Here is a 57,334-nt window from a genome sequence, read left to right on the forward strand (position 1 = left end):
TCGGTATCGAGGTCAAAAGCTGAGTGCACAGCGCGCACAGCCTCATCAAGCTTCTCAATATCGGTGATGACCGAAATACGGATCTCAGAAGTAGAAATCATTTCGATGTTCACACCGGCGGTGCTCAGTGCATCAAAGAACTTAAAGGACACACCGGGGTTAGACTTCATACCCGCACCCACCAGCGACAGCTTGCCGATGGACTCGTTGTACTGGACCTCTTCAAAGCCCAGCTCACCCTTCTTGGCTTCAAGCGCAGCCAGAGCAGCAGCGCCCTGATCCTGGGGCAGGGTGAAGGAGATATCGGTGACGTCGGGGCGGTCGGTTGAGACGTTCTGAACAATCATGTCGAGGTTCACGTTGGTCTCATTGAGAATGCCGAACACCTTGGCCGCGGAGCCGGGCACATCGGGTACACCAATAACGGTGACCTTAGCCTGGCTACGGTCGTGGGCGACGCCCGAGACGAGGGGCTGTTCCAAGGGGATCTCCTTCAAATTAGTTTCCATACCCTCATTGTCGGGGATAACGAGAGTGCCTTCAAGCTCTGAAAACGAAGAGCGAACATGCAGCTTCAGGTTGAAACGGCGCGCGTACTCCACCGAACGCAGGTGCAGAATTTTGGCGCCGTTAGCAGCCATCTCAAGCATTTCTTCGCTCGTGACGGTATCGAGCTTGTGGGCGGACGGCACGATACGCGGGTCAGCGGTGAACACACCGTCGACGTCTGAGTAAATCTCACAGACATCAGCATTCAGGGCTGCCGCCAGGGCGACCGCGGTGGTGTCTGAACCGCCACGGCCCAGGGTGGTGATGTCACGGGTCTGGCGGTTCATGCCCTGGAAGCCTGCGACAACGGCGACGTAGCCTTCATCAAGGGCAGAACGAATACGCTCGGGGTTGACCTCAACCAGGCGGGCGGATCCGTGCACGCCGTCGGTAATCATGCCGGCCTGGGAGCCGGTGAAGGACTGGGCGCGGCCGCCCATGTTGTTAATAGCCAGGGCCAGCACGGCCATGGAAATTCGCTCGCCGGCGCTCAGCAGCATATCGAGTTCACGCGAGGGGCCGGCGTTGGGGGTTACTTCAGCCGCAAGGTCGAGCAGTTCATCGGTGGTATCGCCCATTGCTGAGACCACCACGACGACCTCGTTGCCAGCCTTCTGCGTGTCCACAATACGGCGAGCTACACGCTTAATACCCTCGGCATCAGAAACCGAGGACCCACCGAACTTTTGGACAATCAGGCTCATTGAAACTTCTCCAGTACAAAGGTGTTGAAGGTGCCGGGCATTTTCCGGCCTAAAACTATCGTAGGGGTGGGCGTCGCACTTGAACGATTTTTGCTCAAATGACGGGAATATAACGTGTGTGACGCTAAATTACAGACCCAAGGGTTTAAGTCCAGGGGTTCACGTAGGTCTTACCCGGAATCGGCGGGATCTCGGGGGCAACCGTGCGCAGCGGGGTCTTCTTGAGCTCTTCCAGCTTGGCCTCGTAGGCATCGCGTAGCTCTTCTGACTGCACGCCCTCACCGGCTTCTTCAGCTTCAAAGGCGGCGGCCGCCGCGAGTTCAGCCTTCTCCTCGGCAGACAGCTCACCCGGAATGCCCGCCAGCTCCTGCTCCAACAGCTCTTCGTTCAGGTCCCCCTGCTGCCCCTCAGCCGGGGACGGCTCGCTGGGAGCTGCGGGTGCGGCGTCCGGACGCTTCCCCCCGCCATCCTGCCCTTCGGCAGGGGAGGGGTTGGCGGCGTCCTCGCTATCGAGATCATCGAACATGGAACCAGACCAGCGAGCCCGCGGGCCCTTAGCCGCCTGCTCCGCGGCAGCCTGCTGCTCCTTGGCCTCGGTTTCTGCCTCAAGGGCAGCCTCAAAATCCTCGGCGGGGTTAGCGGCCTCGGCGCGGGTGCCCTCACTGATAATGCGGCGGCCTTCAAGGGCGCGGCCCAGGGTGATTTCGTCGGCGTATTCCAGGTCGCCACCCACCGGCAGACCCGACGCCAGACGCGATACACGAATACCGATGGGCACCAGCAGGCGAGAGAGGTAGGTTGCGGTAGCTTCACCCTCAAGGTTGGGGTCCATGGCGAGAATCAGCTCGGTGATGCGCTCATCCGACAGACGGGCCACCAGCTCACGGATGCGTAACTGCTCCGGTCCGATACCTGCCATCGGGTTAATGGACCCGCCCAGCACATGGTAACGGCCGGTAAAAGAGCGGGTGCGCTCAACGGCCACCACGTCCTTGGACTCCTCCACCACGCACAGCACAGTCGGGTCGCGCTGCTCATCGCGGCAGATAGCGCAGAGCTTGGTTTCAGAGACGTTGCCGCAGATTTCGCAGAAGCTCACGGTCTTCTTCACACGCGCGATGGCGTCGGTGAGCTTGGCCATCTCAGAGCTTTCCGCATTCAAAATGTAGAAGGCGATACGCTGGGCTGACTTGGGGCCCACACCGGGTAGGCGGCCCAGCTCGTCAATCAGGTTCTGGACGGCACTCTCGTACACAAAAAACTCCTTGTTAGCCCTGGTGAAGGGGCTGTTCGTCAATTACTTTGCCGCCCAAAATCTTCTCAACGGCCCGCTGGCCAATCAGCACGGACGACTCAAGGGCGGCGTCGTCGTCGCTGGGGGTGAAGTCCTCGGGGGCTTCTGCCGGGGTGGGGGCCTGCGCCTGCTGGACGGCCCGCTGGCCGGCCGCAATCTGCGCCGCGTGGCGCTCTCGGAAGGAGAGCTTCTTACCGCCGGGCTGTTGGGTGGTGGCCTGCTCGGCGGCTGGCTGGGGGCTGGCCTGCTGGCTCTGCGGTGCGGGAATTTGCTGTGCGGACGCCTGGGCCTGCGCCGCCTGCGCCAGGGGAGCACCGGGGGCGCTGGGTGCACCTGCTAGGGGTGCACCAGCAGGGGGCGCTGACTGCGGGGCGCGAGCGGCAGCAGGTGCCGGTGCCTGAGTGGCTGGCTGAGCTGGGGCACCCTGCGGAGACTCAGCCTTAAGGTAGCCGACCCCGGCGACGTACTCGGGTTCGTCCTCGGGGGCATCGTCAAAGTAGCCGCCGTCGTAGTCACCGTACTCGTAGGCCACCGGGGGCTGGTTCTGTGTCGGTGCTTGGGCTGGCGCCTGGTTTGGGGCCTGAGCCGGTGCCTGCTCCTGGTGTTGAGCCTGGGGCGCGGCGCTACTTTCGCTCTTGGCCTCTTCTTGGAGGGCGGCGTTATCGGCGTCCTTATGCCCCTGCTCGGCCAGACCCTCACTGGTGGGGACGGGCTCAAGGGAAACCGCGTGCGGGCTATCCTCGTGGGGCACCTGGGAGGCGGGGTCGGCGTCCTCTGACTCCTGGGCGGTATCGCGCGCTAGGGCAATATTCTGCTGTTCCTGGGGGCCGCGGGAGGGGTGCTGGGCCTTGGCAATTTCGACGGGGTCGGCCTCACCCTCAATCACGCGCAGACGCGGGGTTGAGGGAGCTTGCTCCTCGGGGGTCTCGGCCGCATCGCCACTGGGGATAGCTGCTACCGACCAGGAGGTGACGGGGTTGTTCCAGTCATCGGGGCTCCACGAGGGAGGCTCCGGTGAGCGGGGCTGGCCGTGCGCTGCCCAGGCCTGGTCGCCACCGCGCGGGCCCTCAGCAACATCGGCAGCGGGCTGCCTACTCGCAGCCTGGGGCGCGGGAGCCTGAGACGCGGGGGCGGGGTTTCCGTTTGATGGGCCTGCCCCACCGGGGCCGCCGGGACGTCCGCCACTAGGGCGCCCACCACCGGGGTTATCGCCGCCGTCGCCGGACTTCTTGATTTCACCGCGCAGCTGCACCTGCAGACCCAGCACCTGGAAGAGGGCCTGCTGAAGCTGGGGCAGGTACTCCTTGACGGCCTTAAGTACGGGCAGCTCGGCCCGCAGGAAGAGGGCTCCGTTTTCAAACTTGGACGGCTCACACAGGGCAAACTGGGCCCGGGCAAAGGGGGCGGGCACCTTGGCCACTACATCGGCCCAGGAGTTCGCTACCATGTCGACCGTGTTTTCACCGGGCACCGGACGCGCTGGGCTCTGAGGCGCGGACGTCTGCTGCCCGGCCTGGACGGGCTGGACGGGCTGGGCGCCCTGGGGAGATTGGGCAGACTGCTGCGGCCCACCGAGCGGCGGAACGCCCCGGCCTGCTAGCGGGGCACCGCTCAAGGGAGCGCCCGCTAAAGGAGCCCCAGCCAAAGGGGCAGCGGCTAGAGGCGCACCACCCTGCTGGGCAGGAGCCTGAGTTAGCTGAACGGGCTGGGCCTGCTGGCTGGGCTGGTCTTGACGTTGGGGCTGAGCTTGCTGCTGAGACTGAGCCTGCTGAGCAGGGGCTTGACCTTCGACGCCACCCTGCTGGGCTAGCTGCTGCCGGGCGCGCGCCAGGGGGCTGGCGGCGTCCGCACCGGTGCCAGACGCGGAACCTGCCGGTGCAGAATGACCGCCCGCGGGCGCAGGGAACTGCCCCGACGCCAGCTTGCGCTCAAGCCGATCAAGGCGGGCAGCTAGGTTACCGACACCCTGCTCCCCGGCAGCCAGCAGAATGCGGGCGCAGAGTAGCTCCAGGTGAAGCTGGGGATTCATGGCCCCGCTCATCTCATTCAGGGCTTCGTTGGTGACGTCCGCAGCCCGCGATAGCTCCGCCGAACCCAGCTGCTCAGCCTGAGCCCGCATACGATCAAGCTGGTCAGCGGCCAGGCCTCGCAGAATTGAACCCGCTGAATCGGGTACAGCTTTGACAATAATCAAGTCGCGGAAACGTTCGAGCAAGTCCTCGACAAAGCGGCGGGGGTCCTGGCCGGTCTGAATCACCCTATCGACCGAGGCAAAGACCTCAGCAGCAGAACCAGAAGCGAAGGCATCGACGACCTCATCCAGCAACTCACCGTGGGTAAAGCCCAGCAGAGCAACGGCCAGGTCATAGGAGATGCCCTGCTCATCAGAGGCACCCGCCATGAGCTGGTCAAGGATCGACAGCGAGTCACGCACCGAACCGCCACCGGCGCGGACAACCAGCGGCAGCACGCCATCGGCGACCTTAACACCCTCTTCGGCGCAGAGCTTAGCCAGGTAGTCCCCCAGAATCTGCGGGGGCACCAGGCGGAAGGGGTAGTGGTGAGTACGCGAACGAATAGTGCCGAGCACCTTATTAGGCTCGGTGGTCGCAAAAATAAACTTAATGTGCGCCGGGGGCTCTTCCACGATCTTGAGCAGGGCGTTGAAGCCCTCGCGGGTGACCATGTGCGCCTCGTCGATAATGAAAATCTTGTAGCGGTCGCGCACCGGCGCAAAAGTAGCGCGTTCACGCAGGTCACGGGCGTGGTCTACACCGCCGTGGCTGGCGGCGTCCATCTCAATCACATCGAGGGAACCGCCACCGTCGCGGGAAAGCTCCTTACAGGACTCACACACACCACACGGGGTAGGGGTGGGGCCCTCAGCACAGTTGAGGCAGCGCGCCAAAATACGCGCAGAAGTGGTCTTGCCACACCCGCGCGGCCCCGAGAACAGGTAGGCGTGGTTCACCCTGTTCTTCTCAAGGGCAGTCATGAGAGGTTCGGTGACATGCTCCTGCCCGATAACGTCGGCAAACGACTCAGGGCGATAACGGCGATACAGCGCAGTGCTCACAATAAACCTTCGGTTGAGTGCAGAAAAACTGAGCCCGGCCCAGGGAGAAAAGCAAGAGAAAGAATCAGGCGCTCGCCGCCCCGGGTGTGCTGATTAACAGTGTAGTGGGGGTGGCTGACGTTTTAAGAACCGTGCGCGAAAGGCTTAAGCTGCTCCCGGCGTCTGCTCCGCTGTGTGTCAGTAGGGACCAGATTCCTCCCGAAATCCCTAACGCCCACACATACTATTGTGATTTTTCTGGTCCCTAGTGGGGAGGCTGGCAGATTTGGGCAAAATAAAGACCCCCTACGCACCCGTCAGAGCCCAGATACCCTTGCTGCCTTCCGGCCCTGGGGGAGTTTTCCAAGATGACGCCACGTAAGGGGCTCCAATAACTGTACCCTAAGCCGCCGCGAAAAACAAAGGGCGGGTAAAGCTACTTTGCAGGCTCCGGCTAGGTTTTGTGTGCCCCCGGTTTAGCGGTGCGGACGCCACACCCCGCCCGCACCCCCGATTTGCGCGGACGCCCGAGCATGGGGTATGCTCGTATCTGTTCGCTTTCGTGAAGCTACGCAAATAGCTAAGCAACAGCCTGGAGGATTCGCCTAGCGGCCTATGGCGCACGCCTGGAACGCGTGTTGGGTTCACGCCCTCGGGGGTTCAAATCCCCCATCCTCCGCTGAAGCCGGTTTCATCGCCCACTTGATGAAACCGGCTTTTTCTATGCCCAGATTCTTTTGTATAGCCAGAATCTTGAGCAGTTTGCTGGAGATGTAGGCAGGCGCCCCGCACTCGCAGCGAAGCTGCTGGCTCGGCGGCTGGCGTGAATCGCCGGTGATGAGCACCGAGATTCCGAGTGCGCGAGGAAAATAAATCTCGGTGCGAATCTGGCGAGCTTGCGAGCCAGCTAGCGAACCAGGCGAGAGGGTCGGCAGCGAGCGCGAGTGCGGAGCGCCTTCTCGCGGGGTGCCTTCTCTTGGCTAGTTCTCTAGTTCTAGTCCTGCACCCCGCGAGACAGCTTGGTCCAGTTGTACCAGCCGTAGACCGAGTTGGCGATAAAGCCCAGGTACATGGCCATGATGGCCATGTTGCCGCCGCCCTCTACGGTTGACCAAAGGTAGATCTGCACGGCGTTCAGTACCAGCCAGCCGACCCACTGCTCGCGGAAGCGGTAGACCATCAGCACCTGCGAAATCAGGGCGATGACGGTGGTGAAGGCGTCAACGTAGGGCTGGTTGGAGCCCCAGCCGTTTAGTAGCACCCCGTAGCCCCACGATGCTGCGGCCAGTAGTGCCAGCACGCCTGCGATAGCGGGCAGGGTCAGGCGACGGGTCTGCACATCTAGCGGGGTGCCCTCGGCGGCACGTGCCAGGACGGACGCACCGCCCTGCTCACGGGCGTCCGCGCCCCTAGTTCCGGTACCGCTGGTCACCGCGCGGCTACCGGCCAGCTGCCCTGCCCCGTCAAAGGAGGCACCGCCTAACTCGGGCCGGGTCTTGGCTGCCCGCATGTTCTTGCGCCACATGTAGAGGCCCCAGAACTGGGTGAGCACGTAGAAGGCGGCGATGGTGATTTCACCGATGAAGTAGGCCTGGTAGGCCAGCACCAGGTAGGGCACGTTCTGCACGATGCCGAAGAAGTAGTTCGACAGACGCCCCTTGCCCACCAGAATCACGCAGACCATGCCCGCAAAGGCGGTGATGAAGCTCAGCCAGCCCTCAAAGGCTACGGTGCTCACCACGACTTGCAGCAGAATCAGGGCGGGGAAGAAGACCTTCTCGAAGGGGCTGTAGCCGGTGAAGAGGTCGGTGTAGGTGGCCTTAGCAAGGCGGGCCAGGGGGGTTGGCAGGTACCTGGCCGGTTAGTGATGCGCTCATGGTGAATCTTTCGGTGACAGGGGGGGGATAGGAAGTTAGGGGAGGAGGCGCTCGATAGCGGCTTTGGCCTGCTCGTAGCGCTCAGCGTAGCCCGCGCCGTCCAGCAGGACCAGGCGGTCGAGTAGACCGGCCGCCTCAACCTCAGCCAGCATGATGCGGGAAATCTCGCCGAGATAGTCATCGGAGTTATTGGTCTGGGAGCGGAAGCCGTCGAGAGTGTAGCCGGAGGCTCCCACCGGCGGGATAAAGAGAATTAAATCCCAGCGGGCCTTGGCAATCAGGGAATCAGCCAGGGGCAGTAGCTTAGCGTAGTCGCTCTCGCTCAGTTCGCTGGCGGGGTCAGCGGCGCTCATGGCGGCGTAGGCCTTGGTGACCATGGCGTCGGTGTCCATGAGGGTAAGGCCCCGGTTGCCGGGGTTGTCGATGGTCTCCCGGTTGAGGTTGAACTGGCCGGTCAGGACATTCTGGTAGTCCAGCAGGTCATAGTCCTCATCGCGGATATTGGCCTCGACCTGGTAGACCCGCGCGTACTCGTAGGAGTAGGGGGCGTTATAAAGCTTGCCGAGGTCCTCCACCAGGGTGGTTTTGCCGCCCGAGGCAGCCCCCATGACCAGGACGTTGCGGGTAAAGAAACGGCGGAAGGGCGGGGCGATAAGATCCCAGTAGGCCAGCGGGTTTTCCCGGATGTCCGGTTCGGACGCCGCCAGCGGGCAGGGTGCCAGGCGGGCGGCAGGCTGCCCGCCGGCGTCCTGATTTCCTGCCTGGAAGCGGGAGCTGTGCTCTTCATCAAGCAGGTAGAGGCGGCGTTCGGCGCCCGCCGCAACGTGGGTAGCCCAGAAGCCGTCCAGGGCGTTAGCCCAGGCCTCGGGTGTGCTGAGGTTAGTTTCGTCGAGGGAGTCGACAATCACCAGGGGGTCGTTCTTGAAATGCTCAGACACATAGCGGTAGCGCTTGGTGTGCTTCATACCTGCCTGTTCCCCGGCGTCCTGCTGGGACCCCGCGACAATTACCAGGGTGCCGCCGGGGTTCTCCTTCTTGGCACGCAGAATCTGGTCAATGTGGCCGCGGTGCAGGGGAGCGAAGCTGCCCACCACAAGCCCCACGTGGGAGCCGGTGAGCTGTTTTTTGTAAAGCATGGTGTCCTTGGGCTGAGGCGGGCCGGGCGACCCGCGCATAGCCACGATTAAACACCCGAAGCGCCACCAAAGCAAATAAGGTCAATATGACTCTAAGTAATAGAGTGTCACGAATGTGACCGGCACCATGCAAGGGTGTCGGTGGGGTCCTTTGAGCCGCAGCCCTAGCGGGAGCAAGCTGCCGCCCGGCGTAGAATAGAAGCCATGATTTTCAAAGGAGTCGGCGACACCCGCCCCTACCCAGACCACGGGCTCACTCAGCGCACCTGGGGATCCATCGCGCCCTCCCAAGTCCGGCTAGACCGCCTCATCACCACCCAGAAAAACCTCAACCTCGAAACCCTCCTGGCCGAAGACTCCACCTTCTACGGGGACCTCTTCCCGCATGTCGTCCGCTACCGGGGTGAACTCTACCTTGAAGACGGCGTCCACCGCGCCCTGCGTACCGCCCTGCAGCGCCGCGCCGTTATGTACGCCCGCGTGCTCGACCTCGACTCCCTTGCCCCCTCGCTGCTGGCCCAGGGCTAGGGGCGCCAGCTACAGCTAGGAAGCAGCTACCAGGTGCACCTCGGGGGTGCCGTCCAGGCGGACGGGGCGCCCGCTCTCGTCGAAGCGCGCACCCAGACCCAGCTGAATAAAGCGAATCGTGTTTTCAATGTGACGCTCGCGGGCCGCCCTATCGCTGGCCTCATCGGTGCGGTCGGCGCTGGATGATAGGGAACCGTGAACCAGCTGCGCCAGCTCGCGGATATCGTTCTCGGGTAGGTAGCCGCGCTCAATCGCCGCGGAAAGAATGCCTGCCAGAACCATCTGCAGCTCGCGCACGTGATCGCCCAGCTTGGCGAAAGCCTCGGGCGAAAGAACCGACCGCATGGCAGGGCCGGGGGGCATATGGCGGCGGGAAAGGTCCTCAATCTGCAGGCGCACGTAGACAGCCAGCTGGTCGATGGGGTTCTCGACCCCGGCCAGGGCCTCGCGCAGCTCGGTGAGGAAGCGCTCGGTCTCGTCGAGGGCGTAGGCAATAAGTAGTTCGCCCATGTCGGCAAAGTAGTTGTAGACCGCGGTGCGGCCGATGCCGGCGGTCTTAGCTACGTGGGTCATGGTGAGGCCGGGCAGGCCGCGCTCGTAGAGCAGGCGACCAAAAGAGTCGAGGATGGCGCGTTTGGTGTTCTCGCGCTGGGCGGCATTGGTGGCGGCAGTAATTCGAGGCATAATGACACCCTATCGCTATCTGTCACTAAAACCTATTTTTTGCCACAAAACCCAGCAAACTGTCAGCAAAATCTTCCATCAACTCACCCGCGGACGGTCCTGCGCCCCATCGCACACCCGGCGGCTCGTGCGGGGCCGCCTAAAAATCGGTAAGCTAGTGTGCGCCCAGGTGGCAGGTGGGCACTCTTCAAACCGATACTTAACCCAGGGGATAACTGTGTCTACACCTCCCACTAGCTCACCGGCGTCCGCCCACAAGCAGGGTGCCGATACCGGCTTCGCCCGCCCCACCCGCACCTACTACGACCTGCTTCTGGCAGCCACCTGCGTGGTCTTTATTCTCTCTAACATCGGGGCTACCAAGGGCGTCACCTTCGGGTCAATCATCACCGACGGCGGCTTCTTCCTCTTCCCCCTGGCCTACGTGCTGGGCGATGTGATCAGCGAAATTTACGGCTTTAAACTCGCCCGCCGCGCCATTATCACCAGCTTCGTTGCCGCTGCTGCCGCCGCCGCTAGCTTCTGGGTGCTCATCGCCCTGCCCGCCGCCGACTTCTACGAGGGGCAGGCCGCCCTTGAAACCGTACTGGGCCCCGTGCCCCAGATTCTTGCGGGCTCCCTGCTGGGCTTCCTGGCGGGCCAGCTACTGAACTCCTGGGTGCTAGTGAAGCTCAAAGCGGCAACCGGCGGCCGCCACCTCTGGGGCCGACTCATGGGCTCAACCCTGGTCGGCGAACTGGTTGACACCATCATCTTCTGCTCCATCGCCGCTCCCATTATTGGAATTACAAGTTTCGGCGACTTCCTCAACTACGTCATCGTGGGCTACATGTACAAGTGCGCCGTAGAGCTACTCCTGCTGCCCATCACCTACCCCGTCATCGGCTGGTTCAAGCGCAAGGAACCAACCTACAGCCCTGCCCGATAGGGTAAGTGCCCACCAGACTCGCGCGTCGTCCACTCGCGGCCTAAGCACTGCGAGAGTCTCGTGGGCACTCAGGTGGAGGCGGACGCTCGCCGCCACGGACGTCCGCCCGCCGCGCACTGCCCGCCAAGTGCCCTGCACCTGCCGCCAAGAGGGTGATGTGTCTCTCACTGCATAATGGTGAGCGCTGAAGACCGGTTTTCCCTCAGAAAACCTGTGTAAACTTTCGGTTCATTGCATACACCACACTCTCTTGAAAGGGAGGGCACCCGTGGCATCAACCACCACCGGCCAGCAGGAGGGCGGCAACCTCAGCCGCGCCCTCTCCCACGGCCAGCTCACCATGATTGCCCTCGGCCTCGCCGTGGGCACCGGCCTCTTTTTGGGCTCCGGCGCAGCTATCTCTATCGCGGGGCCGGCCGTCATCGTCTCCTACGCCATCGGCTCACTGATCGCCGCCATTATCGGTGCCTGCGCCGGTGAAATGGCCGTACGTTACCCCGTGCGTGGCGGCTTCGGCACCATCGCCGGTAAGTTCCTCAGCCCCTACGCGGGCTACCTAACCCGCTGGGCCTACTGGATGACCACCGTAACCCTTGCCGGTGCCGAGGTCGTAGCCGTTGGTGCCTACATGGCCTACTGGTACCCCAACGTCCCCCTCTGGGTCTGGGTGCTCATCGCGGGCGGTGCAATCTTTGTGCTCAATCTGACCAGCGTCAAGTCCTTCGGTGTGGTGGAATTCTTCCTGTCCTCGATCAAGGTGAGCGCGGTCGTCCTCTTCATCATCTTCGGCCTGGCCCTGGTCTTCTTCGGCCTGCCCGGCCAGGACGCCACCGGCGTCTCCAACCTCACCGCCCACGGCGGCTTCATGCCCAACGGCCTTTCCTCCATCTGGATCGCCCTGGCCGTGGTCATGTTCTCCTTCGGCGGTATCGAGCTGATCTCCATTTCAGCGGCAGAAGCCAAGGACCCGGTCCGCTCCGTACGCTCCTCGGCTAAAGCCATGATGTGGCGCCTGGCTACCTTCTACGTGCTCTCCCTCTTCATCGTGGTTGCCATCATCCCCTGGACGAGCGCCGCCGCCCTGGGCAAGGACATCGAAGGCTCCCCCTTCGTCATGGTCTTCACCGAACTGGGTATTCCCTACATCGGCGGTATCACCAACTTCATCCTGCTGACCGCAGCCCTCTCCGGCGCAAACGCCGCCCTCTACGCCGCCACCCGCCTGCTGCACGCCCTGGGCCACGAGGGCATGGCACCCAAGGTACTCTCCCGCACCAGCTCCTCAGGCATTCCCGCCCTGGCACTGACTGTCTCGTCCCTGGGAGCTGTGGTCGCCATGATTATGGCCATCTCGGGTGTCGGCGGAATCTTCGGCTACATGATGGCCCTGGTGACCGTCTGCGTGCTGGTGGTCTGGTCCATGATTCTGCTGTCTTACATGGCCTACAAGAAGGTCGAAGGCGATGCCTCCCCCTTCCGCGTCTTCGGCGGCTCCGCCACTGCCGCGGTTGGCCTGACCGGCGTGATCGCCACCTTCATCGCTATGTTCTTCGCAGGCGGCTCCATGCTCCCCTCCATCTTCGTGGGCCTGGGCTTCTTCGGCCTGATCACCGTCATCTACTTCGCCGGTGTTAACAAGAACATCAGCACCTCAGACGACGCCTTTGAAGAGGTCCGCACCGTCACCACCCAGGTGCCCGTCGTCGACGGCACAAAACAGCGATAAAATCAGTAGCAGGTCTACACAAGGACGCCGGTAGCCCGCTCCCCGCCGCCCGGCAGGGGAGCAGCGCACCGGCGTCCGCGCATTAACACCGCTACCGCACACGACGTTTTCTCACAGTAAGGCTTACCGTGGCACACACACCTCCGCAGGGGCAGGCCCAGGCGACCACCCTCAAACGCTCACTCACGCACGGGCAGATGACCATGATTGTGCTGGGCTCGGCCCTGGGTACCGGCCTCTTTTTGGGCTCCTCGGGCGCTATCGCCCTGGCGGGCCCGGCCGTCATTCTGGCCTACGCTATCGGCTCCCTGGTCGCCGCCATTATTGCCGCCTCTACCGGCGAAATGGCCGTGCGCTACCCGGTGCGCGGTGGCTTCGGCTCCATCGCTGGCCGCTACCTGGGCCCCTACGCCGGCTACCTGACCCGCTGGGCCTACTGGACCGTCACCGCCATTATCACCGGTATTGAGCTGGTCGCGGTTGCTACCTACCTGCAGTACTGGTGGCCCTCCCTGCCCCTGTGGGTGGGCATCGTGCTCTTTGGTGCTGTAATTGTGCTGCTGAACATTCGCTCGGTCAAGTACTTTGGCACCATGGAGTTCTTCCTGTCCTCCATCAAGGTCATCGCCCTGCTGCTTTTCGTGGTGGTGGGCCTGGCCCTGGTCTTTGTGGGCTTCCCCGGCCACGAGGCCACCGGCACTGGCAACCTGACCAACGACGGCGGCTTCATGCCCACCGGCTTCCACGGCATCTGGCTCTCACTGGCCGTGGTCATGTTCTCCTTCGGCGGCATCGAAATGCTCTCCATTTCAGCGGCTGAGGCCAAGGACCCGGTGCGCTCGGTACGGGCCTCGACCAAGGCGAACATGTGGCGCCTGGCTACTATCTATGTGGTCGCCCTCTTCATCGTGGTATCGATTATTCCCTGGCAGTCAGCAGCCCAGCTGGACGGCTCCGTTGAGGCCTCACCCTTCGTTCTGGTCTTCTCAGAAATCGGCGTGCCAGCCATCGCCTCCATCACCAACTTCATCATTCTGGTTGCTGCTCTGTCTGCCGCTAACGCTAACCTCTACGCGGGCACCCGCCTGCTGCACTCCCTAGCCAGTGAGAAAATGGCACCTGCGCCCCTGGCCCGGGTGAGCGGTAGCGGTATTCCCGTGCTGGCCATGTGGGCCTCAACCTCGGGCGTGGTGCTGGCCATTCTGCTGGCTCTCTTCCTGCCCGGCCAGGCCTTCGGGCTCATGATGACCCTGACCATGGTCTGCGCCCTCACCGTCTGGGTGCTGATTCTACTGGCCTACATCGCCTTCAAGGGGGTTGAGGGTAACTCTTCGGCCTTCCGCATGTGGGGCGGACGAGCCACCGCTGGCCTGGGCATCTTCCTGCTGCTGGCAATCTGGGCTGCCCTCTTCGCCCGCAGCGGTAACGCCGCCCCCGCAACCATGGGCATCGCCTACTTCCTGATTCTGACCATGATTTACTTCGGCGTGGTCAAGCGCGTGCACACCGGGCACGAGGACGCCTTCGCCGAGGCGGACGCCGCCGTGGCGGCCCACAGCGGTGGCAGGGGCTAGGTATGGGTGCAGTCTATGAGGTCGAGGTTCCCCTGCGCTGGGGCGACATGGACGCCTACGGCCACGTCAACAACGTGACCATGATGCAGGTGCTCGAAGAAGCCCGCGTAGCCCTCTTCGGGCCGCCGCCCTCGTCAGGTGAACCTGCCCCGCTGGTAGGGGAGAGCTCTGCGGGGGAGTCGGGGCGGGCATCCGCTCAACTTCCCCTCTTTGAGGCCCTGCCTGCCGGCACCCAGGCCCTGGTCGCTGAAAACCATGTCAAGTACCGCAGCCCCCTGGCCTACCGCGGGGTGCCGGTGCGGGTGCAGATGCAGGTCAGCAAGGTTACGGCAGCCTCGCTGGTAGTTGCCTACGAGCTGTATGACCCGGTAACCGGCGTCCACTGCGTTTCAGCCAGCACCACCTTGGCCTTCTTTAACGTTGAGACCGGCTCCCTGGTGCGCCTGAGCTCCGAGCAACGGGAGTACTTGGTGGCCTAGGTTGTAGATGCCCTTTTAAAGGGGGCTTGGTCCGTCATACCTTAAGCTCAAAGATCTGATCGCACATATGCGCTACCTCGGGGTCATGAGTAACAACTACAAGAGTTTTACCGTATGCACGATGTAGATGAAGCAGCTCGGTCATCGCTACCATAGCAAGCTCCCTATCGAGAGATCCTGTTGGCTCATCGGCCAGTATCAGATTGCCGGGTTTCAGCAGGCACCTGGCCATTGCTACCCTCTGTTGCTCTCCACCCGAAAGGGTAGCTACCTTCTGATGGGCAAGGCGCTCAACAGAAAGCTGCTGAAGAGTTTCCATGATTCGTTTATTTTTCTCGCTTTTCGACTGACTTACGTATTCCATGCCCAAGAGAATATTCTGCATTACGGTTTGAGACGGAATAAGAGCAAAGCTTTGGAAAAGATAGTTGATAGTGTTGCGACGGAGCAACATTGCTTTACGAGAGTGAACCCCAGGCGCTGCCTCGCCCCCCAAGCGTAAGCTGCCCGAATCTGCAGACTCAAGTAAGCCGATAATGTTGAGTAGCGTCGATTTTCCAGAGCCGGATCTGCCGATGATCGCTAAAGAGCTGCCTTCTGGCACTTGCAATGAAACTCCATCGAGAACTGTTCTTCCACCAAAATGTTTTGAAATGTTCGAAACTTCAACAAAGTTTTTCATACTGTATACCTACGATTCTTTAATGAGGCTGACCATATGGGAGTAAGCAAATTTTTTAGAAAGCATATGTAGTAGTACTGGTTGTCCGACTAGCATAAGAACAGCAATGATTAGCCCCACCCGTGACTCAACAATAATCATTGCCAAGAGCCCAAGCGCGTTTACCAGAATAACAAGCAGGTAGGCCGGCTTGAAAGAAGACCAGAGATGGTGCCCTAGTAGTCTTGAGACAGCTATCTGATTGCGGAAGAGAAGCGAATAAAGCATGATAAATGCTGATAATGCGAAACCCGCAATAAGTCCAAGAATTAGGGTTACTGCACCAAATAGCTGAAGGTACTGATATATGCTTTTTTGTAGGCCAGCCACAAAGCTTTTAGATGATATAAAGATAGGCTGGTTATCGTCTAGGTTGTAAGACTCCAGGTATGAGAGGGAAGTATATTTATGAACTGCTTCTTCTGAAAGCTTTATATAACTTTGTTCTAGCCCAGAAGCGGATAGACTTTCCGACTCAAAGTAGGTCATGTTAGCGGATGTCGCAACATAAATAACTACATCAGAGCTGAGGAAATCTTTTTCTGGATCGGCGTTCCAAGTAAAAATATCACCGTCAAGAGAATATTCTTCAATATACGTGCTTTGATTCTGTGTAAAAGCTGTGACTATATTTTGTTCTGCTTTTCCTTTCCGCTGTGCTTCTTGTTCCAGCCAACTGGTCAGTGAGGCCTTATCTTGAGGGCTAAAATGCTCGGGCAATAAGAATACCTGTTCACCTTCTTCAGCTCTCTTAAGGGTAGCTGGTGGAATTTCTATGCCGATTCTTTTCAGGTAGTTAGGGGAAGCTGCCATGTACCAGAACTCCCGGTACGGAGCGTCTTCACCGAGAGCTCTCCACTGCTGGAGGATTTCCTGGTCTGCATAATAAGTGTTGACCAGCGATACCCCGTTGTCTTTCTCGATGGAGGCGTACCAAGCGTAGAAATCTTCGGCTAACTCAGTGGATTGACCGGTGAAACTTGCGCTATCTGAGCCTGCACTTTGAGAGTAAAGGATGTATTGATCGGCAACCTTGTCCCATTCTTTTTGTACTGTGGTTATTTTCTCTACCTCTTTGATTGGAGTATCAAGAAAAGAGGCAGTGGTATAAAGGCCTGCTGTGGTTGTTATGAACCCCAGGGCTAGCAGGGCCACAAAAAGTTTTTGTGGCCTGTATCCACGAACTGCATGAATCGGTTTCATGCCCAGCAGGGGCAAAGACGACAGCAAGAAACTAGCAATAGCAATACCTATAGTGAGCATAAGGGGACGGAATAGGGTAGAAGCTAGTGCCAGGCTTACTCCGAAATCTTTTAGGGTTAGCCAGGTTCCGATTGCAGTTAGTAGCGAGGTAGGTATAAGGGTGTAGGCCAGAGGTTTGGCTATGGTGAGTAAGTAGTTAGTCTTTGACCAGCCCAAGATAAGATAGGTGCCGAGTTCTTTTGCTCCTTGGGTGATGTAGATAAAGAGAACTAGAGTGAGCAGGGCTGTTGTCGAGAGCAATGACGTGAGGATAAAAATAGGCCATAGGCTAGTGCTTTGGTTACTTCCGGAGAGGGGGTTCAGAAGCTCTTCTTGGCTGATTCCACTGACTGCTGAGAGTTCTTGAAGGAAATCATTGAAATCCTCTTCACTGAAGCCGTACAGGAAATATTGTCCGTTGACTGTATTTGTTTCCTCCACCAAATCTGAAAACTTTCCTATGCTCAGATTTGGCCCGAAGGTAACTTCTGGTAGTTCTTGTAGGATGTTTTCCTCTACTGTGTAGAGTCCAAGGGTTTTTCCTTGTTCTGATGTGAGGAGATCCCCAATATTTTTGGTACCCAGAATAGTCACGCCCAGATAATTCAGTTCTGGCAAACTACTAAGATTGTTGGGGTCTGCGAGTAGACCTAGATGGGTTCCGTCCGCTGATCCGTCGACAGCAGATAGTTTTTTATCTGCCCTGATAAGGACAGCCTGCTCTTGAAAAATCTTTGCGTTTAGGTAGCCTTCAACCTGCGCTGCTTGGTCAGGGTTCAGGCTTGAAATGGTAAAATTTTTCCCTTGGTGCAAATAATTGGTAATTTCTTTTTCGTAGCCATCTGCTCGAACAGCAGCGAAAAGAGCTATATTCACGACCGCTAGCAAGACTAATAATGCGCTAGCAAAGTATTTAAGAGTTTGGCGCATGGTGCTACTCACCCCCTTGTGTCTTGTTTAATTAGCCACGGCAGTTCCAGTAGGCGGTTGCCTGCTGTGTGCCAACGAATTGAACAGCTGATGCCAAAACACCTGGCTTCTTCCAGCCAGAGAAGGTGGTGTTAGCGGTTGCAGAGTGGTCGTACGTGCCGCTTTGTACCTTGGAGTAGCTGTTGACACCCAGGCTGCGACCATAATCCCAGCTCACTGCACTGTTTTTGTAGTACACGGTTGCAGCTTCGGCTGCCGTTCCAGCACCAAAAGCCGCCGCAAGTACCAGAGAAACCCCTGCTACTGCTTTCAGAATTTTGTTCCTCATTTCAATCAACTCCTTTGTGATTTCTTGGTGGGTGTGATTAGCGCCATGTGTGATTCATAATATATATATATATAGTGATTTGCAACACCTTGAGCTGTTTGAGGTGAAGGAATCTTTTTATCAGTCTGAGGCCAAGTAGGCATGCAGCGAAGCTGCTGGCTCGGACGAAATGGGCGGGTGCATAGCACGCAAGAGCAAACGCAGTCTGCCGTAAGGCGAGGCATGAACCGCCGAGTAAAAGAAGCTCACCAGATGAGCTGGTGACAGTAAGGGCAAGCCTGCGAAATGAATAAGCCTCAAGATTCTTGGGGCTTTCGCATTCGCTGGGGGTGCAATAAACCCCACCACCTGCTCATGCAGGAGGTGGGGTTTGCACGTCGCTGGCCGGCTTAGTTGGCACCGAGCAGACGGTTGAGCTTGTTGAAAGAGGACTTCCAACCAGCTACCGACATTTCGTGCATGGCAGGGTCGAGAGGGCCCTGGGTGATGGTGACGCGAGTGGTGTTCTCGTCAATCTTCTCGAAGGCGGTGCGGTTGAGGAAGTAGGAGCCGGCTTCCATACCGTGGGCTTCAGCCAGCTCCTCACCGATAGCCTCATAGCCCTCGATCAGTTCACCGGGTACCAGCTTGTGGAAGGTGCCGTTGACGGGGGAGGTGAACTCGGGGTTCTCTTCGCTGACCATGACGAACTTCTGGGCACCGCCCTCGCGCACGTCAATCTCAACGGTATCCAGGGGCACGGTGAAGCCTTCGGGACCAAACCACTGGGGCATCAGGTCAGCTGAGGTGAAGGCCTCATAAAGGGCTTCGGGAGTGGCCTCAAAATCGTGGGTAAAGGTCAGGACTTCTTCGGGGGCAATGGTGCAAAATCAAAGTTCATGGTGTTTTCCTTAGGGTGGGAGCGATGGGCGCTCTGAAAGCGATTTACCTATTCTAATAGGTATATTTCTCGGGGTTCAGACAGAGATATCTGCTCTTGCACAAAAAATTTTTGACGAAACACTTGCATCCACCTAGCCCCAGGGGTTACATTTATTACAGATGGAGGTAAGACTATGAGTGCTCAGACAGCAACTCGCCTAAACCCAAACGAATTAACTGCCCATGAGGTGCAGACTCTTGAAAGCCTCGCTGCCGAATATTCAGCCAGCCCCGCGCTTCACATCCTTGTAAACATGATTCTAGCCGCGAAGGAAAGCGGTGAACCTCTTGAAATCTTTTCCCACGATAAAGAACTATCACCTAACCAGGCTGCTCAGCTCATCGGTATGAGCCGTCCTTTCCTGCTCCGTTTCATTCGTAATGGGGAACTGAAAAGCCATACTGTAGGAACTCATCAGCGCATCAAACTCCCCGACCTTCTAGATTTTCAAGAGCGTCGAGTACGAGCCAAAGCAGGTCATGAAGAAGCTGTGAAGGCTCCTGTTGCTGAGTCTGTACTAGATCTTTCCGACAGTGAACTTGAAGAGCTCCGTCTAGGGTTCCAGGTTGGCGAGGAGTAAATCTATAACTCGCTGAGCGATGGGTTCCTTCAGTTCACACTCCTGACAGATGGGGAGAGCGCCGCTTTCCCCATCTCTCGTTGGTACAAAAAATACTCCGCATAGGGATTGAACCGCTTTCCCCATGACGATGCTTTCTGTCAATTTCACCTTACTTGTGTAGTGGGCAACTACCTGTTCGGTTGGCTCAATATCTGACAGGCGGATTTTACTGCTCTGACTGTTGGTGAGTAGCTGAGCTAGATGGGAGTAGCTGACAAAAAGTTCGAAGACTAAACTGTCGGGGTCTCCCTGCGCATAAACGGACTCTACAAGACGTGTATCTGGTTGGAGCGGGCTCACCCAGTATCTGCGAATATCCTGCAGCGCTTTTTGATTCGATACTTTTACGCGGAGCGAAATAGAGGTATCACAATAGGTTTGGTGTGCTGTGTCGAGAGAAATATCAGGGTCACTTGCGGGTGAGATGTTGAGCGAGATGCTTGCCTTGTCTCCTTGAACCGTGACGGTATCGGAGACCGTAGCGCCGGGGGTCTTGACTGCTTGGTCAAGAATTGAAAGGAAAGCCGTTAAGGATTTTTGTCGTTCCTCTGCTAGTTTCTTCCGTTTCTCGTCCATGGTGTGAATAACGAGATCAAGCTTTTGAGGAAAGGCAGAGACCTTGCTCCTCTTCAAAAATTCTTGTGTTTCTGAATGGAAATGATCATGGGTAGCTGCATAGATAAGCCAGGGGACTGGTGCAAGAAAAATGACGGCCCCGCGCCAAGCGGCCCCGCACCGGTCGCGAACCTCGTATACAGTCTTACCTTCGATAGATGAACCTCGGTGTTTATCTGGTCTGAGTCCATACGCGAAGAAAGAGTCTGCATCACTGAGAAGAGGGTGGCTGAGGTGCAGAAAAGAAATACTTTCGAGTAACTCTGCAAAGGCAGACGAATCAGCTGTTTCCAGCTTCCTGACCCTGTCGTACATGACAGGGTCAGCAAAACTGTTGCGTGGAAGCCGTCTTAGAGTTTTGAGAGTGGGTCGAGTGATGCGCATACCAATATTCTAGGTGTTGGTACGCAAATAAAGTGGCAGTTTATGCCTGCTTGAGCAGTTCAGCCAGCTTGCCGAAAGAGCCCTGCCAGGAGGCCAGGGTCTGCTCATGCACACCGGCGGGCAGGGGCCCCTGGGTGAGCTTCAGAATGGTGCCTTCGCCGACGCCGTCTTCAGTTACCGCGGTACCCGCCTCAAACTCAAGGCGCAGACCAATCAGGGTATCTGAGGGCTGGCCGGACGGGGTGGGCAGGGCCTCCCGGTACTCGATCGTGTGGGGCTCCGCCAGGGTCACAAACCGCATGTACATGGGGGCCTGGAATTTAGCCTGGTCCTTGTGGCGCATGACGAACTGCTTGCGGCCGCCAATCACCGGTTCCAGGGTCAGGGTGTTGGGGATGATCTTCCAGTCGGCAGGCCCAAACCACTTGATGAAAAGCGTGGGGTTGGTGAAAGCCTCAAAGACCTGCTGCGGGGTTGCCGCGAACTCGTGGCGGTAGGTGATAGTTTCCTCGGGCTTGAGGTCGTCAATCTTAAAGTCGTTCATGTTCTACTTTTCGTCGCTGGTGGTCTTAGTGGTCTCAGCCTTCTCAGCCTGCTCAGCTGCCCGGCGGGCCTCGGCCTCAGCCTTTGCCTTCATATTGGCCTCCCAGCGGGCCTGAGCAGCAGCTGCCCGCTCGGCGTCCTTGGCGGCCTTACGGGCGGCAGCTTCTTCCTGGGCCCTTTGCTGGGCAACCTTCTTGGCGTAGTACTTACCCAAGAACTCGTCGCGGTAGTCGAAATATTCCCCGGAGTCGATAGCCGCGCGGGCGTCGTCCACCATCTTCACAATAAAGCGCTCATTGTGAATCGAGGCCAGGGTTGCCGAGAGGCGCTCGTCGGCCTTGAAGAGGTGGTGCAGGTAGGCGCGGGTGTAGTTGGTGCAGGTGTAGCAGTCGCAGCCCTCGAAGATGGGGGAGAAGTCGGTACGGTAGCGGGCGTTAGTCAGGTTGAAGCGGCCATCGGGGGTGTAAACGGCCGCGTTACGGGCCACGCGGGTGGGGGAGACACAGTCGAAGGTATCAACACCGTTTTCGATGCCGGTAAAGATGTCGTCGGGCTCCGAAATGCCCAGCAGGTGGCGGGGCTTGTTCTCGGGTAGCTCCTCGTTGCACCAGCGTACGATGGTGCCCAGATTTTCCTTTTCGAGAGCCCCGCCCAGGCCGAAACCGTCAAAGGGCATGGCGCCCAGATCACGGCAGGCCTTGCGGCGCAGGTCCTCATACTGGGCACCCTGAATCACACCAAAAAGGGCCTGGTAGGGTTTGCCCACCCGTTCAACGGTCAGGCGCTGGTGCTCAGCAATACAGCGCAGGGCCCATAGACGGGTGCGCTCTAGTGCCTCCTCCTGGTAGGCACGGGAGTTATAGAGGGTGGTCAGCTCATCGAAGGCAAACATGATGTCAGCGCCAATCTGGTGCTGCACCTGCATGGATACCTCGGGGGTGAAACGGTGAATATCACCGTTGATATGGGACTTAAAGTTGACCCCGTCGTCGTCCACATGGGCCATGCGTTCCTTGCCCGCCGCCACGTCGTCGTCGCCGATGGGACGGCCGTCCGCGCCGGTAGCCCCGGCCACGGTGCCCATGTCGATGACCTTCTTGAAGCCGGAACCCAGGCTCATCACCTGGAAGCCCCCGGAGTCGGTGAAAGTAGGGCCGTCCCAGTTCATGAACTGACCCAGACCGCCTGCGGCGTCGAGGACGTCCGGCCCCGGCTGCAGGTAGAGGTGGTAGGCGTTGGCCAGCAGGGCCTGGGCGCCCAAATCTTTCATAGCCTCGGGCAGCACGGCCTTGACGGTTGCCTTGGTACCCACCGGGGTGAAGGCGGGGGTGGCAATATCGCCGTGCGGGGTGTGAATGACGCCGGTACGCCCCTGGAAGGCGCCGCCGTTGGCGTCCACCTGCTTGCCGGTGGGTTGGGCAGTATCGGTCAGACGCTTGCCCAGTTCAAATGAAAAAGTGGGATCAGAAAATTCGGTATTGAGCACGGGAACAAGTCTACCGGGTGAGTGCGGAAGGACGCTGTGGCCCCGCTCCTTGAGGGTAAACGAAAGCTTCATAGGTATGCAGGAAGCACATACCTATGAAGCTTTCGGCGACATTCGGTGCGAGTGTGGGGTGCGATCTTAGTCGTCAGAGACGGTGACGGTCACGGGGATGTTGCCGCGGGTGGCGTTGGAGTAGGGGCAGACCTGGTGGGCTGCGTCGGCCAGTGCCTGGGCCTCGTCCTGGGGAAGTTCAGGAATGACGACCTCAAGCTCAACAGCCAGGCCAAAACCCTCACCCTGCTTGCCGATAGACACCTTAGCCCCTACGGAGGAGCCCTCGATGTTCTTCTTCTGCATGCGGGCAACCATCTGCAGGGCAGAGTGGAAGCAGGCCGCGTAGCCGGAGGCAAAGAGCTGCTCGGGGTTCAGGCCCTTACCGGAGCCACCCATCTCAACGGGAATGGCGAGATCGGCGTCAAAAGCGCCGTCAACGGTGCGGACGTGGCCGTTGCGGCCTTCGCCGGTTGCTAGAGCTTCGGTGGTGTAGAGGGGTTCCATGGGGTTTCCTTTCATGAGGTTTTAATTAGATTGTACACAATCTAATTGCGTGCAAGTAAATTGTTGGCTGATAATTTGCCCACAACCTATACTGGGTGGAATGAACCAAGACAGCAGCCTCGCCCTCGACAACCAGCTCTGCTTCTCCCTCTACCGCTCCAGCCGGGCCGTCACCCGCGCCTACCAGCAGCACCTGGGGGAGCTAGGTCTGACCTACCCCCAGTACCTGGTCATGCTGGTCATGTGGGAGAACCCCAACGGGCTGGGCATGAAAGAACTTGCCGCCCGCCTCGACCTCGACAGCGGCACCCTAACCCCGCTCATCAAGCGCCTGATTAACCACGGCCTGCTGACCAAGACCCGCGACGCCCGCGACGAGCGTCGCACCCTCATCAGTCTCACCCCTGCCGGGCAGGAGCTGAGAGGACGCGCGGCGTCCGTCCCCGGGGCCATCTACGCTGCCTGCGCGGTTGAGGGCCTCGACGTCCTGGCCCTCAAGGCCGAACTCGATGCCCTAGCCGAGCACCTGGCCGAAACACCTCCACGGGCAGATGGAACCAAGTAGGTTAGGGGTATGATTTTTGCGCGTTTCAAAGCCCGCCCCTTGCTCACCTGCGTCGCTCTGGTCCTCTGCATAGCGGTTGCATCGCTGCTGAGCAATATCACCACAGAAGCCCAGCTCTCGGGCCAGTCTGAGGCCATCACCTATGTGCGTAAAGTGGTGAGCAAGTTCCTCAACTCGGGTACCCTATGGGCGGCCCTGGGGTTCTACGCGGGCTGGCTGTGGTCTGGCAGTAGAACTCGCCCCGCCCCGCTCTGGGTGCCTGTAGCAGCCGCGGTGGCAGCGTCCTTAGGTGCCCTAGCCGGGCACTACGCCCTGGGGAACCTGCTGGGCATCATGGAAGCCAGCATCTGGATTGAGAACTACCACTGGTTTATTGCAGCCGTTATCATATCGGGGCCCCTGGGCTGGTTGGGCGCTAGGTCCGCGCAGGACGACCGCACAGGGAAGCTCCTGCGCTATCTGGTTCCCGCGGGGGCTGTAGCAGAGCCCCTCGTCACCGGCATGTTCTGGTATCCATCAGGGTTCAGTTTCCCGGTGTCTGAGATTGCCTCAAGCTATACCGTGGGCCTATTGCTGATGCTTCTAGGCGCGCTGGGACTTTGGGCCGTCTACTGCGCGAATAAGGCGGCCGCCCCCACCCTAGAAAACCCGCGCCGCCGCTTCTAACACCATCCAGGCCTGGAGCTGGGTCGAAAGATCAACCGGCTGGGCAGGCTTGAGCACCTCAGAAATATGCCGGGTGACATCGGGTGAAAAGAGGGCGACAGCCTCACCGCGAATCTCGGTGGGGTCGATACCGAGTTCGTTCATGGGCAGGTCGGGGTCGAACTCGCGGCGTCCGTCCCAGAAGAGTTCGGCGGTTGCAAGGACGAGATCCTGCGCCTGCTCCCGCACGCCCTGCGGCAGGGCAGCGTGAGTGGCAACCTCGGCAAGGTAGCGCACCAAAATACCGGTAAAAAGCCCGCCGTCCCCGCCGCCCTGGGTCGCTAGAACCCGCAGGGTTTCTGCCTCTGACACCTCAAAATCCCGGCCAAACTCCCGGTCAATACCGGCCAGAACCTCGGCGATATGCTCAGCCGGGTCAACCGTCAGCAGCTCAGACTTGCCGGCATCAAGCACCGCCAGATAGGCCGCGAGAACCGGCCCCTGGTTATAGGTATAAAGACCGCTCTCCACCGAAGAAATCTCGGCGCGAGCCCCGCGCCCTGCCACCTTAACCCCGTCCAGATAAAGGCCGCGCTCCGCATCAAAGAGGTTGGCGTGCAGCCAGTTCAGCAGGGCTGCTGCCTCGTCATACCGGTGGGCCCGCGCGAGAGCCAGAGCAATGGGAGCGGTCGCCGGAGTGTTCTTAAAATCGTGGTCCTTGGACCAGAAGGCACCCCCGCCCACCTCAGCGGTGCAGGCAGCGGCCAGCTCCCGGTACAGCCGGGTGGCGGCGTCCTGGGCTGCAGAATCCCCGTTACCTTTCACCGCGAGCGCCAGTCGGTTGAGGCGCTCGCAGGCCAGGGTCAGCCAGGCCATGTCGTCGTAGAAGGAGTTGGGGTAGGAGCCGAGGTTGCGCATCTGGATGCCGCGCAGTACCGCGCGGGCCTGGCGCAGGGACGCTTGTGCCTGGCCCTGCCCGTCGGGTGTGGTGAGCTGGCGGAAGCCTGCATCGACGAGGTTGTCGAGCAGGTGGGCCTGCCACCAGTAGTGCCATTCACCGTGCCGCTGGCTGCGGCGGCGGGTGTCGGGGTGGAGGGTGCGCCCTAGCAGGGTACCGGGGACGCCTGCGACCCGGTGCCCGAAGAGCCGCGTGACGGAGTGGGCTGCTGTGCCTGCCCGCTGCCCCAGGGTGTGGCGGTGCTCGGCGGTGAGCGCTGCGAGCTGGTCGGGTGAGTGCTGCAGGTGCTTGGGGTGCATGGCGTTTCTTTCTTTGGCGCGTCGGTGGGCGGTGGTGTGGGCCGGTTTTTAGTCTACCGGCTGGGCGGTGCCGGTGCTCTTGTGCCGAATGTGCCTCTTATTCCCGAGCGGGTGGGCTTACTCCCGACATTCGGGAAAAGGCGTCACATTCGGTGGCAGGGTGCTTCTGCTAAAGTATGGTGAATGCACACCTCTTCTTCTGCTGGGCGGGCTTCTGCCGTCTGGGTTTATTTATCGTCTGCTGCCCTGTCGATGTTGGGCAATTCTATTGCCGGTATTGTGTGGCCTTGGCTGGTGCTGGAACGCACTGGCAACCCGGCCGCGGCGGGTATTGTGGCTGCTGCGATTGCGGTGCCGTCGCTGGTTTTTGCCTATTTTGGTGGCAACCTGGTCGATAGCCTGGGCCGTAAACCGGTATCGGTGATTTCGGATATTATTTCGGGTCTGTCGGTGGTGGCTGTGATTGCGGTCGATATGGTCTTTGGACTGACGCTGAGCTGGTTCATCATTATCGGTATTTTGGGTGCGGTGGGTGATATTCCCGGTATGAGTGCCCGGGCTGCCCTGGTCGGCGATGTTGCTGAAACATCGGGTAAGAAGGTCGCCCAGATTTCTGGCTGGAATCAGGCCCTGAGCGGGGTGAGTTTCTTGGTCGGACCCGCTGCGGCCGGTGTGCTGATGACGGCCCTGCCCATTGAGCAGGTCCTGTGGATTACAGCTGGCTGCTCCCTGCTTGCTGCCGCCCTGACCGCCTGCTTGCGCCTGCAGAAGGCGGGCGCGGACGTCCGTGCTGAGGGTCAGGACGCCGCTGCCCAGCTGGGTGAGGACGGGCAGGTGCCAGCGTCCTCCCCTGAAGCCCCTACCGAAGACCCTTTCAAGGGGCTGGCGGGCTGGAAGAAGGCCCTGGGCTACCCGGTGATTCGTCTGCTGGCTCTGGATTCTTTGCTATCGATGGCCCTGGTAATGCCCTATCTAATGGTGCTTCTGCCCGCCCATTTCCAGGGGATTAACCAGCCGGGGCTGTACGGGGCGTCCATGTCTGCCTTTGCCGTGGGCATAATGGTGACCAGTATGGTGGCGGGGAAGATTATTCCCTTCCCGCGCCGGGCCTGGGTGGTGGGTATGGTCTTCTATACCCTGGCCTTCTTTGGCATGGCCTTGCTGGAGACTTCCTGGCTAGCCATCGTGGGCTTGGGGATTTCCGGCTTGGGCGGGGGTATTATGAACCCCCTGCAGACCCTGCTGGTGACCGAGGGTGTACCCGAGCAGATTCGCGGCCGGTCGTTCTCAATCTTTATGGCTATTAGCCAGGTGGCCGCCCCAATCGGTCTGGTGGCAACCTCGGCGGTGCTAGCCTTTGTGACGATTTACCAGGTGGCCTGGGCGCTGGCTGGCCTTTGGCTACTGGTGGCTATCTACCTGGTGATTCGGGGCCTGCAATTACTCCCAGCAAGGAGCACTGAGTCGGTAGAAGAGAGCAGTTCTGTTCCTGTAGCTGACTAGCTTCAGCCCGCCTGTATCGAATGTACCTCTTAGTCCCGAGCGGGTGGGCTTACTCCCGACATTCGGGAAAAGGTGTCACATTCGGCGGCTAGCGAGCGGCACCCTCAAGGAGACCTAGCCTCCGCCCACTCTGTACCGTCACGGTCTGCCCGGTGAAGGGGTGGGGGAAGGTCAGCGACCTAGCCAGTAGCTGCAGGGGTAGGGCGGGTTCGTCCTCGGCGATGGGCAGGACGGCCGGGTAGACCACATCCCCCACAATCGGCGCCCCTGCCGCCGCCAGGTGCACCCGCAGCTGGTGGGTCTTGCCGGTATGCGGCTCCAAAAGATAGTGGGCCAGGAGCGTACCCGCCTGCGGCAGGGGCAGGGCCGGGTTGGCCTCAGAGGCTGGGGGCAGGACGCCGTCCGCCATCTCAAACACCTTCAGGCAGGTAATACGCGACTGGGCATTGAGCCCCTCAAAGGAGGCACCGGAGCGGCGCCGCTCGCGCCGCTCAGCTTTGGTCTCAACGGGCAGGGGACCGGTGTCACCGGGCAGGAGCTCAACACCGGTATGGGCTACCTGCATAGCCCCGTGCTGGTTATCAATGCGCGAGCGTACCGTCAGGCTCTCACCCACCTCCAGCCCGGTGATAGGGGCCGCGATGGCCTCGTAGGTCTTGGTGGGTTCGCGCCGCTGGAACATGGTTTGAAAGGGGGCACGGGCCTCGGGGGTCTTGGCAAAGAGAACGACCCCGGCGGTTGCCCTGTCCAGGCGGTGAATCGGAATCAAATCGGGGTTGTTCTCCCGAACCCGCAGCTGGGTCAGGGCAGTATGCGCGACAAAGGAGCCGTTGGGGGTGGTGGGCAGGAAGTGGGGCTTATCAATGGCCAAAACCCACTCATCCTCGTAGAGCACCGGCATGTCAAAGGGCACGGGCTTTTCAACCCCCAGTTCCCGGTAGTACCAAATCTTTTGCCCTGTCAAAGGCGCATCGGGGGCAACCGCCTGACCGTCGGCGTCCTTCACCTCATCGCGCTCAAAGCGGGAGGTAAAGAGGGAGCGCTCGTGGGGGTAGAAGCGGGCAACCAGGTAGTCCAACACCGTGCTTGCGCCCAGGGTGTCGTCCTCGGGATTGCACGCGTCGGGCAGCACAAAAGAGACGGCGTCAATCCCGTTGCGCTGGGGCAGGGGCTTGGGGGAAAGGTGGCGGTTGATTCGGCGCATGGGCTCTATTATCGCAGGTAGACCCCAAGGCCTGCTTGATAGAGTTGAACTGCCTCTCTCGTGGACTCCACGCGGTACATCCATCCTTAAGAAAATCTCCGCGAGCGTGAGACCAGAGAGGAGGTAATGGCTGTGGCTAAAAGCAAGGCTAAGAAAAACAGCCCCGACAAGATTGCAGTCAGAATCGTCGCTACTGCAATACTCATCGGAGCTGTAGCAAAGCTTTTGGAAGCTATCGAACCGTTCATTCGATAGGTCCTACAGCAAGGGGTGACTCTGGTAGTAAGCGGCTACCGGGGTTGCCCCGCCTTGTTTGCTGTCATCCTTAAGATAAAACCAGTTTATCTGCTTTGTATTGTGCGTCAAGGGTGGCTAAAGGGAACCCACCATCAGCTCCCGCACCACCCGGTAGCTGGCCTCAAAAGCGGGCAGGGGCAGGAACTCGCAGTTGGAGTGGAAATTGTGTGCCCCCGTGAAGAAATTGGGGGTGTAGATTCCCCGGGTGGAGAGATACGAGCCGTCGGTGCCCCCGCGCATGGCCAGGTTGATGGGCTCGATACCCAGCCGGGCAAAGGCGGCGCGCAGATGCTCGGCCGCCACGGCGTTGGCGCTGGTTTTGGCGTCCTCAAGGTTGCTGTAGATATCTGAGATATCCAGCTGCACGGACGCCCGCGGGTTGGCTTCTGCCGTCCGCTCAGCTAGGTCGCACAGGAAGTCTTTTTTTGCCTCGTAGCCGGCCCGGTCGTGGTCGCGGATGCTGATATCGACGGTTGCGGTGGCCTGGTTGCCCGCTATCCCGTTGACCCAGAGGTAGCCCTCACGCCCCTCGGTGTGCTCGGGGGTTTGGGTGCGGTCGAGGGCCGCCACAAAGTCGTGGGCCACCAGAATCGGGTTGACCAGGTTGCCCTTGGAATTCATGGGGTGGGCGGTCACGCCCTCAACGTGCAGGCGGGCATGCCCGGCATTGAAAGTAGCCTCGACCAGCTCACCCAGTTCGCAGCAGTCCAGGGTGTAGGCATAATCCACGGGGAAGCGCGCCAGGTCCATGGTGCGCACGCCCAGCAGGCCGATTTCTTCATCCGGCACAAAGGAGAGGTAGATATCGGGGTGGGCGGACGCACCCGCCCCGCTTCCCTGCCCCTGGGCACCTGCCTGCCCGGCGGCGTCCGCGTCCGCAGCTAAGAGCCGCACGGCTGCTTCCATGACCGAGGCGACCCCGGCCTTGTCGTCCGCTCCCAGCACACTGGTGCCGTCGGTGATGATGATGCGCTGGCCCGTATAGCGGATGATCTCGGGGTGCTCGGCCTCGCGCAGCCAGATGTCGAGGTCGGTGTTGAGGCAGATGTCCCCGCCGGGGTAGTCGATGACGCGGGCGTGCACGTCGGGGGAGAGGTTGACATCGACCGTATCGAGGTGGGTGCAGAAGCCGATGGCGGGGGCTTCGGTGCCCGCGGGCAGGGTGGAGGGAATGTGGGCGGTCAGCACGCAGGTGTCGCTCAGGTGCACGTTGTGGGCACCGGCTGCCGTGAGTTCGTCCTTGAGCAGGCGGGCCAGCTCCCACTGCCCCTGGCTGGTGGGCACGACCGACGCTGAGGCGTCCGACTGGCTAGAAATCACCGAGTAGCGCAGAAAGCGGGCAGCTAGCGCTTCTTGTAGGTCGGTATCGGGGGCGTAGGTGGGGGTGAATGTGGTGGTGCTCATGGTGAGTAGTCTACTCTTGGGGCGCGGAAACTTAGCTCAGTAGCTCCTGGCAGCCGGGGCAGCGGAAACTGATGCGGTCGGTGTCTTCCTCACGGGCGTACAGGTGGCCCGCTGTGTAGCGGTCGGCGCCGGTACCGGTTTCTGAGAGGTCTTCCTTGATGATGGTTTCCCCGCAGCGGTAGCAGGGGCGACCCGCCCGCCCGTAGCACCAGAGCGGTTCGGCGCTGGTGCGGGTGACCCGGTGCGGACGCCCGCGGTTAGCATCCAGCAGCAGGCGGGCAATGGAGACCATGGCAGCGATATCGGGCACCGCCCCCACCGGGGTGCGCGGGTCAAGACCCGCGAGAAAACAGGTCTCAGCCCGGTAGATGGTGCCGATACCGGCCAGGTTCTTCTGATCGAGCAGGGCTACCCCTAGGGGACGCTCCGGCCGGGCGGTCAGGTTAGCTACCGCCTGCTCAATCGACCAGTCGGGGCCAAGCAGATCGGGGCCCAGGTAGGATAGGCGGTCAGCTTCTTGGCTAGTGGGGAAAACCTCAAGTAGTCCCAGGGTGAAGCCCACGGCTTCGACCGGGTGGCTGCCGGGCACTACCTGCCCGTCGCTATCAAGCCTTGCATTAGCCTGAATCAGAGCCCGTACCTGATCAGCCGGGCGCCGCCACTTCTCACGTGTACCGTCCGTATCTAGCCCGTAAAGGTGCCAGATGCCGTCCATCTTCAGGTGGGAGTGCACGGTCATCTCACCAATGCGCAGCAGAATATGCTTACCCCGGGCCAGGGCCCCGTGAATGGGCTGACCCGCCAGATTGATGTCGGCAACCTGGGGGTAGCGGAAATCCGTAGTGTGGGCTGTTCTACCGGCAAGAGCGCGGTGGAGTGAGCGGGCCTGCCGCCACACGGTATCACCTTCAGGCACTGCTAAACACCCCTCCGTGTTATCAAAATGTGACCTGTCTAATATGACCTATCTATGACGCCTTGCGCGCCCCTCTGCTCACAGTGTAGACCAGATTCGCTGCAAAACTTGCGTGCCACCTGCTGAAAGGGTGTATAGTCGTTTCACGTCATGCTTCACCGTTGAAGTTTATGGCCCAGCACTAACTTAATACAAAGGGCAGGCTCATGCGATGTTGCTAGAGTAGGCCCTGACTCCTTAGGCGGTCTCCCAGCCGCCTGTCCCCTAGATGGAGGTCAGAACAATGAATCTGCTCTTTGCCGCACTCATGGTTGTTATGGTCATGATGCTTGTGATGTCTCTCGGTGCTTTCTACGTGCACCTTACCCGCAGCGTCCGCGCCTTCCGCGCTGGCTACGAGGGCATGGAGTACAACCTCACCGCCTAATCAATGAGAGACCGCTAGCCACTCAGAACCTCCCTTGCCCCACGCAAGGGAGGTTCTGCTGTTTTTAGGAATAGTCCTTCCGCATGCGCAGGCCGCGCGGGGTGGCGTAGAAACCCGCGGCCAGCAGGGCCCGGCGCAGGGTGAGGACGGGGTGCTCGCCGCCCTCTGCTGCTGCGTCCGGCTGGTCGGGAGCAGGGGGTAGGGGGCCCGGCGCGCTGAGCACATCCACCCCGCCCGCGGTTTCGATGACGATTTTGTCGGCTACTCCGGCGCGCACCAGCTGGCCGATCAGAGGTGCGGACGCCTCCACCCGGTCGGCTCGGTCGGTAAAGGGCAGCAGGGTTTTACCGCCGCGTTCCAGGTAGAGGGTGAGCTCCCCGTCAACCAGGATGATGACGGCCCCGGCCTTGCGCCCTGGCTTGTGCTTGATGGGGGTGCGGTCGCTGTCCCAGGCCACGGGGACGGGCCAGGGTAGGGCGGCACCGTAGGGGTTAGCCGGGTCGGTGGCAGCGAGCAGGGTGACCGAGTGGCGGGTGCGGCGCACCGGGGCGTAGGCGGACGCGCCGGGTGCGGCGCCTTGCCCCTCGTCTGTGGCGGTGGTGTCGTCCGCCGCCCGGAGCCTATCGACGGTGGAGGAGGTTGAGAACTGGGCGGCGCCCAGGCCCTCTATGAAGTAGCCGCGGCGGGCCAGGCCCTTTTCTTCGGCGGCAGACAGTACCCGGTAGACCCCGGCGAAGCCGCCGGGGGTGTCCTCAACGGTCACGGCCCCGCGGGTGAGCACCCCGTAGCGGTCCATGAGCAGTTCGGCGCGGGCGGCAGCTGCCACGGTGGCATCGAGCGGTTCGGCCTCGATACGGGCCCAGCGTCCGCCGTCGATAGGGGCGACCTGGGCGGATACCGCCGGGGCCCGGCCCACGCCCACCCCTAGGCGGGAGGCCGAGAGGCGGGAGGCCCCGCGTCGCATTCCCACGGAGCGGGCCCGGGGAGCGGGGGCGGCCACCTTGTGGGCCGAAGCCCCGCCCGAGATCAGGGCCCGCACCGGGGCGAAGGTATCGCCGGTGACTAGCCCGGCCCAGATCAGGTTCCAGAGGGCGGTTGAAATCTCCTGGGCGTTCGGGGGCGTGTTACCCAGTGAGGCGGCCAGGGTGGCGAGCTGGGTCTGAATCTGGCTGAAGAAGAGCCCGCCGGTTAGCAGCTCGTAGATGGTGTTTTCGAGGGCTCCCAGGGCGGCGAGCGCCTCGGTGCGTTCTACCTCATCGGGCAGGGTCAGGGCCGCGCTCTCACCCAGGTGTAGAGCGACCCAGCCGTCGTCCCCGGCGAGCTGGCCGGCGCCCGTCCAGATGACGTCCCCGGCGCTCATGGCTGAGTCGAGCAGGGCGGGGGTGTAGTCGCTGATGCGGGCCTTGAGAATCAGAGGTTCGAGAGCTGAGGCGGGCACCCGCACCCCGGCGAGCTGGTCGATCACGGTGAGTAGGCCGTCGTAGCCGCTGAGCATGGCGCTTTCGTCCCGGCGGACGCTGATGGGCTGGGCCGGTGCCCCGAAGGTGCCGGGTGCGGCGGTGGTTTCGGTGACCTGCCAGGAGCCCACATGCTGCCAGGGCGGCAGGAAGCGGGCGTAGGTACCGGGGGTAACGGGTTCGACGTCGGCGCGCAGGGCTGCCAGGGAGCGGGAGCGTAGGGTGCGCAGGACGGCGGCGTCCACCCATTCGGTTCCGGCCAGGTAGGCGGGGTCGGTGGAGCCGGTACGGGCGGCGGCTAGCTCGGCGCGGAGCTCTTCGGGCAGGAACTCACCGGAGATAACCCGCCGGTCTGCTGCCAGGGTGCGCAGGGCGGTATCGACCACCGAGACGCCCAGGGAAAGGGCGGCAGCAGCCTGGGCAGCGGTAAAGGGGGCGTGGGTACGGGCGTAGCGGGCGACCAGGTCAACCAGGGGAGCCTCGACCGGCTCCAGGAAGGCTAGGGGGACCCCGATGGGCAGGGGTACGCCCAGGGCGTCTCGCAGGCGGGCGGCGTCCTCAATGGCGGCGTAGAGTTCCCGCCCGTGCAGGCGGAAGCGCAGGGCCCGCCCGGCTGTCACCAGGGCCTCAAGGTGGTCGGTGGCTTCGGCTTCGGTCAGGACGCGCTCGCTCGGTTGACCTGCCTTGGTGCCGGGAGCGGGGGCGTTGGCGTCCTCACCGGAGCCTGCCCCTGCGTCCTCACTGGTGCCCTGGTCCAGAAGCACCCGCAGGCGCTGGGCTGCCTCGGCGGCGGTCAGGGGGCCGAGCAGGCGCAGCAGGTCGGCGGCTCCCTCCACCCCGCGCAGGCGGTAGCCCGCAGCGGTGCGCTGGAGTCGAGCCTCGGTGGAACGGATGACCTCAACATCGAGCAGTTCGCGCAGCTCGTCCTTGCCGAGTAGTTCAGCTAGCAGGGCAGGATCCAGGGCCAGAGCAGCGGCGCGGCGCTCGGCCAGGGGGGAATCCCCGTCGTAGAGGAACTGGGCCACATAGCCAAAGAGCAGGGTGCGGGCGAAGGGGGAGGGGGTTTCGGTTTCCACCTCGCTGATGCGTACCTTTTTGGCCTCAAGATCCTTGTGCAGGGCGGTCAGGGCGGGCAGGTCGTAGACGTCCTGCAGGCACTCGCGGGCGGTCTCCAGCAGGAGGGGGAAGGTGGGGTACTTGCGGGCCACATCCAGGAGCTGGGCGGAGCGCTGGCGCTGCTGCCACAGGGGAGTGCGGCGGCCCGGGTCCTTGCGGGGTAGCAGTAGGGCGCGGGCGGCGTTCTCGCGGAAGCGGGAAGCAAAGAGGGCAGAGTTACCCACCCGCTCGGTCACGATGTCTTCGAGCTCGGCCGGGTCGAAGATGAAGAGGTCAGCCCCGGGCGGTTCGGCCTCCATAGCAGGGATGCGTAGCACGATGCCGTCGTCAGCGGCCATAGCTGAGGCATTGACCCCGTAGCGTTCCTCAGCCCGGGCGCCGACGGCCAGGGCCCAGGGGGAGTGGACGGGCATACCCAGGGGCGAATGCAGAATCAGCCGCCAGTCCCCCAGCTCATCGCGGAAACGCTCGACCAGCAGGTGCTTCTCGCTGGGCACCTGGCCGGTCGCCTCTGCCTGCTCCGCCACGTAGGCCAGCAGGTTATCGGCGGCCCACTGATCCAGGCCAAGGCCGCGCAGGCGGGCGTGGGCGGCACCGGCGTCCTTACTGTTCTCAAGGGCCAGCTCCCGGGTAAAGGCCCCCAGAGCCCGCCCCAAATCGACGGGACGGCCCGGCGAATCCCCATGCCAGAAGGGCAGGCGCCCGGGGACGCCGGGGGCGGGGGTCACCGTCACCCGGTCGTGGGAGATGTCCTCAATCCGCCAGGACGAGGCCCCTAAGGCAATGACGTCCCCGGCCCGGGATTCATAGACCATCTCCTCATCCAGCTCACCCACCCGCTTGGGAGCCTTGGAATCCTCAGCCCCGGCAATGAAGACCGGGAAGAGACCGCGGTCAGGGATCGTACCGCCGGAGGTTACCGCCAGGCGCTGGGCCCCGGGGCGGCCCTCAATCGTCCCGGCATCCCGGTCCCAGACAATGCGGGGGCGTAGCTCGGCAAACTCGTCCGAGGGGTACTTACCGGCCAGCAGATCCAGGGTTGCCTCAAAGGCCGCCCGGGGCAGGGTAGCAAAGGGAGCCGTTGCCCGCAGGGCCTCAAACCAGGCCTCCACGCTAATCGGCCCCAGGGCGCAGGCGGCTACGGTCTGCTGGGCCAAAATATCCAGGGGGTTAGCGGGAATGGCCAAGGGCTCAATCTGCCCGGCCAGCATACGCTGTACGGTCACTGTGGCGTTCAGCAGGTCACCCCGGTGCTTGGGGTAGAGGTAGCCGCGCGACACCTCTCCCACCTGGTGGCCAGCTCGCCCCACCCGCTGCAGGCCAGAAGCTACCGAATGCGGGGCCTCCACCTGAATCACCAGGTCCACATGGCCCATATCAATACCCAGTTCCAGGGAGCTGGTTGCCACCACGCACCGCAGCTGCCCCGACTTCAGGGCCTCCTCAATCAGGGTGCGCTGGTCCTTGGACAGCGACCCGTGGTGGGCCCGCGCCAGCACCGGTGGAGCCCCGGCAGCCGCCGCCGAGCCCCCCATCACCTGGGCAGGGGGCTGGGTCGAAAGGGGTAAGGACGCACCCGCCCCCGGCAGGCGCTCATCGTCAGCTTCCAAGCGGGCTGGGGTGTCCTTGGCTAGAGCCTCAGCCAGTACATCGGCCAGGGCCTTCGGCTCCCCGCCGGTAGCCGCGTAGGTGCGGGCACCGGTGGAGGCGCTCGCGGTCACCTCACCCAGCTCCCCGCGGGCCTCTAGACGGCCCAAGTAAATCTCGTTGAGGCGGGCCGTTAACTTCTCAGCCAGCCCGCGCGAGTTAGCAAAGACAATGGTGGAGCGGTTAGCCTCCACCAGGTCCACAATGCGCTCTTCCACATGTGGCCAAATGGAGGCCTGGTAGCCGTTGAGGTTCGGGGTTTCGCCCCCGGCGCCGGAGCCCGGGGCGGACGCCGCCACCTGCACCTCCTCGATGGTGAGGTCAGGCTGGGTTCGGTTCTGTGCCTGGGGAGCAGATTCTGTTTCCTCACCGGGGAAAACACCCACAGCATCCCACAGGGCCTGCTCGGCACTTGCCCGTGCAGGCAGGGGCTGGTCAAAGTAGTCAGAAGAAGGCTCGTCTGGTTGGGAACCCAGGGCAGGGCCTGCCACCGGGCGGATACCCAGGGCCTCAGCCACCGTTACCCCTTGAGGCAGGGACTCCGCCAGCCGCACAGAGACTTCCGGCCGGGTGCCGGCGTCCGCCAGGGTATCGGCCTGCACGGTGCCGTCGTCGAAAGCGCGGTCCTCGAACTCGGTGGCGTCCAGGGAGCGAATCTGGGAGCGGGTACGCTCGGTGAGCTTATCCAGGTAGGCACCCGACCCGGCGGGCGCTGGGGCTGGCCGGGGGCTACTGCCCTGCTTGAAGGAGTTACCCCCCTCGCCGTAGGTGTTGGGGCCGCCCAGAGCCGTCATATCGGGCACCGGCACCGAAAGGGTCAGCTCCCACTCCTTGGCCGAGGGCGGGCGCACAATCTGCACCGGCACACTGCCACCCAAAAAGCGGGCGACGGTTTCAACTGGCTCCACGGTAGCCGACAGCCCCACGCGCTGGGCCGGGGTCTCAAGAATCTGGTCCAGGCGTTCAAGGGTCACCGCCAGGTGAGCACCACGCTTGGTACCGGCAACCGCGTGCACCTCATCGATAATGACCGTATGCACCTTGGTCAGGGTCGAGCGGGCCTTAGAGGTCAGCATCAAAAAGAGAGACTCGGGGGTGGTAATCAGAATATCCGGCGGGTTAGAAATCAGCTGGCGGCGTTCCTTAGCCGGGGTATCACCGCTGCGCACACCCACCCGCACCTGCGGCGGCTCTACCCCCAGCTGCCGGGCGGTCTGGGCAATACCGATCAGGGGAGCGCGCAGGTTGCGCTCAACATCCACACCCAGGGCCTTGAGGGGGGAAATATAGAGGACGCGGGTGCCCCCGCCCCCTGCCTGCTGCGCCTGCCTGCCACCGGCGTCCGCCCCCTCATCGTTAGCGGCCCCGAGTCCCCCGCCCCCGTGGTTCTCAAAATGCAAGCGGTCAAGGGCCCACAGAAAGGCCGAAAGGGTCTTACCCGATCCGGTCGGAGCCACAATCAGGGCATGGTGACCCGCCGAAATCGCCTCCCAGGCCCCCGCCTGGGCAGCCGTGGGCGCAGAAAAAGCCCCCTCAAACCAGCGACGGGTGGGGGCCGAGAAAAAACTCAGGGCACGGGAGGTAACGGGTTCTGCCATAGCCCCCATTATCCCCTTAAAAACAAACGGGCCGGGCACACCGGGCAACCTGGAAGGTAGCCCGGTGCACCCGGCCTTGAGAGCACAGATGCCCGCCGCTTGGCTAGGGGGTAGCCCCCACCGCGCCCACCGAAAGCTGGGCGACAGAGGTGTTAGAGCAGGCTTCCGCCGCAAAGTTCAGCACCAGGGCCTGGGAGGAGCCAGGAGCCTGCACCGAGTAGCCCGCAGCAGAAACGCTCTGGCAGGCATCCCCGTAGAGCTGGGCCCGGGTCTCACGCAGGGTAGCGGTCAGAGAATCGCCGGGAGCAATCACGCCACCCGAAGACGACCACTCGGTAGCATTCGCAGCTGCCGCCCCCACCTGCTGGCCGGCCGCATTAACGTAGTGCACAGCGGGGTAGCCGCTCATGGTGCAGTTGGCATCCCCGGTATTGGTAAAGGTCAGGGTGATATAGCGCGAACCCGCTGCACCACCGCCCTGAGCCACCGCGGCCTCAATATAGAGCTGGTCGTAATCACAAACAGCAACACCAGCTGCCGAGCTGGCGAACTGGCTACCGCTCGCGGCAGGGTTCTGGGCGCTCACGGTGGGCTCTACGGTGATAACGGTGCCGGTGGGCACCGGTTCAGGGTCAGCGGAGGTACTGGGGGCCGGGGTGACCTCTTGCACGGTGGGCTGACGGGTGGTTGCCGCTGCAGAAGGCGCGGCGCTGGTAGCCAATCCGGTGGGCGAGGGGGACGCCTGCGCGGACGAGGTCGTAGCAGCCGGGCTGCTCACGGTGCTTTCTGCGGTGGTGGTGCCGGTAGTGGCGCTACCGCAGGCGGTGAGTACTGTGAGCAGGCCAAGTGCTGCGAGGGGGAGAAGGGGGATACGTGCTTTCATGCAGCCTACATTCCGGGCTGTAGGGTGACGCTTGCCCCGTCCATTCCCTCGGTGTATTCGGTCTGGCAGCTCAGGCGGGAGCACTCGTTGGCGATGTCGTCAATCATGTCGAGCAGGTCTTCTTCTGCCTCTTCGCGGGGCAGGGTTGCTTCGATGTGCTCGGGGTCGATGAAGGCGTGGCAGGTGGCGCAGGAGGCGTTGCCACCGCAGGTTGCCAGCACGGGGAAGCCTGCTGCGAGGACGGCCTCAAGCATGGTCTGGTGGGGTTCCCAGGTGACGTCCTTGGTGGTGCCGTTTTCGTCAGTGACCGTGATGTTTACGCTCAATGTGTTCTCCGTGTGCTGGGCAGCTGTGAGGCTGCGGGTCTAGGGTCTGTCCCTATTTTATGGGGGCAGGTGCGCCTATCCCCGCTTTTTGTGGTTAAAACTACGGTGGGCGGACGCCTGCCGCCAGCTTGGTAACGGGGTGTTACGCTGGGAGACAGCTGGGGGGGGGGGGGGACAAGAAAAAACCGGCCTCCCGAAGGAGGCCGGTTTTTATCGGTGGTGCGCCCGAAGGGATTCGAACCCCCAACCTTCTGATCCGTAGTCAGATGCTCTATCCGTTGAGCTACAGGCGCATCATGCGTTGACCGGCTTTCTCGGCCCGTCGCGGCAACAGGTAATACATTACGCAGGTTTGCGTTGCTGTGCAAATCGAAAATGCGTGACCCTGCTCTCAAAAGGGGTGAATCTGGGGTGAAAACCGCGTAAATACGCGGAAAAAGAGGGGGTGAAGAAAGTTGAAAAAGTTTACCCGGGCCCGCATTCTGTTGGCCAGACCACAGGTCAAGAGGACTGTAACGAAATATTTACGTACTAATGAGGACAAACCGGGGCGAGCTATGTACTCTGGAAACACACGATGAAGTGAAAGTGCACCGCGCGACGCGTTTATTCATTGATATGGGTGGCGCGTTTTTCTGTTTCTACCCGCCTGCGGGCTAGTGGCAGGGCGGGGCACGCGCACCTGAACAACACAGTGGAGTGTTTCAGGTCAACGATTTATAAGGGGAAGCGTCAGATGACTGACATTTCAATCGACAACGTAACCGCACAGGCACCCACCACTCACGCAGAGCTGCTGCAGTGGGTTGCTGATATTGCCCAGATGACCCAGCCTGATCGTATCTACTGGGCCGACGGCTCCCAGGAAGAATACGACCGCCTGGCAGGCGAATTGGTAGAAGCCGGTACCTTCCGCAAGCTCAGCGACCATGAGTTCCCGAACTCCTACGTTGCCTTCTCAGACCCCGACGACGTAGCTCGTGTAGAAGAGCGCACCTTTATCTGCTCAGCCACCGAAGAGGGGGCTGGCCCCACCAACAACTGGCGTGACCCCGCCGAGATGAAGGCTACCCTGACCGAGCTCTTTACCGGGTCTATGCGCGGCCGCACCATGTACGTCATTCCTTTCGTCATGGGCTCGCTCGATGCCACCAACCCCAAGTTTGGCGTCGAAATCACCGACTCAGCCTACGTGGTGACTTCCATGCGCATCATGGCGACCATCGGCGCCGATGTGCTGAAGAAGATGACCGAAACCGAGGCCTTCTTCGTTAAGGCTCTGCACTCGGTGGGTGCCCCCCTCGATACTGGACAGGCGGACGTCCCCTGGCCCTGCAACCCCGAAAAGTACATTGTGCAGTTCCCCGAGGACCGTGAAATCTGGTCCTTCGGCTCCGGCTACGGCGGTAACGCCCTGCTGGGTAAGAAGTGCTACGCCCTGCGTATCGCCTCAGCTATCGGTCATGACGAGGGCTGGATGGCCGAACACATGCTGGTGCTCAAGATGACCAACCCCGAGGGCGAGAGCAAGTACATCTCGGCGGCCTTCCCTTCAGCGTGCGGCAAGACCAACTTTGCCATGATGGACCCCACCATTGACGGCTGGAAGGCCGAAATGGTTGGCGACGACATTGCCTGGATCGAATTCCGCAACGGCAAGCCCTTCGTTGTCAACCCCGAGGCAGGCCTCTTCGGCGTAGCCCCGGGCACCGGCTGGTCTACCAACCCCAACGCCATGCGCGCCATTGCCAAGGGCAACACCATCTTCACCAACGTTGCCCTGACCGACGATAACTCTGTCTGGTGGGAGGGCAAGACCGATGAGGTGCCCGAGCATCTCATCGACTGGCAGGGCAATGACTGGACGCCCGAATCTGGCCGTCCTGCTGCCCACCCCAACTCGCGTTTCTGCACCCCTATTTCCCAGGCAGACATGCTGGCTGAAGAATACTACGCACCGGACGGGGTTCCCCTCTCCGCCATCATCTTCGGCGGCCGCCGCAAGACCACCGTGCCCCTGGTTGCTGAGGCTTCTAGCTGGGAGCAGGGCGTCTTCCGCGGTGTGACCCTCTCATCCGAGACCACCGCTGCCGCTAAGGGCGCTGTGGGCGTGGTCCGCCGTGACCCCATGGCTATGCTGCCCTTCATCGGCTACAACGCCGGTGACTACATCCAGCACTGGATTGATCTGGGTAAGAAGCACGGCGAAGAGAACATGCCCAAGATTTACTACGTCAACTGGTTCCGTCGCACCCCCGATGGCGGCTTCGCCTGGCCCGGCTTCGGCGAGAACTCCCGCGTGGTCAAGTGGATTTTCGACCGCTTGGACGGCAAGGCAGCCGGCGAAGAGACTTTCCTGGGCGTTGTTCCCGGTAAGGGAGATCTCGATCTAGCCGGTCTTGATATCAGCGATGCAGAACTGGCCGCTGCACTAGCCGTCAATAAAGATGAGTGGGCAGAAGAGCTGCCCGGTATTGACGAGTGGCTAGCTTTCCTCGGCGATAAGGTACCCGCTGAAATTCACGCCCAGCGCGATGCCCTGGCCGCTGAGCTGAACTAAGGCATATCGGACTTTCGCTCATGTAGGGCACTGTTATCAGCGTCCTTGCGAGTGAAAGTAAATAGAGCGACACGGATAAGGAGGTGACCTGTATAAAAAGTTTTTATACAGGTCACCTCCTTAACCTCATGGGCGTAGTAGGACGACCCCAAAGAGTGGACGTAAAGCCGACTTAATATTCTGTAGAATGCTTAAGAATGGCTGAATTTTGTGTCGCCCTGCTGTGCTTCCCCCACAAAGCTCATCGACTAGCCACCGACCTACCACAGAGCTTTTTGCACGGCACCCCGGGCGCATCACTCGCATGTTGGAAGGAAAGAACAGAGTGGGAAATCTGCTGAGTGTCAAGAACCTCACCAAGAACCACGAGCACCTTCGTGCCCTCAAGGGCGTGAATCTAGAGGTAGCTGCCGGTGAGATCGTAGGTCTTCTCGGCGAAAACGGTGCAGGAAAGTCAACCTTCCTGTCGATTCTGGGCGGCTGGGACCGCCCCGGTGGTGGCACCATCACCCTGGGCGGCGAAAAGTACGCCCCCCACACCCCCGAAGAAGCTCTTGAAGCCGGTGTCGGTTCAATCCGCCAGAAGTTCAAGGTCGATCCCGAACTCACCGTTGCCCAGGCTATCTTCCGCTCTACCGAGCACGCCGGTGACGACGAAGAAGCCCTGGTCGCCCGCGCCCAGGAACTGATTTCAGAGATTGGCCTGGCGGTAGACCCCCGCGCCAAGATGGGCGATTTGGTACGCGCTGAGCAGGCCCTGGTTGAGGTCGTGCGCATGGAGGCCGAGAACACCCGCCTGGTGCTCATGGACGAAGTCGCCGCAACCTTCAACGACTACGAGATTTACCAGCTGCACGAGGTGACCCGTAAGCTGGCTGCCGAAGGCCGCGCGGTCATTTACATCACCCACCGCATCGACGAAATCCGCTCCCTGGCTAACCGCGCCGTCATCCTGTCTGAGGGCACCATCAACACCGAAATTAACCCCGGTACGATGACGGCAGAAGAAATCGCCTTTAAGATGTTCAACCGCGAAATCGAGATGGGCGGACGCCCCGACGAGTTCGCTGGTGAGGACGCCAAACTGGTGATTGAGAACCTGACCAGCGCCAAGGGCTCTCTCAACAACGTCACCTTCTCGGTAGACCGCGGTGAAATCTTCGGCCTGACTGGCCTGCGCCGCTCAGGCATCAACGAGGTCGCCGCCGCCCTGGTCGGTGTGGACGAGACCGCCAAGTTCGGCACCCTCAAGATTAACGGCGAGGACGCCACCATCAGCTCCCCCGAGGACTCGGTTGCCCACGGCATCGGCTACCTGTCAGATAATGACGACGAGCTGGGCCTGGCCAACGAACGCTCCATCGCTAAGACCCTGATGGAAAACGCCGGCCTTAAGGAAAGCCCCGAAGGCTTCCTACACGAGGTTTCCGCCCTGCGCGAGGTAGCTGAGCAGATCCAGAAGCTGCGCATCAAGACCACCAACATTCAGGGCGAAGTTGGCAAGCTCTCGGGCGGTGACCAGCAGAAGGTCGCCCTGGCCCGCTGGATGACCACCGACTGCGAGATTCTGATTCTCAACCACCCCACCCGCGGCATCGACGTAAGCGCCAAGAGCGAGATTTACAAGATGCTGACCGAGCTGACCGAGAAGGGTACCTCTATCATCCTGATCGGTTCAGATATGTCGGAGCTCATTGGCCTCTGCAACCGCATCGCCGTGATGCGCTCCGGCGAACTGGTCTCAATCCAGCAGAACAAGGCAGCGACCGAAGACACCCTCATGGGCGAGGCCCTGGGCGAAGACCTCGTCTAGCCGCCCACCGGCGTCCTAACGCTACAAAGAACCCCGGCAGGTTACCTGCCGGGGTTCTTGAGCTATAAGGCTTGAGAGACTGCCTCTACCTGTAACTTACAGGGAGATGCGGCCTGAGATGGCGTTCAGCTTGTGACGAGCCAGAGCCAGGTTAGCGGTGTTGCGGTCCAGCACCAGGTAAACGAAGAGGCCTGAGGTCTCTGAAGCGTTCAGAACGTTGATCAGGTGGTACTGGGAAGACAGGGTGATCATGATGTCTTCGATGTTACCGTTGAGGCCCAGGTCGTTCATGGTCTTGAGCTTGGCGCGTACTACGTTGGAGTTGCCAGCTGCTGCAACGGTCAGGTCGAAGCCGGGTGAACCGCCGGAGGCCAGAGCCATGCCGGAGGAGATGTCAACGAGAGCTGCGCCGGTTGCGCCTTCGATGGACAGGAGTTCCTGGATGGAGGTATCGAGCTGTGACAAGATAATTCCTTATGTCTAGTTCTGCACCGGCACGCTACGGGGGAGTGGCCGGTGAAGAGACGGTGGGTGCGGTCAGCGTGACCCTTGTCTTCAGCTAGTGTGTGATGACTGGGTGTGTGCGCCCGCGAGTGTTTACAGTATCAATACTACTCTTACAGGTGCCCTAACTGCTACAAGTGAGCGGGCAGGTGTGCCGTGTGAAACTTCTTGCAGATAAGGGCACTGTGCTTGTCAGTGGTGCAAGGGCGGGGGAAAATTAAGACCTTCAGGCAGGCAAAGGTTGAACCGTGAACCTTTTTGGCTGTACCGTGAGAGAGAAAGCTTCACCCTCGCTCATACGATTCAAGGAGTTGGCCCGTGCGTCTTACCGCATTTTCTGACGTGTCACTGCGCGTCCTGATGCTGCTATCGGGTCTCGACGGTGAGCAGATATCTACCCAGAAGATCGCTGAGGGGGTGGGTACTCCTTACAACCATGTGGCGAAGTCAGTGGCCTTTTTGGCCAACATGGGCCTGGTGGAGTCCACCCGCGGACGCACCGGCGGGGTACGCCTGTCAGAGGCCGGCGCCCGTGCCACGGTAGGGCAGGTACTTCGTGCCTCCGAGGGCGATATTCCCATGGTGGAGTGCGAGGGCGGCGCGAACGAATGCCCCATGCGCCATTCCTGCTCTCTGAAAAAAATTCTGGCGAACGCCCGCGAAGAATTCTTCAAAATGCTCGACCCGGTGGTTATTTCTGAGCTGTCTAACGAGAAGCAGATGGGCCCGGTTTTCTTGGAACTGGGTCTTGGGCCCCTGGCTCAGACAAAAAAGCTGCCCCAGGCGTCCTTCCTCTGACAAGCCCCCATACGCCGTTCCCGCGCAAAAAGTGCGGGGGCGGTTCTTTTTTCTCCCAAAACTGGCATTCTGTATGCTAAATTGAGGGTGGTTTAACAACACTCTGTCACCAAGGAGGAGCCGTGCTCTCAGCAAAGTCCCGCCCCGTCATCGAGGCAACCCTGCCCGTCATCGCCGAGCGAATCAACGACATCACCCCCGACTTCTACCAGCGCATGTTCGCCGCCCGCCCCGACCTGCTCGACGGCATGTTCTCCCGCTCATCCCAGCTCGAAGGCACCCAGCCTAAGGCCCTAGCCGGCTCCATCGCGGTCTTTGCCTCCTACATTCTGGCCAACCCCGACAAGTACCCCGACGAGGTGCTCTCCCGCGTCGCCCACAAGCACGCCTCCCTGGGCCTGCGCGAAGAAGAATACCCCACCGTCTACAAGTACCTCTTCGAGGCTATCGCCGCTAACCTGGGCGACATCCTGACCCCCGAAATCGCAGAAGCCTGGACCGAGGTCTACTGGCTCATGGCCGACGCCCTCATCAAGCTGGAAAAGGGCCTCTACGCCTCCCAGGCCAACGACGTCATGTTCGCCCCCTTCCGCCTGGTAGAGCGCAAGGAAACCGGCGAGAACGTGCTCGACCTTACCTTCGAGCCCGCCAACGCCGTCGCCATGACCGACGCCGTTGCCGGCCAGTACGTTTCTATCGTCACCAAGGCTAAGGACGGCCTGCGCCAGGCCCGCCAGTTCACCCTGCTGCCCGCCGAGAAGAACCAGCGCCGCGTCGCTATCAAGCTGGATACCGCCGGTGAAATGACCCCCATCCTGCACGAGCTGCAGGTCGGCGCTATCGTTGAGGTCTCCAACCCCTACGGCGACGTCACCCTGGGCGGTTTTGGCGATGACGACTCCCAGCCCCTCTACCTCTTCTCAGCCGGTATTGGCGTGACCCCCATGATTGCCTTCCTGTCTGAGCTGGCAGCAACCGGCTCCAAGCGCGAGGTTGTCGTGGTGCACGCCGACCGCTCCTTCACCACCTGGCCCCTGCGCGATGAGATGACCGCCTACGTTGAGATGCTCGAAAACGGCCGCCTGGTCTCCTTCATCGAGGCCGACGGCGAGGGCAACTTCAAGGGCCGCGTCAATGTGGCTGAGCTGAACGTGCCCGCTAACGCTTCTGCCTACCTGTGCGGCCCTCTGGGCTTCATGCAGGGCGTCCGCTCCCAGCTGATCGAAGCTGGCCTGCCCGGCACCAACATCCAGTACGAGATCTTCGGCCCCGACCAGTGGATGCTGCACGATCAGGCCCGTGCCTCCTAAGCTGACCTAAGGGAAGATAGAAAAGGACGCCCGCCCCACCTTCCTTGCCGTATGGCAGGAAAGCGGGGCGGGCGTCCTTGTTTTTACCTTTTGTACCGCGTCCTGCTCACTTTAAGCCTGAAAAGTGGGCAGGAGCTGGTACAAAGTGGAGGTGCTTGGGCTTAGCCCTCACGCACAATCTTCAAGATGGTATCGCGCACACGCTCCATGGTGGCCTGGTCGGGGGCCTCAAGGTTCAGACGCAGAAAGGGCTCGGTATTGGAGGGGCGCAGGTTAGCCCACCAGCCCTCGGTCTTGTGCTCGAAGGTGGTGCCGTCCATGTCGGATACCTCAACGGTATCGCCGAAGTACTCGGCAACGCGGGCGATAGCACCGGCCTTGTCTTCCAGCTCAGAGTTGATTTCGCCGGAGGGGACGTAGGGGGAGTAGGCAGCGCCCAGCTCAGAAAGGGGCTGCTCGCCCTCACCCAGGGCAGCCAGTACGTGCATGGCAGCCAGCATGCCGGTATCGGCGTTGAAGAAGTCCTTGAAGTAGTAGTGAGCGGAGTGCTCGCCACCGAAAACGCCAGACTCTTCAGCCATAACAGCCTTGATGAAGGAGTGGCCCACGCGGGTCTTGATAGCGCGTCCGCCCAGCTTCTCAACCAGCTCAGGCACAGCCTTGGAGGTAATCAGGTTGTAGATGATCACGGGCTCGTCGTTGCCTTCGGCCTTGGCGCGGGCAATCTCGCGCTCAGCTACCAGGGCGGTAATAGCGGACGGAGTAACGGGCTCGCCCTTCTCATCGATGACGAAGCAGCGGTCGGCATCGCCGTCGAAAGCCAGGCCGATATCTGCACCGTGCTCAACAACAGCCTTCTGCAGGTCAACCAGGTTGGCAGGCTCCAGGGGGTTGGCGGGGTGGTTGGGGAAGGTGCCATCCAGCTCGAAGTAGAGGGGCACGATCTCCAGGGGCAGGCCGGGCAGGATTGCATCGCCCAGTACAGCGGGGGTGGTCATGCCGCCCATGCCGTTACCGGCGTCCACAACAACCTTGAGGGGGCGGATGCCCGAGAGATCAACCAGGTTACGCAGGTATTCTGAGTAGGCCTTTAGAACGTCCTTCTCAGTTACAGAACCCGGGGTATCAACGGCGGGAATTTCACCCTCGTTCAGGTACTTCTGGGCCAGGTCACGAATATCAAAGAGCCCGGACTCAGATGACAGGGGAACAGCGCCCGCCTTAGACATCTTCATGCCGTTGTACTCGGCAGGGTTGTGGGAGGCGGTGAAGGTGACACCGGCAGCGTTCTCAACGCCACAGGCGAAGTAGAGCTCGTCGGTAGAAATCAGGCCGATGTTGATGACGTTAGCGCCGCGGGCGGTGGCACCCTCAGCGAAAGCGGCCATAAACTCGGGGCCGGAGGGGCGCATGTCGGCGCCCACCAGAACGTCCTGGCCAGCTAGGCCGAGAACGTCTACGAAAGCTGCGCCGGTTGCGCGAACGGTCTCGGCGGTGATGGTTTCGCCCACGATGCCGCGAACATCGTAAGCCTTAAAAGATGCGGTTAAATCAATAGTATTCACGAAAGGTAAGTCTAATTGCCCTGTGACCTGTTTAGACAGTATCCAGACAGATTTCCTGTGTGATTTATGGCGATAAACACCAGGTTTCTGCGCCACAAACTGCGCACTGGGCAGGGGCGAACATGGTTTGATGGTGCCTATGGGTGAACTTTTTTCTTTAGATAATCCGATTCAGAACTACGCCTGGGGCTCCTACGAGACACTGGCCCGCATGCGCGGCGTCCCCGCCCCCACCGAGCAGCCGGAGGCTGAGCTGTGGGTGGGCGCGCACTCGTCCGCCCCCTCCGTAGCTCATGTGGACGGCGGTGCCTTCCCGCTCGATGCCCTGGTGGGCGAGCAGCCTGCTCGCTTCCTCAACCCGCAGCGCACCAGCGACACCTTCCCCTTCCTCTTCAAGATTCTTGCCATTGAATCCCCTCTGTCGATTCAGGTGCACCCCACCGACGAGCAGGCCCAGGCAGGGTTTGCGGACGAGAACGCCCGCGGCATCGCTCTTGACGACCCGGCCCGTAACTACAAGGACCGCTTCTCTAAGCCCGAAACCGTCATCGCACTTTCGCCCATGCGCATCCTGACCGGTGTGCGCGAGTTCGCAGAGCTGCGTGCTATCGCCGAGCACTTCTCCCTGCCCTGGCTGACCGGGGCCCTCGGGGCGGCCAAGACCGCCAAGGAGCTGCTCACCGTCATTATCCGCATGCCGCAGGACGCCGCCTCGGCAGCTGTCGAGCAGACCGTCGCGTCCGCGCGTGCCTGGGTAGCCAAGAACGGTGAAGTTCCCGGTAACGAATCAACTGCCGCCGGTGTTGCCGAGCTGGTAACCCTGATTGACAGTAAGTACCCCGGCGACCGCGGCCTGCTGGTCGCCCTGGTCATGAACCTGGTCTACCTTGCCCCCGGCGACTCTGCCTACACCCCCGACGGCCAGGTGCACGCCTACGTCTCGGGTACCGCTATTGAGCTGATGAACCCCTCAGATAATGTCATGCGCGCCGGTCTTACCCCCAAGCACATCGATGAGGAAGAACTCATCAAGATTCTGGGCGAGGGCCAGGGCGCACCTACCATCCAGCGTCCTACCCCCACCAGCGAGAAGGCCGCCGAGTATTCCATGTGGGACGAACGCCTCTCTGTCACCCACCTGGTCGTTGAAGAGGGCGAAACCATCACCCTTCCCCTGGCCGGTGTAGCCACCGCCCTGTGCGCGGGCGGCACCGTTGTGGTCAGCGACGAGGTCAAGACCTTCACCCTGACCGGCACCCAGTCGGTTATGTACGTGGGCGAACCCACCGAGGTGACCGTCACCGGCGCCGGCGAACTCTACATCGCAGCCCAGCGCTAAGATGGGCGGACGCCACCGCACGGCTTTCTTTGTTGCCTAGGCCACGTTCGCGGCGAGAACTGGGTAAAGTAGAAGGGACGAAAAACCTCGCCCCGCTCCACACCCTTGGGGAGCGGGGCTACAAGTCCCCACAAGGAAACCTCGTGAAAATTATTCTGACCGTCACCGGCCTTGACCACGAAGGCATTATTGCCGGTGTGACCACCAAGCTCGCCGAGCGCAAGGTTAACATCGAAAACGTCTCCCAGACCCTCATGCAGGGCTACTTCACCATGATTTTGCAGGGCAGCTTCGACGATTCTGCCCAGTCGATTACCGACCTGCAAGAGGCTATGAAGTCGGTTGAAGAAGAACAGCGCGTGCAGATTCGTATTCAGTCTGACGCCATCTTCCAGGCCATGCACACCCTCTAGGAGTTACCGACTATGTTTAGCGACCGTTCCGGTAACATCCTTGAGACCCTGCAGATGATCAATGAAGACAAGCTTGATATCCGCACGGTTACCATGGGCATTTCTCTGCTGGACTGTGCCGACTCTGACGGCGCTGTAGCCCGCCAGAAGATTTACGACAAGATTACCTCCCGTGCAGCCCGCCTGGTTGAGGTAGCTGAGGGTATTGAGGCTGAACTCGGCATTCCCATTATCAATAAGCGTATTTCGGTGACCCCGATTGCCCTGGTGGCGGGTGCCTCAAACGACGAGGACTACGTGGAGTTCGCCAAGACCCTGGACGCCGCTGCCAAGGCCGTGGGCGTTAACTTCATCGGTGGCTTCACCGCCCTGGTTGATAAGGGTGCTACCCCGGCCGATGAGAAGCTCATGCGCTCTATTCCGCGTGCCCTCAATGAAACCGACGTGGTTTGTGCTTCGGTGAATATCGGCTCCTCCCGCGCTGGCATCAATATGACCGCCGTGCGCACCATGGGTGAGGTCATTCGCGAGACCGCTGAGGGCTCTGCCGAGGCCCACGGCTTTGGTTGCTCCAAGCTGGTGGTCTTTGCCAACGCTGTTTCTGACAACCCCTTCATGGCAGGTGCCTTCCATGGCGTGCAGGAGGCCGATACCGTTATCTCGGTGGGCGTCTCTGGCCCCGGTGTGGTCAAGCGGGCCCTGGAGAAGGTGCGCGGGGCGTCCTTCGACGACTGCGCCGAAGCTATTAAGAAGGCGGCCTTCAAGATTACCCGCATGGGCCAGCTGGTGGGTACCCTGGCAGCTGAGCGCCTGGGCGTGGAGTTCGGCATCGTCGATCTTTCCCTGGCCCCCACCGCCGAGGTGGGCGACTCGGTCGCCCATGTGCTGGAAGAGATGGGCCTGGAATCGGTGGGTACTCACGGCACTGTTGCTGCCCTGGCCCTGCTCAATGACGCGGTGAAGAAGGGTGGGCTCATGGCCTGCTCGCATGTGGGTGGCCTATCAGGCTCCTTCATTCCGATTTCTGAGGATATCGGCATGATTGAGGCCGCTGCTGCCGGCAAGATTACCCTGGATAAGCTCGAAGCCATGACCGCGATTTGTTCCGTGGGCCTGGACATGGTGGCGATTCCCGGCGATACCTCGGCCGCGACGATTTCGGCCATGATTGCCGACGAAGCGGCGATTGGCGTCATGAACCACAAGACTACCGCTGTGCGCGTCATTCCGGCGATCGGCCTGGAAATTGGCGAGATGGTGGAGTTTGGTGGGCTGCTGGGCCGGGCTCCCGTCATGCCTGCCCACCCCGAGTCGGCCGAGGTCTTTGTGGCCCGTGGCGGTCGTATCCCCTCCCCGGTGCACGGCTTCCGCAACTAACCTCCGCAGTAGGTACCATCTAAATCGGAAAAACCCACCTGGTTGGTGGGTTTTTCTGACTTAAGTGGTACCTACCCCTGATGAGGGGCGCGGACGCGGGGTGAGCGGCACCGTCACGTAGGGCAGGAACCAGCCGATGAGGGGCCCCACAGAAAAAGTGATGATTAGGGCGCCCAGGCCAGCCTTGATGAGCAGTGCGCAGGAGGCCCCGAAACCTACCAGGCCGACCACGAGTAGGGGCAGGCGCAGGGCAAGTTTTCCTGCGCGCAGCTGCTGCAGGGGCCCCAGGTGGGCGAGCGGACGGGGAGCGGACTGGGCCATGTGGGTGCTTTCTGGCAGGAGAAGGGCCGGGGGGGCTAGGCGATGAAGCTGGTCATCATGGCTTCGAAGGCCAGGCGGGCGCCGGCGTTGGTGCGGATGCGGCGGCGGGTGGTAGCTACCGTATCGAGGTGGGCTAGGGTGCGCTCGGGGCTGGTGCGCTCGGCGTAGGCGTAGATGTCATCGGCTAGGTGGGCATTGATGATGTCTGCCCCGGTGGAGAGCTGCACGGTGAGCACATCGCGGAAGACGGTTTGAATATCGGCCAAGAACCGGTCGAGGGTATCGGTTTGAATGCGCTTGGCGCGGCGTTTTTGATCTTCTTCGAGCTGGCGCACCTGGGCCCGGTGGGTGGGGGAGAGCTTCTCGCCGTCATCATAGCCCAGGGCTGTGAGCAGGGCGGAACGCTCGGTCTCGTTGCGGGCTTCGGCGTCCGCTTCGGCTTCTGCCTCGGCGATGGTGATGAGGTCGTCGGCGGCCTCCATGGCAGCGGCAATGGAGCGCAGAGTGATGGGCATCTGCACCACGGTGCTGCGGCGTTTGCGGGCTTCGGGGTCGGTGGCTAGCTTGTGGGCTACTTCCAGATTGCCCTGGGCCAGGCGGGCTACGAAGTCTGCCTGGTGGGGCTCAAGCGGGGTGCCGCTTGCCTGCGCGTCGGCAAGAAGCCGGGCGGCGACGTCCGCCACCGATGGCAGGCGCAGCTTGACCGGGCGACAGCGGGAGCGGATGGTCACCAGGACGTCCGCGGGCGAGGGGGCGGTGAGCAGCCAGATGGTGTAGGGCGGGGGCTCCTCAATAGCCTTGAGTAGCACGTTGGAGGTGCGCTCGGGCATGCGGTCGGCGTCCTCAATGAGCATGACGCGCCAGCGCCCTACCGCGGGGCGGTCCTGGGCTTTGACCACGAAGTCGCGGGCTTCTTCGATGGTGATGGTTGTTTTTTCGGTGGTGAAGTGCAGGAAGTCGGCGTGGGAGCCACTGAGCACCGTCTGGCAGGAGCGGCAGTGCCCGCAGCCCCGGGCAGCCGGGTCTGGCTGGTCGCAGAGCAGGGCAGCGGCGAAGGCTAGGGCCGCGGTGGAGCGGCCTGCCCCGGGAGGGCCGGTGAAGAGCCAGGCGTGGGTTGGTTTCTCTTCGGCGGCGGCGCGGGTGAGCTGGGCGCGTACGTCGAGCTGGCCGGTGAGGGTGTCAAAGACGCTCATGCGATACTCCCCAGGGCTGTTGCCAGCACGTCGGCGTGGACGTCCTCGATCGGGCGGGCGCCGTCAATGCGGGTGTACCGCTCGGGGCTGGCGTCGGCTAGCTGCTGGAAGGTGGCGTGTAGGGTGCGGTGGAAGGCGTCATCTGCCGATTCCATGCGGTCGGCGGCGCCTCGGGCACCTGCGCGGGAGCGTCCTTCGGCCAGGGGCACATCGAGCAGAATAGTGGTGTCGGGCAGCAGATTAGAGGTAGCCCAGCGGCTGAGATCGACCACGGTGTCGATGCCCAGGCCCCGGCCGGCCCCCTGGTAGGCGGCTGAAGAATCGATGTAGCGGTCGCAGAGCACCACCTGCCCGGCTTCAAGGGCGGGGCGGATTTTCTGGTGGGCGTGGGCTGCGCGGGAGGCAGCAAAAATCAGGGCCTCGGTGTGAGGATCAATCTCACCGTTGCCGTGCTCAAGAACGAGGGCGCGGAGTTTCTCACCGATATCGGTTCCGCCGGGTTCGCGGGTGACCAGCACCGAGTAGCCGCGTTCGGTTAGGGCGTCGGCCAGGAGTTTAATCTGGGTGGTTTTGCCCGAGCCGTCCCCGCCTTCGAAGGCGATGAAGGTGCCGGGGTAGGGGCGGGCCGCGCTGCTCGCGTCCGCCGGGTGGGGGCGGACGCCCGGGTCGGCTTCTGGGGTGTAAGAAAGTGCGTGGGTCACGGGTATAAGCCTACCAAGGCGCTGCGCCTGCCGTCCGGTCTACCCGAGACTACTCTCTAGCCCGTCCCATATGTCACCCTGTGGCGTACCTCTGGCACTGGGCCTAGTGCTGCGCGTATCGTTGAATCTATGACTGAACAGAACCTCTCACCCGAAACCCGCCTGGTAGCCGGTGGCCGCCCCGCCCACGACGATCTGGCTCCCGTGAACCCGCCGATTGCCATGTCGTCCACCTTCCGCCAGACCGGCCCCTCAGACCTCAACACCTACGCCCGTTTCTCCAACCAGTCCTGGGACGGCATCGAAGAGGTCGTCGCTGACCTTGAAGGAGCAGAGCTTCCCGGTCTGGTCTTTGCCTCCGGCATGGCAGCTGTTGCGGCTGTGCAGGATCTGGTACCCGTAGGTTCTATCATTCTGCTGCCCGAGCACACCTACATGGCCTCAGTCTCTATGGCTAAGCGCCTTGAAGCTCGCGGTATCACCACCGTGGTGCGCCTGGACATCGAAAACACAGAGTCCGTCATTGCCGAACTCGAAAAGGCCGCCGCTACTGCCGGTACCACCCCCGAGAACATCAACTACGCTGCCCCTAAGGTACTGCTGTGGATGGAGTCCCCCACCAACCCCATGATGGAGGTCGCCGATCTGCCCGCTATCCTCGCGGCAACTCAGCGCCTGGGCATTGTTTCTGCCGTTGACAACACCTTCGCCACCCCGCTGGGGCAGAACCCGCTGGCCCTGGGTGCCGATGTGGTTGTCCACTCTGCCACCAAGTCCATCGCCGGTCACTCCGATGTACTGCTGGGTATCACCGTCACCTCTAACCCGACCCTGCGCGAAGCCATGCAGGCCCACCGTACTACCAACGGCGCTATCGCCGGCCCCTTCGAGGCATGGTTGGGTCTGCGTGGCGTCCGTACCCTGGGTGTGCGCGTTGAACGCGCTGCCGCTAACGCCCTCGAACTGGCCCAGCGCCTGCAGGCCCACCCCGCCGTTAAGGCCGTGCGCTACCCCGGTCTGCCCACCGACCCCGGCTTTGAGCGGGCGTCCGCACAGATGCGCACCTTCGGCTCAATCCTTTCCATCACCCTGGACGCCACTGCCGAAGAAACTGACCGCGTAGTGCAGGCCCTGAACATCTGGACGCCCGCTACCAGTCTCGGTGGCGTAGAATCACTGATTGAACGCCGCCGCCGCCACGGTTCGGAGCCCCACTCAATCCCCGAGTCGCTACTGCGCCTGTCGGTAGGTATCGAGAACGTCGATGACCTCTACAACGACCTGGCCGCGGCCCTCGACAACCTCAAGTAACGAACGGACGCCATGACCCCCATCGCCCTGATTATGCTGGTCACCTACTATGTGGGCCTGGCCCTGGCCCTGGTAGTTGCCGCCCTGTCGATCTTCGCCCTGGTTGAGGCCGCCCGCGCCTCAAGCTACGCCTACCAGAGCGCCTTCAAGCGCACTAAGGGCTTCTGGGTAGGAGCCACCGCTGCTGCGGCCGTCTTCTCCGTGCTCATGGTGTGGCAGTCACTGACTATCGGCGGCGGCTCTATTTTCTTGCAGCTCATTGCCGCCACCGCCGTGGGTGTCTTCCTCGCGGACGTCCGCCCCGCCGTCGCGGTACGCCGCCGCTAGCCGCAGCTTGCGTTAAGGTCTGAAAAACCCACACATATTCACGAAGAAACCCCCGTAAAAGACCGGGTTTTCCGTGAATATGTGTGGGTTTATCTTTGCTTTGGAGGGCGTGAGTGGGATAATGGGGGTATGACTTACAAATTGGTACTGCTCCGTCACGGGCAATCAGAATGGAACGAAAAGAACCTCTTCACCGGCTGGGTAGACGTTGCCCTGACCGAGAAGGGTCGCGCCGAAGCTACCCGCGGTGGCGAACTGCTCAAGGAACGCGGCATCCTCCCCGATGTCGTCCACACCTCCCTGCAGCGCCGCGCCATCAACACCGCTAACCTGGCTCTCGATGCCGCCGACCGCCACTGGATCCCCGTCAAGCGCAACTGGCGCCTGAACGAGCGCCACTACGGTGCCCTCCAGGGTAAGGACAAGACTCAGACCCTCGAAACCTACGGCGAAGAGCAGTTCATGACCTGGCGTCGCTCCTACGACATCGCTCCTCCCGTTCTTGACGACAACGACGAGTTCTCACAGGCTAACGACCCCCGCTACGCAGACATCGAGAACGCTCCCCGCACCGAGTGCCTCAAGGACGTCCTCGAGCGCATGCTGCCCTACTGGGAATCAGACATCAAGGAAGACCTGAAGGCTGGCAAGACCGTTCTGGTTGCTGCCCACGGTAACTCCCTGCGCGCCCTGGTCAAGAACCTTGAAGGTATCTCAGATGAGGACATCGCCGGTCTGAACATCCCCACCGGTATCCCCCTCTACTACGAGCTCGACGAGAACTTCAAGCCTGTTGGCCCCGGTGAGTACCTCGACCCCGAGGCTGCTAAGGACGCCATCAAGGCTGTTGCTAACCAGGGTAAGAAGTAAATCCCCGGTAGGTACCACTTAAATCAGAAAAACCCACCAACTAGGTGGGTTTTTCTGATTTAAGTGGTACCTTCTGACGGAGATGGTACCTACCAGCCTAGATGCTGGGGACGGCGTTCCAGTCGCCGGTGACCAGGTAGGTGACCTTGCGGGCTACCGACACACCGTGGTCGCCAAAGCGCTCCAGGTAACGGGAGGCCAGGGTGACGTCAACGGTGACCTGGGCGTTCTGGCCCCAGTCGGGGGCTGCCATACGGTTGAAGACCTCAACGTGGAGTTCGTTGATGCGCATCTTGTTCTTGATGATGTCCTGGGTATGGGAGAGCTCGCGGGTCTCGAGCAGGCTGATGACGCTGGCGATAATCTTCTGGTCAAGCTCAATGATTTCGCGGAAGACCGGCACGATGGACTCGGGCAGGACGTGCTCGGGGTAGCGCATGCGGGCAACCTGGGCGACGTGGCGGGCAAGGTCGCCCATGCGTTCCAGGGAGGAGCTCATGCGCAGGGCGCCAACAATCATGCGTAGGTCGGAGGCTACCGGGCCCTGCAGGGCCAGAATGTCGATAGCGCGCTCATCGAGTTCGTTTTGCATGAAGTCGATGCGGGCATCGTTGGTGATAACCTCTTCGGCTTCTTGAATATCGGCCTGCAAGAAGGCGTCCGAAGCGCGGCCGAGAGCCTCCTGGACCAGGGTAGCGATATGAATCAGCTCTTCGCCGACGTGCTGTAGTTCGGCTTGGAAGACTTTGCGCACGTGCGCGTCCTTTCCATCTGGGGAAGTGTGGGGTGCCGGGCAGACTCCTGCCCATGGCTACCCCTTTAGAGTGCCAAGGTCACATGAACACAAGCACATGGTTGGGTAAACGTTAGTTGAACCCCGGGATATTTGGGGGTCTGCGGGGCACGGGGTAGGGCCGGTAGGCTCTAAGCTGGTAGATGTGAACCCTACTGTGATTGCTTTGTCTGCCGCTGTGCTGGGGCTCCTCATCGGCGTGGTGAGCATGCTCGCCGTACAACGGAGTGAGCGTCAGCGCGCTCGCTGGGCCGACGTTGAAGAGCCGACCATTAGCGACGGCGCCGCCGAGGTGCTGGCGGTCATTGGTCGCGCCTACATGGTGGTGGACGCCGTGGACGGGGTGGTGCAGGCTTCTCCGGGCGCCTACGCCTTAGGGCTGGTGCGCGGGCATACAGTGGTCTCTGACGAGCTGCTAGAGATGATCGACGCGGTGCGCTCCAAGGGCATTATCGTCGAAAAAGAAATTATCTTAACCCGTGGCTTTTACGACCAGAGCCGCCTGGTAATTGACCTGCGCGTGGCCCCGGTGGGCGACGAGTACATCTTGGTGCTGGCTGACGACCGTACCGAGATCGCCCGCGCGCAGACCGTCCGTACCGACTTCGTCGCCAACGTATCGCACGAGCTCAAGACGCCGGTGGGCGCGGTGGGGCTCATGGCCGAGGCCATCGAGTCGTCGGCTGACGACCCCGAGTCGGTACTCTATTTCTCGGGCAAGCTAAAAAAGGAATCTCAGCGGCTGGCAGCCCTGGTGCAGGACGTCATCGAGCTCTCCCGCCTGCAGTCAGCCGATATGGTACTGAGCTCCACCCTGGTCGATGTTGAGCAGGTGGTCACTGAATCAGTCGACCGTAACCGCCTCACAGCCGAGGGCAAAAACATTGAACTCCTGGTGGGCGGAAAGGCCCCCCGCCCGGTCCACGGCGACCCCGAGCTGCTGGGCACCGCCCTGCGCAACCTAATTGAGAACGCCATTCGTTACTCGCCCGAGAACACCAAGGTGGGCATCGGTATGGCTGTGAAGGGTGACACTGTTAGAATTTCTGTGAAAGACCAGGGCCCGGGCATTCCCGAGGACGAACAGGACCGCATCTTCGAGCGGTTCTACCGGGTTGACCCGGCGCGTTCCCGCCAAACCGGGGGCACCGGCCTGGGCTTGAGCATCGTGAAGCACATTGTGGGCCAGCACGGCGGCGAAGTGACCCTCTGGTCCCAGCCCGGCTCCGGCTCGACCTTCACGATTGCCCTGCCCACTGTCGATGAAGAAACCGAACAAGACCTGCTGGGGGAGCACCCGCCGACGGGATCCCTTACCCAGATAACAGACCACAACACCAACGCTGCTCCGCGCCCCGCGGGGTCGGCTCAAACTGCGAAGGAAGCAAAGTAAGTGACCCGTATTTTAGTGGTTGAGGACGAAGAGTCGCTGAGCGAGCCCCTGGCCTTTTTGCTGGGTCGTGAGGGCTTTGAGGTGCAGGTGGTCGATAACGGCCTGGACGCCGTGGTTGAGTTCGAGCGAAACGGTGCAGACCTGGTGCTCCTCGACATCATGCTCCCCGGCCAGTCCGGCACCGAGGTCTGTAAGCAGATTCGCGCCACCAGCGCGGTTCCCATCATCATGCTGACCGCTAAAGACGCAGAAATCGATAAGGTGCTCGGCCTTGAACTGGGTGCTGACGACTACGTCACCAAGCCCTATTCCTCCCGCGAGCTCATCGCCCGCATCCGCGCCGTCCTGCGCCGCCAGGGCGAACCCGAAGAGCACGACGCCGGGGCGATTGAGGGCGGCCCGGTGCGCATGGACGTTGAGCGCCACGTGGTGACCGTATCCGGCGAAACCGTAGCTATGCCCCTCAAGGAGTTTGAGCTACTTGAGATGCTGCTGCGGAATGCAGGACGCGTGATGACGCGCTCGCAGCTGATCGACCGGGTCTGGGGTGCTGACTACGTGGGCGATACCAAGACCCTTGATGTGCACATTAAGCGCCTGCGCTCCAAGGTTGAGC

The 57,334-nt window shown here is 61.4% G+C and carries 50 protein-coding genes, 2 tRNA genes and 1 other RNA gene (2 of these 53 only partly in view); 24 read left to right on the forward strand and 29 right to left on the reverse strand.

Features of this window, described 5'->3' with window-relative positions:
• From L6762_RS09095 to ffs, 4 genes are all read right to left on the reverse strand, one after another.
• On the reverse strand, positions 1-1,253 hold the 5' portion of the coding sequence (locus tag L6762_RS09095) for an aspartate kinase (RefSeq protein WP_237186942.1). 37 nt of this gene lie to the left of the window's left edge; the window shows 1,253 of its 1,290 coding nt (coding positions 1-1,253); it begins with the start codon at positions 1,251-1,253; the stop codon falls past the left edge of the window.
• 145 nt (positions 1,254-1,398) lie between these two features.
• Complete coding sequence (gene recR / locus L6762_RS09100; RefSeq protein WP_237186943.1) at positions 1,399-2,508, reverse strand: recombination mediator RecR; 1,110 nt, start codon at positions 2,506-2,508, stop codon at positions 1,399-1,401.
• Between the two features lie 13 nt (positions 2,509-2,521).
• Positions 2,522-5,623: a DNA polymerase III subunit gamma and tau gene (locus L6762_RS09105; protein WP_237186944.1), complete on the reverse strand. Its 3,102-nt coding sequence runs from the start codon at positions 5,621-5,623 to the stop codon at positions 2,522-2,524.
• A gap of 273 nt (positions 5,624-5,896) precedes the next feature.
• An RNA gene (gene ffs / locus L6762_RS09110) (signal recognition particle sRNA small type) lies at positions 5,897-5,993 on the reverse strand.
• Positions 5,994-6,196: 203 nt separating this feature from the next.
• Here ffs and L6762_RS09115 point away from each other — a divergent pair.
• A tRNA-Ser gene (locus L6762_RS09115) sits at positions 6,197-6,281 on the forward strand.
• Positions 6,282-6,596: 315 nt separating this feature from the next.
• Here the strand turns inward: L6762_RS09115 and pnuC are convergent.
• Positions 6,597-7,340: a nicotinamide riboside transporter PnuC gene (gene pnuC, locus L6762_RS09120; RefSeq protein ID WP_237186945.1), complete on the reverse strand. Its 744-nt coding sequence runs from the start codon at positions 7,338-7,340 to the stop codon at positions 6,597-6,599.
• A gap of 174 nt (positions 7,341-7,514) precedes the next feature.
• Positions 7,515-8,615: an AAA family ATPase gene (locus tag L6762_RS09125; RefSeq protein WP_237186946.1), complete on the reverse strand. Its 1,101-nt coding sequence runs from the start codon at positions 8,613-8,615 to the stop codon at positions 7,515-7,517.
• 204 nt (positions 8,616-8,819) lie between these two features.
• On the opposite strand from L6762_RS09125, the gene L6762_RS09130 reads away from it, so the two are divergent.
• Positions 8,820-9,143: a type II toxin-antitoxin system VapB family antitoxin gene (locus tag L6762_RS09130; RefSeq protein WP_185173571.1), complete on the forward strand. Its 324-nt coding sequence runs from the start codon at positions 8,820-8,822 to the stop codon at positions 9,141-9,143.
• Positions 9,144-9,158: 15 nt separating this feature from the next.
• Here L6762_RS09130 and L6762_RS09135 read toward each other — a convergent pair whose 3' ends face one another.
• Positions 9,159-9,827: a TetR/AcrR family transcriptional regulator gene (locus L6762_RS09135; RefSeq protein ID WP_237186947.1), complete on the reverse strand. Its 669-nt coding sequence runs from the start codon at positions 9,825-9,827 to the stop codon at positions 9,159-9,161.
• Positions 9,828-10,044: 217 nt separating this feature from the next.
• Here L6762_RS09135 and L6762_RS09140 point away from each other — a divergent pair, with 217 nt between their 5' ends.
• From L6762_RS09140 to L6762_RS09155, 4 genes are all read left to right on the forward strand, one after another.
• Positions 10,045-10,755, forward strand: coding sequence for a queuosine precursor transporter (locus tag L6762_RS09140; RefSeq protein WP_237186948.1), 711 nt, complete (start codon positions 10,045-10,047; stop codon positions 10,753-10,755).
• A gap of 268 nt (positions 10,756-11,023) precedes the next feature.
• Positions 11,024-12,481 (forward strand): amino acid permease, encoded by a 1,458-nt coding sequence (locus L6762_RS09145; protein WP_237186949.1) that lies wholly within the window; start codon positions 11,024-11,026, stop codon positions 12,479-12,481.
• Positions 12,482-12,609: 128 nt separating this feature from the next.
• A complete protein-coding gene (locus tag L6762_RS09150; protein WP_237186950.1) occupies positions 12,610-14,055 on the forward strand; it encodes an amino acid permease in 1,446 nt (481 codons plus the stop codon).
• A gap of 2 nt (positions 14,056-14,057) precedes the next feature.
• A complete protein-coding gene (locus L6762_RS09155) occupies positions 14,058-14,534 on the forward strand; it encodes an acyl-CoA thioesterase (RefSeq protein ID WP_237186951.1) in 477 nt (158 codons plus the stop codon).
• Between the two features lie 34 nt (positions 14,535-14,568).
• Here the strand turns inward: L6762_RS09155 and L6762_RS09160 are convergent, their stop codons facing one another.
• The 4 genes from L6762_RS09160 to L6762_RS09175 all read right to left on the reverse strand — a co-directional run bounded on the left by L6762_RS09160 (position 14,569) and on the right by L6762_RS09175 (position 18,615).
• The gene (locus L6762_RS09160; protein ID WP_237186952.1) at positions 14,569-15,216 is read right to left on the reverse strand and encodes an ATP-binding cassette domain-containing protein; all 648 of its coding nucleotides are present in this window, start codon (positions 15,214-15,216) and stop codon (positions 14,569-14,571) included.
• Positions 15,217-15,225: 9 nt separating this feature from the next.
• Positions 15,226-17,427: a hypothetical protein gene (locus L6762_RS09165; RefSeq protein ID WP_237186953.1), complete on the reverse strand. Its 2,202-nt coding sequence runs from the start codon at positions 17,425-17,427 to the stop codon at positions 15,226-15,228.
• Between the two features lie 31 nt (positions 17,428-17,458).
• The gene (locus tag L6762_RS09170) at positions 17,459-17,755 is read right to left on the reverse strand and encodes a hypothetical protein (protein WP_237186954.1); all 297 of its coding nucleotides are present in this window, start codon (positions 17,753-17,755) and stop codon (positions 17,459-17,461) included.
• Positions 17,756-18,144: 389 nt separating this feature from the next.
• Entirely contained in the window at positions 18,145-18,615 is a 471-nt protein-coding gene (locus tag L6762_RS09175) for an SRPBCC domain-containing protein (RefSeq protein WP_336603594.1), read from the reverse strand.
• 195 nt (positions 18,616-18,810) lie between these two features.
• Between L6762_RS09175 and L6762_RS09180 the strand changes: the two genes are divergently transcribed.
• Entirely contained in the window at positions 18,811-19,257 is a 447-nt protein-coding gene (locus L6762_RS09180; RefSeq protein WP_237186956.1) for a helix-turn-helix domain-containing protein, read from the forward strand.
• Here the strand turns inward: L6762_RS09180 and L6762_RS09185 are convergent.
• The 4 genes from L6762_RS09185 to L6762_RS09200 form a co-directional block, all read right to left on the reverse strand.
• Positions 19,231-20,298 (reverse strand): DUF3039 domain-containing protein, encoded by a 1,068-nt coding sequence (locus L6762_RS09185; RefSeq protein WP_237186957.1) that lies wholly within the window; start codon positions 20,296-20,298, stop codon positions 19,231-19,233. The genes L6762_RS09180 and L6762_RS09185 overlap by 27 nt on opposite strands.
• 40 nt (positions 20,299-20,338) lie before the next feature.
• Positions 20,339-20,842, reverse strand: a complete 504-nt coding sequence (locus L6762_RS09190; protein ID WP_237186958.1) for an SRPBCC family protein — start codon at positions 20,840-20,842, stop codon at positions 20,339-20,341.
• Between the two features lie 3 nt (positions 20,843-20,845).
• Positions 20,846-22,327, reverse strand: a complete 1,482-nt coding sequence (tgt, locus tag L6762_RS09195; protein WP_237186959.1) for a tRNA guanosine(34) transglycosylase Tgt — start codon at positions 22,325-22,327, stop codon at positions 20,846-20,848.
• 138 nt (positions 22,328-22,465) lie between these two features.
• Complete coding sequence (locus L6762_RS09200) at positions 22,466-22,885, reverse strand: organic hydroperoxide resistance protein (RefSeq protein ID WP_237186960.1); 420 nt, start codon at positions 22,883-22,885, stop codon at positions 22,466-22,468.
• 100 nt (positions 22,886-22,985) lie between these two features.
• Between L6762_RS09200 and L6762_RS09205 the strand changes: the two genes are divergently transcribed.
• Both L6762_RS09205 and L6762_RS09210 read left to right on the forward strand, forming a co-directional pair.
• Complete coding sequence (locus L6762_RS09205; RefSeq protein WP_237186961.1) at positions 22,986-23,450, forward strand: MarR family winged helix-turn-helix transcriptional regulator; 465 nt, start codon at positions 22,986-22,988, stop codon at positions 23,448-23,450.
• A gap of 9 nt (positions 23,451-23,459) precedes the next feature.
• Positions 23,460-24,116: a hypothetical protein gene (locus L6762_RS09210; protein ID WP_237186962.1), complete on the forward strand. Its 657-nt coding sequence runs from the start codon at positions 23,460-23,462 to the stop codon at positions 24,114-24,116.
• On the opposite strand, the gene L6762_RS09215 is transcribed toward L6762_RS09210, so the two are convergent.
• Positions 24,090-25,352 (reverse strand): glycoside hydrolase family 76 protein, encoded by a 1,263-nt coding sequence (locus L6762_RS09215; RefSeq protein WP_237186963.1) that lies wholly within the window; start codon positions 25,350-25,352, stop codon positions 24,090-24,092. The two genes, L6762_RS09210 and L6762_RS09215, sit on opposite strands and share 27 nt — an antisense overlap.
• Positions 25,353-25,535: 183 nt before the next feature.
• On the opposite strand from L6762_RS09215, the gene L6762_RS09220 reads away from it, so the two are divergent.
• Entirely contained in the window at positions 25,536-26,855 is a 1,320-nt protein-coding gene (locus L6762_RS09220; RefSeq protein ID WP_237186964.1) for an MFS transporter, read from the forward strand.
• An 88-nt stretch (positions 26,856-26,943) separates the two neighbouring features.
• Here the strand turns inward: L6762_RS09220 and L6762_RS09225 are convergent, their stop codons facing one another.
• Positions 26,944-28,059 (reverse strand): pseudouridine synthase, encoded by a 1,116-nt coding sequence (locus L6762_RS09225; protein ID WP_237186965.1) that lies wholly within the window; start codon positions 28,057-28,059, stop codon positions 26,944-26,946.
• 132 nt (positions 28,060-28,191) lie between these two features.
• On the opposite strand from L6762_RS09225, the gene L6762_RS11950 reads away from it, so the two are divergent.
• Positions 28,192-28,314, forward strand: a complete 123-nt coding sequence (locus tag L6762_RS11950; RefSeq protein ID WP_272878483.1) for a hypothetical protein — start codon at positions 28,192-28,194, stop codon at positions 28,312-28,314.
• 117 nt (positions 28,315-28,431) lie between these two features.
• Here L6762_RS11950 and L6762_RS09230 read toward each other — a convergent pair whose 3' ends face one another.
• Positions 28,432-29,760, reverse strand: a complete 1,329-nt coding sequence (locus tag L6762_RS09230) for a peptidase T (protein ID WP_237186966.1) — start codon at positions 29,758-29,760, stop codon at positions 28,432-28,434.
• 31 nt (positions 29,761-29,791) lie between these two features.
• Positions 29,792-30,676, reverse strand: coding sequence for a DNA-formamidopyrimidine glycosylase family protein (locus L6762_RS09235; RefSeq protein WP_237186967.1), 885 nt, complete (start codon positions 30,674-30,676; stop codon positions 29,792-29,794).
• A 283-nt stretch (positions 30,677-30,959) separates the two neighbouring features.
• Here L6762_RS09235 and L6762_RS09240 point away from each other — a divergent pair, with 283 nt between their 5' ends.
• Positions 30,960-31,103: a hypothetical protein gene (locus tag L6762_RS09240; protein WP_237186968.1), complete on the forward strand. Its 144-nt coding sequence runs from the start codon at positions 30,960-30,962 to the stop codon at positions 31,101-31,103.
• A 64-nt stretch (positions 31,104-31,167) separates the two neighbouring features.
• On the opposite strand, the gene L6762_RS09245 is transcribed toward L6762_RS09240, so the two are convergent.
• The 4 genes from L6762_RS09245 to L6762_RS09260 form a co-directional block, all read right to left on the reverse strand.
• A complete protein-coding gene (locus tag L6762_RS09245; protein ID WP_237186969.1) occupies positions 31,168-36,921 on the reverse strand; it encodes an Lhr family helicase in 5,754 nt (1,917 codons plus the stop codon).
• Between the two features lie 103 nt (positions 36,922-37,024).
• Entirely contained in the window at positions 37,025-37,804 is a 780-nt protein-coding gene (locus L6762_RS09250; protein WP_237186970.1) for a DUF4232 domain-containing protein, read from the reverse strand.
• A 5-nt stretch (positions 37,805-37,809) separates the two neighbouring features.
• A complete protein-coding gene (locus L6762_RS09255; protein WP_135013785.1) occupies positions 37,810-38,130 on the reverse strand; it encodes a 2Fe-2S iron-sulfur cluster-binding protein in 321 nt (106 codons plus the stop codon).
• A 217-nt stretch (positions 38,131-38,347) separates the two neighbouring features.
• A tRNA-Arg gene (locus L6762_RS09260) sits at positions 38,348-38,423 on the reverse strand.
• 443 nt (positions 38,424-38,866) lie between these two features.
• Here L6762_RS09260 and L6762_RS09265 point away from each other — a divergent pair.
• On the forward strand, positions 38,867-40,690 hold the full coding sequence (locus L6762_RS09265) for a phosphoenolpyruvate carboxykinase (GTP) (protein ID WP_237186971.1): 1,824 nt from the start codon (positions 38,867-38,869) through the stop codon (positions 40,688-40,690).
• A gap of 325 nt (positions 40,691-41,015) precedes the next feature.
• Entirely contained in the window at positions 41,016-42,503 is a 1,488-nt protein-coding gene (locus L6762_RS09270; RefSeq protein WP_237186972.1) for a sugar ABC transporter ATP-binding protein, read from the forward strand.
• Positions 42,504-42,599: 96 nt separating this feature from the next.
• Here the strand turns inward: L6762_RS09270 and L6762_RS09275 are convergent, their stop codons facing one another.
• Positions 42,600-42,968, reverse strand: a complete 369-nt coding sequence (locus L6762_RS09275; RefSeq protein ID WP_135013333.1) for a hypothetical protein — start codon at positions 42,966-42,968, stop codon at positions 42,600-42,602.
• A gap of 357 nt (positions 42,969-43,325) precedes the next feature.
• On the opposite strand from L6762_RS09275, the gene L6762_RS09280 reads away from it, so the two are divergent.
• Positions 43,326-43,805 (forward strand): RrF2 family transcriptional regulator, encoded by a 480-nt coding sequence (locus tag L6762_RS09280; RefSeq protein ID WP_237186973.1) that lies wholly within the window; start codon positions 43,326-43,328, stop codon positions 43,803-43,805.
• Positions 43,806-43,927: 122 nt separating this feature from the next.
• Positions 43,928-45,115 carry a globin domain-containing protein gene (locus L6762_RS09285; protein ID WP_237186974.1) on the forward strand — a complete coding sequence of 396 codons (1,188 nt, stop codon included), beginning with the start codon at positions 43,928-43,930 and terminating at the stop codon, positions 45,113-45,115.
• Between the two features lie 161 nt (positions 45,116-45,276).
• On the opposite strand, the gene L6762_RS09290 is transcribed toward L6762_RS09285, so the two are convergent.
• A complete protein-coding gene (locus L6762_RS09290) occupies positions 45,277-46,680 on the reverse strand; it encodes a phosphomannomutase/phosphoglucomutase (protein ID WP_237186975.1) in 1,404 nt (467 codons plus the stop codon).
• A gap of 139 nt (positions 46,681-46,819) precedes the next feature.
• Here L6762_RS09290 and manA point away from each other — a divergent pair, with 139 nt between their 5' ends.
• From manA to L6762_RS09305, 3 genes are all read left to right on the forward strand, one after another.
• Positions 46,820-48,019: a mannose-6-phosphate isomerase, class I gene (manA, locus tag L6762_RS09295; RefSeq protein ID WP_237186976.1), complete on the forward strand. Its 1,200-nt coding sequence runs from the start codon at positions 46,820-46,822 to the stop codon at positions 48,017-48,019.
• Between the two features lie 143 nt (positions 48,020-48,162).
• Positions 48,163-48,432 carry an ACT domain-containing protein gene (locus L6762_RS09300; RefSeq protein ID WP_237186977.1) on the forward strand — a complete coding sequence of 90 codons (270 nt, stop codon included), beginning with the start codon at positions 48,163-48,165 and terminating at the stop codon, positions 48,430-48,432.
• A gap of 12 nt (positions 48,433-48,444) precedes the next feature.
• Positions 48,445-49,809: a PFL family protein gene (locus L6762_RS09305; RefSeq protein ID WP_237186978.1), complete on the forward strand. Its 1,365-nt coding sequence runs from the start codon at positions 48,445-48,447 to the stop codon at positions 49,807-49,809.
• 60 nt (positions 49,810-49,869) lie between these two features.
• Here the strand turns inward: L6762_RS09305 and L6762_RS09310 are convergent, their stop codons facing one another.
• From L6762_RS09310 to tmk, 3 genes are read right to left on the reverse strand one after another with little or no spacing between them, the layout of a single operon-like run.
• Complete coding sequence (locus L6762_RS09310; RefSeq protein ID WP_237186979.1) at positions 49,870-50,130, reverse strand: hypothetical protein; 261 nt, start codon at positions 50,128-50,130, stop codon at positions 49,870-49,872.
• Between the two features lie 35 nt (positions 50,131-50,165).
• Positions 50,166-51,323 carry a DNA polymerase III subunit delta' gene (locus tag L6762_RS09315; RefSeq protein WP_237186980.1) on the reverse strand — a complete coding sequence of 386 codons (1,158 nt, stop codon included), beginning with the start codon at positions 51,321-51,323 and terminating at the stop codon, positions 50,166-50,168.
• The gene (gene tmk / locus L6762_RS09320) at positions 51,320-52,024 is read right to left on the reverse strand and encodes a dTMP kinase (protein WP_423817107.1); all 705 of its coding nucleotides are present in this window, start codon (positions 52,022-52,024) and stop codon (positions 51,320-51,322) included. Before tmk ends, L6762_RS09315 begins: the two co-directional genes overlap by 4 nt.
• 129 nt (positions 52,025-52,153) lie before the next feature.
• Between tmk and L6762_RS09325 the strand changes: the two genes are divergently transcribed.
• The 3 genes from L6762_RS09325 (at position 52,154) to L6762_RS09335 (ending at position 54,532) form a co-directional block, all read left to right on the forward strand.
• The gene (locus tag L6762_RS09325) at positions 52,154-53,335 is read left to right on the forward strand and encodes a trans-sulfuration enzyme family protein (RefSeq protein WP_237186981.1); all 1,182 of its coding nucleotides are present in this window, start codon (positions 52,154-52,156) and stop codon (positions 53,333-53,335) included.
• Positions 53,336-53,347: 12 nt separating this feature from the next.
• Positions 53,348-53,662, forward strand: coding sequence for a DUF2516 family protein (locus L6762_RS09330; protein WP_237186982.1), 315 nt, complete (start codon positions 53,348-53,350; stop codon positions 53,660-53,662).
• A 129-nt stretch (positions 53,663-53,791) separates the two neighbouring features.
• Positions 53,792-54,532 carry a phosphoglyceromutase gene (locus tag L6762_RS09335; protein ID WP_237186983.1) on the forward strand — a complete coding sequence of 247 codons (741 nt, stop codon included), beginning with the start codon at positions 53,792-53,794 and terminating at the stop codon, positions 54,530-54,532.
• A 97-nt stretch (positions 54,533-54,629) separates the two neighbouring features.
• Here L6762_RS09335 and phoU read toward each other — a convergent pair whose 3' ends face one another.
• Complete coding sequence (gene phoU, locus L6762_RS09340; RefSeq protein ID WP_237186984.1) at positions 54,630-55,286, reverse strand: phosphate signaling complex protein PhoU; 657 nt, start codon at positions 55,284-55,286, stop codon at positions 54,630-54,632.
• Between the two features lie 184 nt (positions 55,287-55,470).
• Between phoU and L6762_RS09345 the strand changes: the two genes are divergently transcribed.
• Together L6762_RS09345 and L6762_RS09350 are read left to right on the forward strand one after the other, a co-directional pair.
• Positions 55,471-56,718 carry a sensor histidine kinase gene (locus L6762_RS09345; protein ID WP_237186985.1) on the forward strand — a complete coding sequence of 416 codons (1,248 nt, stop codon included), beginning with the start codon at positions 55,471-55,473 and terminating at the stop codon, positions 56,716-56,718.
• Positions 56,719-57,334 carry the 5' portion of a response regulator transcription factor gene (locus tag L6762_RS09350; RefSeq protein WP_237186986.1) on the forward strand. Its footprint extends 65 nt past the window's final position, so 616 of the gene's 681 nt are visible here — the first part of the coding sequence; the start codon lies at positions 56,719-56,721; the stop codon falls past the right edge of the window. It begins immediately after the preceding gene.

The organism is Rothia nasimurium (assembly GCF_928381705.1).
Lineage (GTDB): Bacteria > Actinomycetota > Actinomycetes > Actinomycetales > Micrococcaceae > Rothia > Rothia nasimurium_G.

Bases quoted from the DNA above. Each gene is read 5' to 3' on its own strand.
- L6762_RS09125 (WP_237186946.1), bottom strand. From the start codon at position 8,615: ATGCTTTACAAAAAACAGCTCACCGGCTCCCACGTGGGGCTTGTGGTG.
- L6762_RS09130 (WP_185173571.1), top strand. From the start codon at position 8,820: ATGATTTTCAAAGGAGTCGGCGACACCCGCCCCTACCCAGACCACGGG.
- L6762_RS09135 (WP_237186947.1), bottom strand. From the start codon at position 9,827: ATGCCTCGAATTACTGCCGCCACCAATGCCGCCCAGCGCGAGAACACC.
- L6762_RS09155 (WP_237186951.1), top strand. From the start codon at position 14,058: ATGGGTGCAGTCTATGAGGTCGAGGTTCCCCTGCGCTGGGGCGACATG.
- L6762_RS09160 (WP_237186952.1), bottom strand. From the start codon at position 15,216: ATGAAAAACTTTGTTGAAGTTTCGAACATTTCAAAACATTTTGGTGGA.
- L6762_RS09165 (WP_237186953.1), bottom strand. From the start codon at position 17,427: ATGCGCCAAACTCTTAAATACTTTGCTAGCGCATTATTAGTCTTGCTA.
- L6762_RS09170 (WP_237186954.1), bottom strand. From the start codon at position 17,755: ATGAGGAACAAAATTCTGAAAGCAGTAGCAGGGGTTTCTCTGGTACTT.
- L6762_RS09180 (WP_237186956.1), top strand. From the start codon at position 18,811: ATGAGTGCTCAGACAGCAACTCGCCTAAACCCAAACGAATTAACTGCC.
- L6762_RS09185 (WP_237186957.1), bottom strand. From the start codon at position 20,298: ATGCGCATCACTCGACCCACTCTCAAAACTCTAAGACGGCTTCCACGC.
- L6762_RS09190 (WP_237186958.1), bottom strand. From the start codon at position 20,842: ATGAACGACTTTAAGATTGACGACCTCAAGCCCGAGGAAACTATCACC.
- L6762_RS09200 (WP_237186960.1), bottom strand. From the start codon at position 22,885: ATGGAACCCCTCTACACCACCGAAGCTCTAGCAACCGGCGAAGGCCGC.
- L6762_RS09205 (WP_237186961.1), top strand. From the start codon at position 22,986: ATGAACCAAGACAGCAGCCTCGCCCTCGACAACCAGCTCTGCTTCTCC.
- L6762_RS09210 (WP_237186962.1), top strand. From the start codon at position 23,460: ATGATTTTTGCGCGTTTCAAAGCCCGCCCCTTGCTCACCTGCGTCGCT.
- L6762_RS09215 (WP_237186963.1), bottom strand. From the start codon at position 25,352: ATGCACCCCAAGCACCTGCAGCACTCACCCGACCAGCTCGCAGCGCTC.
- L6762_RS09220 (WP_237186964.1), top strand. From the start codon at position 25,536: ATGCACACCTCTTCTTCTGCTGGGCGGGCTTCTGCCGTCTGGGTTTAT.
- L6762_RS09225 (WP_237186965.1), bottom strand. From the start codon at position 28,059: ATGCGCCGAATCAACCGCCACCTTTCCCCCAAGCCCCTGCCCCAGCGC.
- L6762_RS09230 (WP_237186966.1), bottom strand. From the start codon at position 29,760: ATGAGCACCACCACATTCACCCCCACCTACGCCCCCGATACCGACCTA.
- L6762_RS09240 (WP_237186968.1), top strand. From the start codon at position 30,960: ATGAATCTGCTCTTTGCCGCACTCATGGTTGTTATGGTCATGATGCTT.
- L6762_RS09245 (WP_237186969.1), bottom strand. From the start codon at position 36,921: ATGGCAGAACCCGTTACCTCCCGTGCCCTGAGTTTTTTCTCGGCCCCC.
- L6762_RS09250 (WP_237186970.1), bottom strand. From the start codon at position 37,804: ATGAAAGCACGTATCCCCCTTCTCCCCCTCGCAGCACTTGGCCTGCTC.
- L6762_RS09265 (WP_237186971.1), top strand. From the start codon at position 38,867: ATGACTGACATTTCAATCGACAACGTAACCGCACAGGCACCCACCACT.
- manA (WP_237186976.1), top strand. From the start codon at position 46,820: ATGGGTGAACTTTTTTCTTTAGATAATCCGATTCAGAACTACGCCTGG.
- L6762_RS09305 (WP_237186978.1), top strand. From the start codon at position 48,445: ATGTTTAGCGACCGTTCCGGTAACATCCTTGAGACCCTGCAGATGATC.
- L6762_RS09310 (WP_237186979.1), bottom strand. From the start codon at position 50,130: ATGGCCCAGTCCGCTCCCCGTCCGCTCGCCCACCTGGGGCCCCTGCAG.
- L6762_RS09315 (WP_237186980.1), bottom strand. From the start codon at position 51,323: ATGAGCGTCTTTGACACCCTCACCGGCCAGCTCGACGTACGCGCCCAG.
- L6762_RS09325 (WP_237186981.1), top strand. From the start codon at position 52,154: ATGACTGAACAGAACCTCTCACCCGAAACCCGCCTGGTAGCCGGTGGC.
- L6762_RS09330 (WP_237186982.1), top strand. From the start codon at position 53,348: ATGACCCCCATCGCCCTGATTATGCTGGTCACCTACTATGTGGGCCTG.
- L6762_RS09335 (WP_237186983.1), top strand. From the start codon at position 53,792: ATGACTTACAAATTGGTACTGCTCCGTCACGGGCAATCAGAATGGAAC.